The following is a 57,671-nucleotide window of genomic DNA, read 5'->3' on the forward strand; positions in this document are numbered from 1 at the left end:
CCTTTACCTCCAAAAAACATTCCCGGATATTTATCCAGAAAACCACCCATCAACTCTTTCGGTGGGATGTACTCATCAAGTAATTTCGACGCATGTTTGATTGGATCAAAAAAGAAAATTCGTAGATCAGTAGGTTCTCTTTGGATAAGATCTATATAATCCGCAAATTTCATTTCGGTAGTCGGCGTATTAATGGGAGCTGAAGGATCTGCTTTAGCACTGTCGTAAAGAGGAACTGTAATGTCTCCTACCACTTCTTTCACATAATCCATCGTCCATTTTTGATAGGCGGGCCACTTTTTTGCCATGTTTTTAATCACAACTGGCTTTCTTGGAATCAGATATTTCTCACGAAACTCTTCCTGAGTAATATCATCAACAATATCTATAGGTTTTAGAATAACCCCCATTCTTATAAATTTTATGTTACAAAATTATTAAATATTTACTTACAGAAATTGATTTAAGATATTTTTAATCTATGACCTTAATCACATTTTTATTTAGTCGAAATAAGAACTGTTTTTGCCTTAAATAATGTTTTTAAATCTAAATTTTTGTGGGTTTTAATTTCTCTTAAAATTTTGATTTTAATCATTTTTAAGTTGCATTTTATTTCCAACAACTGATTTATAAAGTTAAAGTTTAATAAATTATAATTAAAATTTTTGGAAGATGAAATAATATTTAAAATTATAACTATGTTTGTAGTTATAATTATCGATTTAACTATTGGTGAAAATTTATATCTCTATAATGTGTAACAAAAAACGCTAACGAATAACTAATTACTCAAATAATAAATTATGAAATCGCCATGATTGGTAAAATACCATCATAAATCTAGTATTACGATTCCATACAACCTTTAAAAAATAAATTAATACATATGAAAAGAAAAGTTTACCTCTTTCTTTTGGTTTTTTTCTCTGTGATCACTTTCGCTCAGAAAACAGTCTCTGGAAAAATTACCGATGAGGATGGTGTGGCAATTCCAAGTGCGAGTGTAACCATTGAAGAGCCGGGTAAAGACGCCATTCTTGCCTACGGAATTACCAATTCTAAAGGTGAATATAAAGTTACTTTTACAACATCAGAATCAAATGTAGATTTGAAAGTAAAGGCATTCAACCAAAAACCTCTTACAAAGCAAATCAGCAACAGCGATCAGTCATTGACATTCAAAATGCAGTCTGAAGCCACTGAAATTAAAGAAGTACAGCTGAAAACCAAAATGATTACTTCGAGAGGTGATACTATTGCTTATGATTTAAAAGCTTTCGACAGTAAAAGTGACAGAACTTTAGCTGATGTAATGAAGAAAATTCCGGGTATTGAAGTAAAAACCGATGGTACAATTCTTTATCAAGGTAATGCAATCAATAAATTTTATGTTGAAGGGAAAGATTTAATGGAAGGTGGTTACGGAACAATCACCAATTCATTACCAAAAGATGCCATCCAAAAACTAGAAGTTTTGGAAAATCACCAACCTGTAAAAATGTTACAAGGAAAGATTCCTTCAGATGCAGCGGCAATCAATATTAAATTGAAAAAAGCTGTTACAATGACGGGTAGAGGAGAAGTAGGTTCAGGTTTCGGCGATCCGTGGCTTTGGAATCTTAAATTAACACCAATGTTTTTCAGTAAAAAGCAACAATGGGTTCTTAATTATAAGACCAACAACATGGGAGAACAGGTTGAAAACGAAGGAAATATTCTTGGTTTCGGAAACAGATTTGAGGGAAGAAGAATTAATGCTTCTCAAAACGATTGGTTAAATGTTGAAAATGCAAGTACTCCAAATCTTCCGGTAAAAAGATATTTATTTAATAATGTACATTATTTATCTGCAAACTATCTTACTAATATTGATAATAAGAAAGAATGGGAGCTGAAAGTAAATGCAAATTATACGAATAATGTCGTAGAGAGAGAGTCTTACAGCCAAGTTGACTATTTTGCAACATTAAAATCGCCAGCATTTAGTATAACACAGAATATATTAAATAATTTTTATACTGATAAATTGAAAGGAGAGTTGATTTTTTCAAAGAATGCCAAAAAAGGTTTTTTTAAGAATGCAACGAGTTTTTCACAATTTTGGAATGCAGATAGAGCTATTGTAGATAGAACAGATAATTTAAATGTAAGAAATGGTAAAGAAGCACTAGAATCGCCGACATCTTCGTTTCAAAACTCCTTAAGCACAATTATTCCATGGAAAGAGAAAATGGTTAATGTGCAGTCATTTATTAATTATCAAAATGATAGCCAAAAACTAGATGTTTCACCAGCCTCTTATTTGAATATTCCTGGATTTAATCCAGGTGCGAATGCAGAATATGTAAGACAAAATCTACAGTTAAAAACATTTGAAGCCAATCATTCAGCAAATATTGGTTTTTCAACAAAAGGATGGACGTTTACTCCCGAAGTTGGGCTAAATTTTAAATCGACAGAATTAAGATCTGCACTTACAAATTATCAAAATGGAAACCCTTTTGGCTATGGGATCAATTTTGATAATGATCTGAAATACACAACAGCAACACCATATGGAAGTTTAGGAATTAATTATAAAAGTGATTCATGGATGCTTTATGCAAATGTTCCTGTGAATTCTAATAATATAACCGCTGAAGATCCTTTAAGAAATGTATCAAAATCTGTAAACAAAGTTACTTTTGAACCAAATGTTTTTGCTCAGTATAATTTTGCTTCTTTCTTTAAAGCTTCATTAAACGGAAATATAAGTAATAATTTTGGAGAAGTAAATACAGCTTATTCAGGATTTTTAATGACTTCTCCTACGGCTTTAAATGCTATGGATGCAAACAATCCGATTCCTGAGAACAATAATAAATCTGCTGGTGCAAGATTAGAATACCGAAATCCTTTGAATAATTTATTTTTTAATATAAATTATAGATTGTCAGATGCTAAACGGAATTTGATTTCAAATCCTACGATTGTTGGAGGGTATTCAGTGATGAAATATATAGAGCAGGATAACAATGTTGTTAGCAATAGTTATAGTGCTGAGATAGGAAAATATTTTCCAAAATTCAAAACCAATGCTTCTGTCAGCTACAGCAATAATACATCAACATCAGATGCTTTCTTGAATGATGATGCTTATAAAAATAAAAATAACAGTCAGTCATTTGGTGTTAAATTCAACAATACTTATTTCAGTTGGATGAGTATTGATTATAATGCAAGTTTCACAAGAACAAATCAAACAAGTACAGGAGAAGTAAATTCTAATGCAGCTAGAAAGGGCTTTAATCATAATCTTGGTCTTTTCTTATATCCAATCGAAAATCATACTATTGGGTTTAATTGGGATCAGGTAAACACAAGTGCTGCTAATGAAGAATATCGTAATGGATTCTATGACTTATCCTATCAGTTTTCATGGTCTGCTAAGAAAATTGACTTTGAGGTAAAGTGGATGAATATTGCGAATAAAAAAGTTTTTGAAACTTATGATATTAATACAACAAATATTTCTTACACAAGAATATTACTAAGACCAAGTCAAGTAATGTTTACAGTAAAATTCAACTTCAAATAAAAATAATAAAAACCAATCTCACCGAGATTGGTTTTTTGTTTCAAAATACTTCAAAAGTCTTATTTAGTTTTAAAAACTCGGATTATCTGCAGTCGGACCATAACTTCCAGGAAGTTCAATATCATTTAATCGATAATAAACTCCCAATTGTGCTCTGTGATGGGTGATTTGGTTTAAACTGTGCCGAATTGCTGCGTATTTCGTCCATGAAGCCAATTCATGACCGTCATTTTTTAATGCCCAAGTTGGTTCTAAATCTTGTTCATTTGCCTTTTCTAATGCTTCTTCACTTGCATTATAATTTTCATCTAAAACCTGAAGCAAATCTTCTTTTGTTAATAAAACTTTTGTTTCCATTCCTCCTTTTGCAAAATCGAGTTCAGAAGAATTCAGCATAAATCCTGCCCATCCAAAAACTTCCGTAATATGAGTGGCAAGATGTATCATTTTCATACTTTTCGGATGAGGTCTGTAATCATTTTTATTATCAGGATAGATTTCTAAAAACCTTTTTGTCGTTTGATACTCGGTTTGAAGCTCGTCTCTTAATTGTTTTAAAGTGTCCATAAATATTTGTTTTGGGTTAGTTTAAATTTAAAACTTTTAGAGGAACAAAAAATATTTTTAATAAATATTAGAAAATTGTGTAACAAAAAACTACTAATGCGAACTAATTGAGTAAACCTTTTATAAAATGAAAAATATATTTTCAATATTATTTATCGCAGTTTTTGCAATCGCAAATGCACAGGAAAAAGAAAGCTCAAATCGTTTTTTCTACGAACTTACTTTTAAGCCTAAAAAAGATTCTGCGAAGTTAGACAAAGTGATTACAGTACTGGATATTACAGACAAAAACAGATCTGTTTATCAAGATTACACTGTGATTTCCCAAGATTCTATCACAAAAGTAGAAATGGAGGCAATGCAAAAAGCGGGTGTATTTAAAGACATTTCAAAATCTCTTAAAACGCCAAAATTTTCTGCGAGAATTCACAAGCTTTACCCAAGCATGAAAGTTGAATATGTTGACAAAGTAGCCAATGGAATGACTCCTGTGAATATCGCTTACACCGAAGATTTAAAGCTAAACTGGAAAATTTCAAACGAAAAGCAAAAAATCGGAGAATACAATACTCAAAAAGCAACTACAGAATATGGTGGAAGAAAATGGACGGCTTGGTTCAGTTCTGATCTTCCTTTTCAAGACGGGCCATACAAATTTTCAGGTCTTCCGGGATTAATTGTTAAGATTGAAGATGCAGACAAAAATTATTCTTGGATACTTCAAGGGAATAAAAAAGTAAAAGAATACAACGAATTCTCATACATAGAAGGTCTAATGCAGGCAACAGGTGGAAAACCAAAAGAATTGACAAAAGAAAAATTTGATAAAACTTTTAGCGATTTCAAAAAAGATCCTTTTGCTTCAGTAAGACCTATGATGACGCAGGATATTTTGTCAAGACCAATCCCTGGAACCGACGGAACAGTAGGAGACATGATGAAAAAGCAGGAGAAAATGTATAAAGATTTCTATAATGCAAATGATAACCCTATTGAAAAACCAAGTTCTGGAATTGTTGAGAAATCAGGAAAATAGTGAACAAAGCAAACATTCATATCAACTAAACTATATTTAAAATAAACCCAAATGCAGTAATGTGTTTGGGTTTATTTATTTCTGTAATAGAAGATTTTATAATTTAACTACCTTTAAATATGAATCCTACAGTTATTTAGATTAAATTTAAATAACCTATCTTTGCAGACACAAAAATAATGGCTTTGACGGATATTCAATTACATACATTAAGCAACTTTCCTAAAAATAAAATCGGGAAAATAGTGGGTTATGATAATGATAAATTAAATATGCCGACCAAAATTATAGAAATGGGGCTTCTTCCCGAAACTCTTTTCAAAATTCTTTATCAAGCTCCTTTCAACGGACCGCTTTACGTGGAATTTGGTGAAGAAAAAAGCCGTATCGCACTACGTAAAGAAGAAGGAAATTTTATTATTGTAGAAGATTTGATTAATGCAGGAAAATAACAAAAAACAGATACTTTTAGTCGGAAATCCGAATGTAGGAAAATCAACCGTTTTTAATGCGCTATCTAATAAAAAGCAGAAAACAGGAAACTACGCAGGTGTAACTGTATCAAGTCATTCCGGTAGTTATTCTTACAAAAACGAGGAAGTTGAGATTGTAGATCTTCCAGGTTCTTACAGTATTTATCCAAGTTCTGAAGATGAAGCAATTTTCTCTAAATTTTTGATTGACGGACAGGAAAAATACGCCGGAGTTGTCTACATTCTGGAAGCTTTAAGTATTAAAAGAGGTCTTTTGTTATTTCAGCAGATTCAGGATTTAGGAATTCCGATGATTTTGGTTTTAAATCAAATCGATCAGGCAGAAAGAAGAGGTGTTCATATTGATATTGAAAAACTTTCTAAAGCATTAAACATCAAAGTAATTCAGACGAATGCAAAAGAACAGATAGGAATAGAAGCGATTCAGGAGGCTGTTTTTACCAATGATTTTGTTACTTCTGAAAAATCCAGCTTTGAAATTCCTGTAGAACATAAAAATATTTTAGGTAAAAATTCAGAGAATAATTATCAATCTTGGATTAATCTTACGCTTGGAAAAAAATCAGATTTAGAATCAAAAAATATAGTTCCGAAAAGACTTCAGGTTCAGGAAACAGTAAGACGTTACCAAAATATTGATAAGATTTTAGCTGATGTTATTACTAAAAAGGCTCAATTTAAAGAACTTCTGACTGAGAAATTAGATAAAGTTTTGGTTCATAAATTCTGGGGATATGTAGTTTTTTTATTTATCCTTTTAATTATTTTCCAGTGCGTTTATTTCTTAGCTGAATATCCAATGAACTGGATCGATGAATCTTTCGCATGGCTTGCAGAGTTTACAGGAACACATCTTCCTGAAGGACCGATTAATTCGTTGATTTCAAAAGGAATTGTTCCCGGTTTAGGAGGAATTATCATCTTCGCACCCCAAATCGGAATTCTTCTATATTTCCTTTATTTATTGGAAGATTCGGGATATATGGCAAGAGTTGTTTTCTTGATGGACAGGCTTTTAAGACCTTTTGGTTTAAATGGAAAAAGTATTGTTCCGCTAGTTTCAGGAACAGCTTGTGCAATTCCCGCAGTAATTTCAACAAGAAATATTGAAAATTTAAAGGAGAGATTACTCACAATCTTGGTAACGCCATTTATGACTTGTTCTGCAAGACTTCCGGTTTACAGCATTATCATTGGTTTAATTATTTCTGATAAAACCATTTTCGGGATTCAATATAAAGCTTTGGTGCTTTTGGGAATGTACCTTTTAGGATTTTTCGTGGCATTATTATCGGCAGCAATTCTTAAAAATTTCATTAAAGAAGACGGCAAAACGTATCTTGTAATGGATTTGCCAACGTATAAAAAACCGCTTTTTGGATATGATTTTAAACTGGTTTTAGAAAAAGTCTGGGATTTCATTACGGGAGCCGGAAAGATTATTTTCATCGTAAGTATCATTATTTGGGTGTTAAGTTATTTCGGACCAAAACAAAATCCGGATGAGGTTGTTGCAACAGATGTTGAATTAGATCATTCTTATTTAGCAAGAATGGGGAAATTTATCGAACCGGCGATTGCACCGCTTGGTTATGATTGGAAAATGGGAGTGGGAATTCTTACGAGTTTTGTAGCAAGAGAAGTTTTCGTAGGAACAATGTCAACTTTATATAGTTTGGATGAAGATGCTCCGGAAGGAAAAGTGATCGATAAAATGAGACATGATGTAAAACCGAATGGCGAGAAAGTCTTCAACTTTGCAACAGGAGTTTCGGTATTGTTGTTTTACGCATTTGCAATGCAGTGTGTTTCTACACTTGCAGTAGTCTACAGAGAAACCAAAAGCTGGAAATGGACTGGTTTTCAGGTGGCAATGATGACCGGTTTGGCATATTTTGTGTCGTTAATAGCTTATCAAATCTTAAAATAAATGGATTCTTCATTAATTTTTCAGTACTTAATCATCGCACTTGTAGTTGCATTTGCCTGTTATTCGTTGTTCAGATTTATCAGGAAAAATTTTTCGCCTAAAAAATTCAGTTCTAAAAGATCAGGATGTGATAAAGATTGTGGATGTTCTTAGAAAATATAAATTATTTGTAGTAATTTCATTTCTTAAAACTAAATCTCAATTTGAATTCAAAAGCAGTCTCTGTTTTTTTTCTTTGTCTGTCTGGTTTTTATTCAAAAGCACAAGCAGACAGCACAAAAATAAAATCTTACGCAGATCAGGTAATGATTCGTGTAAATCTTGATACGAATATAGAAAATTACACTTTTTCGGAAGGTGGTGAAGAAAATTTAAATCAAACCATACTTTCTATCAATAACAAAACAAAGACTTCATTATCTGTTGATTATAAAATCATAAGTGCTACATTATCTTTTACACCAAGATTTTTTTCTGGAAATAATGATAATGAAAGAAAAGGAAGCAGCTCTTACACTGATTTCAGATTTAGGTTTTTCCCTAAAAGATTTATACAGACGGTTTACTACAAAAATGTAAAAGGATTTTATGTTGAAAATATGCAGGATCTTCTTCCGGGTTGGCAAAAAGACAGAGATCCTTATATTAAATTTCCGGATTTAAGGGTTCAAACTTTCGGTGGCTCAACTTCGTATATATTAAATAAAGATTTTTCATTAAAAAGCCTTTACACGCAAGGTGAATGGCAGAAAAACAGTAAAGGAAGCTGGGTTCCGTTTTTGGATTATGATTTTACCATTTTCAGCAATACCATTAACGGAGTGAAAAGCAAAGAATATCAATACAATTTCGGAGCAAATATTGGATATTTTTATAATTGGGTTATTGCCGAGAAAGTGAATATTTCCCCTTACCTGACTTTAGGAATTGGCGGAAAATTTTCGAGTTTCAAAGATACTTTAGAAAATGGATCAAAAGGACCAAAACAAAATGAACAATATGTAACCGTAAAAGGATCAGGAGGTTTGCATATAGGATATAACTCTGATCGCTTTCTTTTTGGTGGAAAACTCAATTTTAATGCGACGGCGTATGATGAAAAAGAGAATTCGACTGTTGAAAATAACAGTGTTTATGGGCTTCTTTATATAGGTTATCGTTTTCCGCCTCCAAAAGTTGTGAAAAGGAATTACGATAAAATTCAGAAAAAGATTCCTATCTTATAATTAGCTGTCTTTTGAGTATCTTTGCAAACGGAAAAATTAAAATAAAGATAATCTGGTATTTTAAAGAAATTTAAAATAAAAATGCACTTTGCATTCAGAATAATAATCAGAAAAAAACTCAAAATAAAATGTCATTAATAAAAAGTATTTCAGGAATTCGTGGAACAATTGGCGGAAAAGTAGGTGATAATTTAACGCCTCTTGATGTCGTGAAATTTGTTTCTGCTTTCGGAACCTGGCTTCAGAATAATAAAAATAAAAAAGATTTAACCTTAATTATCGGCCGTGATGCAAGAATTTCCGGTTCGATGGTTAATTCTTTGGCTACCGCAACGTTACAGGGATTAGGAATTAATGTAATTGATTTAGGACTTTCCACAACTCCGACTGTTGAGGTGATGGTTCCTGAATTGAATGCAGATGGTGGAATTATCTTAACTGCTTCTCACAATCCAAAACAATGGAATGCTCTTAAATTATTAAATGAAAAAGGAGAATTCATCAGCGGAGAAAATGGTGCAGAAGTTTTAGCTTTGGCTGAAAGCGAAGATTTCAACTATGCTGAAGTTGATGATTTAGGAAACTACGAAACAAGAGATGATGCTTTTGATATTCATATTCAGCAGATTCTTGATTTGCCAATGGTAGATGTAGAAGCAATTAAAGCAAAAAAATATAAAATTGTTTTAGATGCTGTAAATTCTACGGGTGGAATTGCAATTCCGAAGCTTTTAGATAAATTAGGTTGTGAAACGGTAAAACTATATTGTGAGCCAAACGGACAGTTCCCGCATAATCCTGAACCTTTGAAGGAGCATTTAGGAGATATTTGCGAATTGGTTATCAAAGAGAATGCAGATTTTGGCGTTGTAGTAGATCCTGATGTTGACAGATTAGCTTTAATTGATGAAAAGGGTGAAATGTTTGGTGAAGAATACACTTTGGTTGCCGTTGCTGATTATCTTTTGAAAAACAAAAATGGTGTGGCTATTTCAAACCTTTCTTCGAGTCGTGCTTTAAGAGATGTTGCGCAGACTCACAACTCAGAATACTTCGCAAGTGCTGTAGGAGAAGTGAATGTGGTGAATTTAATGAAAGAAAAAAACGCAGTAATCGGAGGTGAAGGAAATGGTGGAATTATCTATCCTGAACTTCATTACGGAAGAGATTCTTTGGTAGGTGTAGCTTTGTTTTTAACGCATTTGGCTAAAGAAAACAAAACTGTTTCTGAATTAAGAGCTGGTTATCCAAGCTATTTTATGGGCAAAAAGAAAATTGAGCTTACTCCGGAAATTGATGTAGATTCTCTTTTAACTAAAATGGAAAAAGAGTATCAAAATGAAGAGGTTTCTACGGTAGACGGCGTAAAAATAGATTTTGAAAACAATTGGGTTCATTTGAGAAAATCGAATACAGAGCCGATTATCAGAATTTATACAGAAGCTAAATCTCAGGAAGAAGCCGATAAACTGGGTGATGATATGATCGCAAAGATCAGAAGTTTGATTTAATATTTAAACTAAATTCATCATTCTAAAAAAATTATTTATTAACTTTATAGTAATAAGATTATCAGAAGCGAGTATTTGTACATCTCATCTCTCTGGTCTTAAATCTTAAAACTCGTTTTATATTGGAAGAATATTTTGGAAATGAACTTGTAACAAAGTTCGAAGAAATGATGGAAAATAATGATGAATTCTACTTTGATACAGAGGAGTTAGAAGACATTATTGTCTATTATTTGGAGCTTGGAGATTTTAATTATGCAGATATGGCTGTGAATTTTGGTCTGAAGCTTCATCCCAATTCTTTAGAAATAAAGATTAAAAAACTGGAAGTTCTTTTGGAATGGGAAGATTATAATGCTGCGAAAGAATTAATCAATGAGTTAAAAGGTTCTTCTATGGAGAATACAGACTTTTTGGTTTGCTATGCGAAGTATTATTCGAATTTAGGAAATCCTAAAAGATCTATTGAAATCTGCAAAAAAGCCCTAGAATTGAAGGAGGAAGAAAATTTCCTCAATAATTTTATTGCAGATGAATATGTAAATCTTGGAGATCCTTTTAACGCCCTTAAACATTATCAACAAGCACTCAAAGAAGATCCGATGGATGAATATTCTTTGGAGAACGCAATGATTTGCTTTAATGATTTGAATAGAGGTGAAGAAGCGATTGCTTTTCTGAACGATTATCTTGATGATTTTCCGTACTCAGAAATTGCATGGAGCGAGTATGGTCAATATTATTTCAATAGAAAAAATTACGAAGAAGCCATCAAAGGTTTCGATTATATGTTGGCGATAAATTCCAGCGCAGTTGGAGTTTATGCAAGCAAAGCAGCTTGTTATGAAGCTTTAAATCAATATCAGAAAGCGATTGAAGTTTACGAAGAAATGTTGGAGTTGGAATATACGAAAGCATTTACGTTTTATAAAATCGGTTTGTGTCATAAAGCTTTAAAACAACCTATTATTGCTTTAAATTCTTTCCAGAAATCGTTGAGAGAAGACCCTCAGTTTTATCTTGCGATGATGGAGCAGTCTTATCTTTACGAAGAAATGGGTGGAATGACTGAAGCTTTACATTTCGCAAGAGAAGCAACTTTGCTGAATGACAGTAATCTTGATTATCAGAAAAGATTAGCATTTTTATTTATCGATTCGGGTAAGTTTGAGGAAAGTCTTTCTTGTTTGAAAAAATTGGTAGATGCCGAACCTTCAAGATTTTACAATTGGTATGCTTATTCCGAAGTTTTGATGTTGGTTGGAGAATATGAAGAAGCTGTAACGGTTTTAGATTCAGCTTTAAAACATCATTACAGAGCCGAATTGTTTTATCAGTTAAGCAACTGTTATTTTATTCTTAAAGATCAGGAAAAAGGAAGCGATTCTTTAGAAAAAGCTTTAGAATTAGACCCTTCTTTAATTACTGATATGCAAAAAAAGTATCCTTACATCAAAGATGAAGTGAAAAAAGCGAAAGCTAAAGTAAAAAAGAAAAATTTGTAAGTTGGAAGCTTGATTTTTTAAATCTAAAATTCAACGCAACACTTAATTAAAATAAGAAAACCTGCATTCATGCAGGTTTTTTTGTATTTCTTGGCTAAGTGAAACGCCTTTGCGGACGAAAAATATTTTCAATAATGAGAAAAAAACTTTGCGGACTTTGCGTTTAAATACAACACTTCATTTCTTCACCGTCGTTTTAGCCCTTAAAAAGATTAAACCAGCAATAATGATACTTGTTCCGGCAAATTGCAAAGTAGTCAATTTTTCACCATCCAAAACACCCCAAATAATAGCAACAATCGGCATCAGCAAAGTTACGGTAGATGCAAAAAGCGGAGTTGAAACTTTCAGTAAACGATAATTCATCATCATTGCTAAACCAGTCCCAAAAATTGAAAGTAGACTTACAAAGCCTAATCCGATCATATTTTCTTTAGTAAAACTAAATTCAGAAACAAATCCTGTTGAAATTAACGAAATAAGAGAAGGCAAAAACAAAATAAATGAAAATACAAATGCTGATAAAACGGTTGATGAAACATCCATCAGTTTAGATTTTACAGTTGTTGTGCTTATTGCATAACACAAAGTTGCCAAAAGCAATAAAAGAATCGGGAAAAGTTTAAATTCTCCGCCCTCATCACCACCAAAAGCAAGCAGGCAAACTCCGGTAAAGCTTATGAGAACTCCGGTCATCTGTCTTTGAGTTGTTTGAAATTTCCAGACTAAAGCACCGACAATAATCACAAAAATAGGCATCATCGAATTTATAATTCCTGCAATGCTGCTGCTGATCTCGGTTTCAGCAATAGGAAACAGGAACATTGGGATGAAATTTCCTGTAAAAGCAGCTAAAATAAGCCACTTCAAATGTTTTTTAGGGAAAAGCCTGTATTTTGAAATTGCAATCGGTATTAAGATAATTCCGGCAATCAAAACTCTTAAAGCTCCCACCTGATAAGGGCTGAAATGTTCTAAAGATTTTTTAATCAAAATAAATGAAGAACCCCAAATTATGCTGAGTACAATCAAAAGGAGCCATTTTTCTTTATCTGCGTTCATTGTTTTCGTGTAAAATTTTCAAAAAATTTCTTTTAGGAATCATTCTTGCGCCCAAACTTTCCAAATGGTCGGTGTGAGACTGACAATCGATGAGTTTCAAATCATTCTTATGAGTTTCCACAAAATGGATAAATCCTGCTTTGGAAGCATTACTCACCTTAGAAAACATACTTTCGCCACAGAATACTTTTCCGATTTGCAAACCGTAAAGTCCACCAATCAATTCATTATTTTGCCAAACTTCTATGCTTCTTGCGAAGCCATAATGATGAAGTGTGGTAAAAGTTTCTATAAGTTCATCAGAAAGCCATGTTCCTTCTTGTCCACGACGGTTGATTTCGCGGCAGTTTCTGATAACTTCTGCGAAATTTTGATTCTCAGTAATGGTAAAAACTTTTTTATCTAAAATTTTTCTCATTGATTTTGAAACTTTCAATTCATCGGGAAAAATCACAAATCTCGGATCGGGGCACCACCAAAGAATTTCATCACCGGGATCAAACCACGGGAAAATTCCGTTTTGGTAAGCAAACCAGACTCTTTCCAACGACAAATCTCCACCAAAAGCAATAATGCCTTCGTGACCGTCGTATTGTGCAGGATCGGGAAATGATATTTCGTTTTCGTCTAATCGTACCATTATGGGAAAAAAAATCCCACTTTTCTAAAAAAGCAGGATTGTTATTTGATTTTATTTTTAATTAAAAAGGTAAATCATCATCGTCATCTCCAGCAAAAGGGTTTTCATTTGAAACCGGAGCTGCAGATTGAGAAGGAGAAGCTTGTGTAGGTTCAGAACCATTATCCATCACTTTTTCTACTCTCCATCCTGTAATAGAATTAAAATATTTAGTTTCTCCTTGTGGCGAAACCCATTCTCTACCTCTGATGTTGATTCCTACTTTTACATTTTCACCTTCTTTTAAAGGATCCAGCAAATTTATTTTATCCTGTAAAAACTCAATGTTGATTGGCTGTGGATATTGCTCTTGTGTAAGAATAACCATTTCTCTTTTTTGGAAACCACTCGCAAATGTTTGAACATCAGTGATTTTCTTTACTGTTCCTTGTAATTCCATATCGTAAATATTAACTTTGTAAAAGTAGTAAATTGAAATGTAATAAAGCAACACGGAAATAAATTTTACCAAAATTTAATTTTTTTTCAGAAAAGGTTTGGAAGTAAAGAAAATTGCCCTATATTTGCACTCACAAAAACGAAACAAGTTCTTTAAAATAACTCAATAATAATGCGGATGTGGTGTAATTGGTAGCCACGCCAGACTTAGGATCTGGTGCCGTGAGGCGTGGGGGTTCGAGTCCCTTCATCCGCACTACAAATTGCGAAAATAGCTCAGCTGGTAGAGCACAACCTTGCCAAGGTTGGGGTCGCGGGTTCGAGTCCCGTTTTTCGCTCTCATCACGCCCTGGTGGTGGAATTGGTAGACACGCAGGACTTAAAATCCTGTATCTTCGGATGTACGGGTTCAAGTCCCGTCTGGGGTACACAAAAAGACTGTTAATCATTGATTAGCAGTCTTTTTTGTTTTATACATTCTCATTCTACAAAAAAATTTACTTTTTATCAAATTCAAATTAATTCTGAAAATCTGATTAATCGTTTTCTGAAATTATCTCTTATTTAGAGGGATTTCAGCTAATTTGATATTATTTACCATTCAAAACTCACATCAATATTAAAAAATAGTGTTTTTCCTCTTTTTTATAATTTGGCTTATAACTACTTTTGTTACATAACCTTATAAATTATAAAAGATGAAAACTCCAATTTTATTTAAGAATTTAAGTTCGTTTTTAAGCGTACTTTTTTTAGCTGTTTTTTTAATGACTGCTATTCGTTGTTCACCGCCGCCTCCAGAACCTCCAGTTGATGACAGTTATAAAAAGAAGCTGATTACTCATGAAGAAGCCAGAGTTCTTTTTGACGAATATTCCGCAACTAACAATAAAGTTCTTATGGAATCACGAAACGGAAATCCGGATTCTCGTTGGTATTGGTTTTCTATTGAAGAAATGGAAGGCTACATCAAATATGTGAAACAAAATGCTCAGGAAAAAAACTTAAAAGATGTAGGAATTAGAATTTATATGGGAAAATATCCGACAAATCATCCTGCAAATAAAATGGCAAAACCTGAGTATGCAGGATATCAAACAGTTTTTTTAATGCCTACTGCAAAAAAATCTCTAGATTCTACAAATAGTATGGAGAAAAGAAGAGGTGTAATTACGGACGAAAATGAAGATGTAAAAGAAATTCAACCAATGAATATGACGAATCTTGCGCCACCACCGAATGCTCTTGTAAATACAATGAACTAAATAATTACAAAATGATCTGGGATGTAGAAATTGGTAAACTGGCTTCCATGATAATTTTGATGGGAGTGTTGATTTTAATTTTTATTAATTACATAAAAATTGAGAAAGTAAATCTATTGTTCTTTGCAGGCTTTGTATTATTTTCATTATTAGATTTCTTCTGCTATTTCTATTTTAAATTGATAAAATTACCTACCGATACTTTTTTCGTTGTTGGAATTTCAGTCGTATTTTCTCTGTATTTATTATATTATTACCAATTATTCGAATCTCGATTGCTTAAAAAGATTCAATCTGTTATATTGATCATTTTTTTAGTAAATGTTTTTTGTATGCTTTATTTTGAAGAAAATTTCTTAGAAAGGTTTTCTTTCAATATGCTGTATATCAATATACTTTTGCTTACATTTTCGATTATTTTGTTTTTGTATCAAACGTTTAATTCAGATAAAATATTTGAGATTAAAAACTATCTTCCGTTTTGGATTTCAGTGAGTTCACTTATTTATTATATAGGAATTATTCCTATCTTTTATTTTAGAACAAATGTTTCACCAGATCTTTATTTTTTTATATTATTTCTTTTAAATCTTATTAATAATGTGGTTCTTGTGATGGGATTATTTTGGAATAAACCGCATAAGTTTAGACAAATTTGAGCGTAAAATATGGAAGAGAACAAATTGGTAATTATTTTTACGGTTACTCTGCTAATTATTGTCTTAACGATGATTTTCGTTTACGTGATTTTCATTCAGAAAAAAACCACTTTATTGATTGCGCAGAAAGAAAAAGATATGCGGTTTGAAAAAGAATTGGCGACTTCTCAAATCGAAATGAAAGAGCAAACTTTGAATTATATCGGTCAGGAATTGCACGATGATTTGGGGCAAAAACTTTCTGTTGTTCGTTTAAGGCAAAACCAATTGATTACTAAAATGAAAGATTCCGAAAAAGAAGAGTTGGTAGAATTAAACGAATTATTGGGCGAATGTATTCAGGATATTCGGGATTTGTCTAAAACGTTGATTACAGAACAGGTAATTCATTTCGGGTTGATAGAATCTTTGGAAAGAGAAATTAGTAAAATCAGGAAACTGAGACTACTTACAATAGAATTAATTACTCAAAAGCACGATATTGATATTACGCCGAAGCATGGTTTAATTCTTTTCAGAATTATTCAGGAAAGTATTAACAATATTCTGAAACATTCCAGAGCGAAAAATGTTTTAATAAAAATTGAAGATAACCACGAAAAATTGAATATTCTGATTTCCGACAATGGAAAAGGATTTAATACAAGTCTTAAAAAAGATGGTTCTGGATTAAAAAATATGGAATTGAGGGCGAAAATCATTCATGCAGAATTTTCCATTCAATCCGAGCTTGATAAAGGAACACAAACTTCCATAACCTATTATAAAAACAACCAATGAAAACAATTCCTATAGCTATAGTTGATGACCATACTTTAATGTCAAAAGCATTGGAAAATATGATTGTGGAAAATCCCCAATATCGTGTCATTATGAATCATCAGAATGGTGAAGATTTCATCGAAGCTTTAGAAAAAGCCACAGAATTACCCGCCGTAGTTTTGATGGATATCAATATGCCTTTCAAAAATGGGATAGAAACCACAGAATGGCTATCAGAACATCATCCCGATATCAAAATCATTGCATTGACAATGGAAGATGACGAAAAAATACTGATAAAAATGCTAAAAGCCGGAGCAAAAGGATATTTATTAAAAGATATGCAGCCTTCGCTACTTTTTCAGGCGATTGATACTGTTTTTGAAAAAGGAAGTTTTTACACCGATTTTGTGGCTCAAAAACTATTAAAAGTAAAAACTGAAGACATTAAAACAGCTTCTTTACTTTCAGAATTAAAAGGCAGAGAAATGGATTTTATCAAATGGGCGTGTAGCGAACTTACCTACAAAGAAATTGCCGATAAAATGTTTGTCAGCCCAAAAACTGTCGATGGTTACAGAGATTCTGTCTTTATTAAATTAGATATTAAAAATAGAGTCGGTCTTGTACTTTTTGCCATGAAACACAACTTGTGTTGATTTCCTTTATATAACTAACGATTTATTTTAAAAGTCCTTCCTGATTTTCAGTGGAGGATTTTTTTATGTCTTTTAACTTTCAATTTACAACTTCAAATTAAAAAAACTCTTTGTTTAATGATGTTTTTAATTTCATATTTCTGAAAATCAATTCTTTATAATTTCAAAAAAAGTGTTTTTCCTATATCAAATGAGTTTTTTTCCTCTGTTTTTATGATGTTAAATGATGGAATTTTGTCATATCAAATAACAACAAAAGCGGAACCCGAAAAGCTTTCAAGAGTAGGGGATTAAAATAACTTGACAAAATGAAAAAAGCACTTATTGTAGGAATCAATGATTATGCTCCGATTGGATCGGGCGGTCCAGATTTGAACGGATGCATCAATGATGCACGAGACATGGCAAATACTTTAGTGATTTGCGGATTTAATCCTTCTCAGATTAAAATTCTTACCAATCAAAATGCAACCAGAGCCAATATTTTAAACTATCTGAAAGCTCTTGTAGCTCAAAGTGTAAAAGGAGATTCTTTGGTTTTCTATTATTCAGGACACGGAACCAGAGTGGCCAATATCGGAACAGATTTAGAAATCGACGGTTTGGATGAAGCAATTTGTCCGCACGATTATGCGAGTGCAGGAGTAATTCGGGATGATGATTTTAAAGCGGTTTTAAGCAAACTGAAAGCGGGAGTAAATCTGGAAGTTATTTTCGACTGTTGTCATTCAGGAACCGGAACCAGAAAAATGGATTTAGGTTTAGAAATAGATATGTCATTCGAAACGGCACGTTTTATTCCGCCCATGTTGGAAGATGAGTTTTATATGACTTATGCAACCGAAATGTCTACTTCTAAATCTTCTAAAAAAATGGAGTTTACAACAAAAGCTCTTGTTCCTGTCGCTGGACTGAATCATACGATGTGGGCTGCCTGTAAAGACAATCAGGTTTCTATGGAGGGAAATATGAGTGGACAAATCAGAGGGTATTTTACTTATCATTTCTGTAAAGTTTTAAGAGCGACAAACGGAAATATTGTTAGAAAAACGCTTGATAAACAGGTTGCAATTGCTTTGGCTGCGATGGCAGCTGCTCAGCTTAATCAGACTGAAAGCATGACCGCAGAATTTTCACAAAAAATATTCTCATAAAAATAATTGGCGGAATCCGAAAAGCCATCCAAAGAGTAGGAAAAAATTGATTAATACCAAAGATCATGTCTAATATTGAAAAAAATAACCCAATGTCTGCTGAAGAAGTTTTAAAATTAAAAACGATTAAAGCAAAATCAACAGAAAAATCAGTAAACGAAAAATCATTGAAGCAAGAACCTGAAATGATAACAATTGACGGAAGAGCTTATCCAAAAGGAATGAAGTCTGTCGGTATTGAATTAAGTGAAAAATCAGAAAAAGATGAACCGACGGAAACCGACCATTTCTATCCAACTCATTCCGATTTTGAATATCAGCCAAAATTAGAACCTAAAAAAGATCGTAAACCTAAATTTATCGAAAGAGAATCTTTTTTAACTGCAGAAGGAGCAAGAACTATTTTTGGTCCGGATCAGAGAAAAGTATTCAATTCTACAGCATATCCTTGGCGTTGCGTCGGAAGAGTAGAAAGTCCTCTAGGTATTGCAAGTGGCGTAATGATTGGTCCGAGACATCTTTTGACTTGTGCACATATCATAGACTGGAAACCAAATAATCAGACAGGCTGGCTAAAATTTACACCAATGTATTACAACGGAAGTGCTCCTTATGGAAGTTCTTGGGGAATTCAAACCTATTATAAACATAAAGTTGCCGGTCCAACGATTGATGGCACAGAAGTGCAATTTGACTATGTTGTCGTTGTTCTTGACAGACCAATAGGAAACAGCACAGGTTGGCTTGGTTCTAAATCGTATTCAGATTCTTGGGACGGGCAGGCTTCTTTTACTCATGCAGGTTATCCGGCTGATTTAACGGGAACTCAAAGACCGACTTATCAAACAGGAATTGCTTTGGATGGAGATTTCTGGAGTCCGGATGATAATCAGAGCATCAGTCACAAAGCTGATATTTGGCCTGGACAAAGTGGTGGTCCGTTTTGGGCTTATTGGGATGGAAATCCATATGCAGTTGCAACACAAAGTGCACATAATCCGAGTATCAACTTTGCGAGTGGAGGTTCAGATTTGGTTGGCCTTGTAACGAGAGCACGAAACGAATATCCTTAAAATAATTTTATCTGAAATAAAAAAGAGTCGGACTTTTTAGTTCGACTCTTTGGTTTATATCTTATTTTCTAAACATTTCCGTGTGTGGAATATTATCTTCTAGATATTTCTTTCCAGTATCTTGAAAACCGAAATCTGAATAAAATTTCAACAGATAATCCTGTGCAGAAATTCGTACTTCTGAAGTTTTAAATCTGTTTTCTATAGTTTCAACGGCATATTTTATAAGTTGTTTGCCTAAGTTTTTTCCTCTTCCTTTTTCTGAGGTTAAAACTCGTCCGATAGAAGTTTCGTTATATTTAATTCCTCTTTCGAAAATTCTGCAGTATGCTAAAACAGTATTGTCTTGTTCTGCCCAAAGGTGAATTGCATTTTGGTCATATCCGTCCAAGTCAGGATAAGGACAGTTTTGTTCAACCACAAAGACGTCAACTCTTGCTTTGATTATTTCATAAAGTTCGGAAGTGGTGATTTCTTCAAAACTTTTTATTTTCCAAATAATATTACTCATTAAATGTGACACTATTATTAGTCAAAAACTCGTTAGTTTTTTGAATAAAACTTAAAATTTCATCAGTTCCCGTTTTCTTTTCCCCAGAAGTAACGTAAATTTCAGGTAAATCTTCCCATGTTTTGTGAAGTTCAATTTTGTAGTCTTCTACATTTTTTATCAAAACGTTTGGCTTAAGTTTATCAGCTTTCGTGAAAACAATCGAAAAAGGAACGCCACTTTCTCCACACCATTGAATAAATTCCAAATCAATGCTTTGCGGACTGTGACGAGAATCAACCAAAACAAAAAGATTAACGAGATTATTTCTGTTTAAAATGTAATTATTAATCAATTTTTCAAAATCTCTTCTCATTACTTTTGAGACTTTGGCGTATCCATAACCTGGTAGATCGGTAAGGTACCAGCTTTCATTAATGATGAAATGATTGATTAACTGAGTTTTTCCCGGAGTTCCTGAAGTTTTTGCCAGGTCTTTCCTGTTCAGCATTCCGTTGATCAATGAAGATTTTCCTACGTTTGAGCGTCCGATGAAAGCATATTCAGGAATGTTTCCTTCAGGGCATTCCTGCCATTTTCCGCTGCTTTTTACAAACTCTGCTGTTTTTATAACCATTTTCTTGAATTTTATTTAGAAAAATAAACCATTAAGAAGGTCTTAATGGTTTATCATTTTATATTTTGTCTTTTACCCAGTTGTAGAGAATTTCGTTGAATTCATCTGGTTTTTCCATCATTGCGGCGTGACCACATTTATCAATCCAGAATAACTCTGAATTTGGGATAAACTTATTCATGTCAATGGCAACTTCAGGAGGTGTTACATTGTCCTGTTTCCCCCAAATTAGACACGTTGGTCTTGATATTTTAGGAAGGTCATTCAGCATATTGTGTTTGATGGCGCTTCTTGCCAACATAACGGTTTTGATACCTTTCATTCTGTCATTTACCACGCTGAAAACTTCATCTACCAAATCTTCGGTTGCTACAGCGGGATCATAAAAAACCTCTTCTGCTTTCTTCCTTATATATGAACGGTCGTTTTTTCTTGGAAAACTGTCGCCAAAAGCTCTTTCGTATAAACCTGAACTACCTGTTAATACAAGATTTTGTACTAAATCAGGTCTTGCTAAGGTTAAAATTAAACCGACATGACCACCCATAGAATTACCTACAATGGTAACGGGTTTGCCAATATTGGTTTCGATAAATTTTATAACATACTTCGCAATCGTTGTGAGATTGGTATTGAGTACCGGCAAATCGTAAATCGGTAATTGAGGCACGTAAACCTTAAAACCTTTTTCTGAAAAAAAATTCACCATTTTATCAAAATTACTCAATCCACCCATTAACCCGTGCAAAAGCACAAGCGGGTGACCTTCTCCAGCTTCTATAAAGTTGTATTTCTTTTCTTTTTTTGTACTAAATCTCATAAGTTGCCTGTGTAAGCCTTGCAAAAATACAAATTAAACACCAAAAACATTTTGATATATCTAATTTAAACTAAAAATAATATAATAAAGCAATGGTGTAGCTATATTTTAATAATCTTTTTATTATGCGATGAATAAAAAGGCTTATTGATTTGTTTAGGATTAAATATTTATCTGTTTGATTATCAGGTTTTATCAAAACTTATTAACATTAAGTCAAAAAGTGGGAGAAAGTGGGAGATATTGGAAAAATATTTCTAATTTTGTCCCAAATGAGAAATTTCATTGGAACATACGAGTGCAAAATAGACGACAAGGGTCGCCTTAAAGTGCCTTCATCGCTTACTAAGCAGATGGAGGATTTTGAGGATAAAACCTTTGTGGTAAAGCGTTCTGTGTTTCAACCGTGTCTCGAAGTTTACCCTATGAAAGCATGGGATAAACTGATGGAAAAGATTAATAAATTAAACAGATTCATCAAAAAAAATGCTGATTTTATCAGAATGTTTACAGCCGGAGTGAAAACTGTAGAGCTTGATAGCGCCGGAAGACTGCAGATTTCTAAAGATCTTACGCATTTTGCAAATTTAACGAAAGATATTGTGGTGACAAGTGCGGGAGAACTTTTTGAGATTTGGGATAAAGAAGCGTACGAAAAAGTTATTGCAACAAATGAAGATGATTTTGCAAGTCTTGCAGAAGATGTAATGGGAACTTTTGATGAAGAATAATTAAATAAGCACAAATATAGCATGTATCACAACCCCGTTTTATTGAAGCAAAGTGTGGATGATTTGGTGACGAATCCAGACGGAATCTATGTGGACTGCACATTTGGTGGCGGTGGACATTCACGCGAAATTATAGACAGGCTTTCCGAAAAAGGAAAGTTATACGCATTTGATCAGGATCTTGATGCTCTTGAAAATAAACTGGATGACCCGAAATTTACACTGATAAATCAGAATTTCAGATTTCTTGAAAACTCTTTGCTGATGTACGGAGTTTCTCAGGTTGACGGAATTTTAGCTGATTTGGGCGTTTCTTCACATCAGTTTGATGAAGCGGTAAGAGGTTTTTCTACCAGAAGCAATGCGCCGCTTGATATGAGAATGAATATCATGCAGAGTCTTGATGCCAAAAAAGTGATCAATGATTATGACGAAGAATCTTTAGCGGATATTTTTTATTACTATGGTGAACTGAGGGAAGCAAGAAAATTGGCTCGTGACATTGTTCATCACAGAAAAAACAAAACAATAGAAACAACAGAAGATCTGAAAAAACTATTCAGTTATCTTCCGCCTCATAAAGTGAATAAATTTTATGCGCAGCTGTTTCAGGCAATAAGAATTGAAGTAAATCAGGAGCTTGAGGTTTTAAAAGAAATGTTGGTTCAGTCTTATAAAATTTTGAAACCGGGAGGAAGATTGGTTGTCATTTCTTATCATTCTCTGGAAGACCGTTTGGTAAAAAGATTCCTGAAAAACGGAATGTTTGAAGGTGAACCGCAACGTGATATCTACGGAAATTACGAAAAAGCATTCGAATTGGTAAAGAGCAAAGCAATTATTCCTGATGATAAGGAAATTGAAGAAAACTCAAGAGCCAGGAGTGCTAAAATGAGAACTGGAATTAAATTGTAAAGGTGAATAAGTGAATGGTGAAAAGTCAATTTTAAAATGTTGAAAAATTCACAATTGACAAGCAAAGTGAATTCACTGCAAAGCAAATTGACAATAATTTAAATAAAAAGACAAAGTCTTTGGCAAAAAGAACAACAAATCGTCCACAGAAGAAACTCACTTTTATAGATATTATAAAAGGGAATTTCCTGAATCGTGATGAAATAAAAGTTCATTACAAATTTTTCCTGTTGTTGTTTGTTTTGATGATGGCAATGATTTACAGCAATCATTTAGTCAACAAAAAAATAAAAATTGTCAACGCTTTAAAAGAAGAAACAGAAGAATATAAATCGAGAAATGCTTACGCACAAAGTAAGCTGATTAAAGTAAAAATGGAATCTGAATTAGGCAAAGAAGTCGCCGCAGATTCACTTATGACTTTAGAAAGTCACCCGCACAAACTGTTAATTAAATTGGATAGTACCGATGCAAAAACAAAATGATTACGATAACAAAAGAAAGAAAACATTGCGATGGGGTTACCTGTTCGCAACTCTTGCTTTATGTGTGTTTGTGATGTTTTTGGCTAGAATTGTTGTACTTCAGAACACCAATGTTCAAGAAATTAAAGATGATTATATCAACAACAATTACCGTACAGCAACTTTAAAAGCAGCTCGTGGAAACCTTTTTGCTTCAGATGGATCTATTTTGGCGACAACGGTGATGCGTTATGATATTTTTCTTGATTTTAAAACCATAAAAGATACTGTTTACAGCAACAACATTGGAGCGCTTACAGATTCTCTGAGCAAAATGTTCGGAAAACCCAGAGCAGATTTCAGAAAAAGATTCGATGAGCAGAAGAAAAATAAAAACCAGTATTATTCTTTGGTAAAAGGATTAGATTTTGACCAATACGACAGAATCAGAAAATTTCCGATTTTCAAAAGAGGGAAAAATAAAGGTGGATTTATTGTTGACAGAAATTACAAACGTGAATTGGCAACTTCTGAAATAGGTTCAGGAACCATAGGAATTGATAATGGTGTTGCAAAAGCAGGACTTGAAGGTGCTTTTTCAAAATATCTTACAGGAATTGACGGAAGCAGATTGGAGCAAAGAGTCAATTCTTCTCAATGGAAACCAATTGATTACTGGAAAGTAAGTGAACCAACTGATGGACAAGATGTTTACACAACTTTAGATCTTCGTATTCAGGATATTGCGCACTCAGCATTGCAGAAACAACTCGTGAATTTTGAGGCGAAACACGGAACGGTAATTGTGATGGAGGTTGAAACTGGAAAAGTTCGTGCCATGGTTAATCTTCGAAAAGATGAGGAAGGAAACTATGTTGATGCCTACAATTATGCCATAAAAGATAATATCGAGCCTGGATCGACTTTTAAAGTAGTTTCACTTTTAGCGGCGATGGATGATGGTTTTATTGATGAAAACACGACGGTAAATGTAGGAAACGGAATTTGGGTTTACGCAAAACAGAGAATTACAGATGGTCACGGTGGTGGAACTTATGATATTTCTGATGTTTTGGCTAAATCAAGTAATGTTGGAACAGCAAAACTGATCACAAAATATTATGCTGAGAAGCCGGAGATTTTTCTGGATCATTTAAGAAGATGGAAATTATTCGATAAAATGGATATTGAACTTCCGGGAATTACGAAGCCAAACAATCTTACGCCACAAAGTAAAAGATGGAATGCGGGAGCGCTTGCTTCCATAGGATTTGGTTACGGAACCAATATTAATGTTTTGCAGCTTGCTACTTTTTACAATGGAATTGCCAATAAAGGTAAAATGGTGAAGCCTCTTTTCATCGACAAAATTATGCAGGATGGAAAAGTTAATTTTGAAGCTCAAACTCAAGTAATGGTTAAGAAGATGGCATCTGATAAAGCCATTAAAATGATGACTGATGCTTTAACAAAGGCTGTTGAAAAAGGAACAGGTAGAAGTATTTTCACACCCAATTTGAAAATGGCAGGAAAAACAGGGACTGCAAGATTTGAATATTGGCTTCCTGGTCCAATGAAATACAGAGCATCATTTGCTGGTTTTTATCCGGCAGATAATCCGAAATATACGTGTTATGTGATGATTAGCGAGCCAAATACTGCAAAAGGCTTTTACGGGGGAACGGTTTCAGCGCCGGTTTTTAAAGAAATTGCAGGTAAAACGTTCTTAAAAACACCTCAAAATGTTGAAAAAGAAATGCTTGTCGACAGAAAGGTCAATCTGAATAAAATGGTTGAACCAAATGTAAAAGTAGCAGTAAACAATAAGCAAATGCCAAGTGTGGTTGGATTAATCGGTAAAAACGTAATCCCGCAATTGGAAAATTTAGGTTACCGTGTAGACTTTAAAGGAGTTGGAAGAATTAAAGAACAATTCCCTTTAGAAGGCACAACAATTAGTAAAAATCAGAGAATTTATTTGTCTCTGCAGAATTAAAATATTCATTAAGAATTAAAAATAAAAGCATCAGTAATGCAATTAGTTGAATTATTAAACAGAATTCCAGTTTTAGAACTCCACGGTAAAAACGATCGTGAAGTTTCTGCATTGGTTTTCGACAGCAGAAAAGTTTCAGAAAATTCATTGTATATCGCAGTGAAAGGAACGGTTGCAGACGGACATTCATTCATTGCATCATCTATTAAGAAAGGCGCAAAAACAATTGTTTGTGAAGATTTACCAGAAGATTTAAATGGAAATATTACTTATATCAAAGTAAAAGATTCATCGAAGACTTTGGCGCATTTAGCTTCTAATTTTTACGGTAATCCTTCTGAGAAATTAAAGTTAATCGGAGTTACAGGAACCAATGGAAAAACTTCTGTTTCAACTTTGCTTTTTGATGTTTTTAAAAATTTAGGATATAATTCGGCTTTGCTTTCTACGGTTGAAATCAGAATCGGAGATGAAATAATTCCAGCGACACACACAACTCCGGATATTGTTACGATCAATAAAATTTTAGCAAAAGCGGTTGAGCAAGGCTGTGAATTTGCCTTTATGGAAGTAAGTTCTCACGGTATTTCTCAGAACAGAATCGAAGGTTTACACTTCATAATCGCAGGATTTACCAATCTTACACACGACCATTTAGATTATCATAAAACATTTGATGAGTATTTAAAAACGAAAAAAAGATTTTTTGACGAATTAAATGAGAACGCAATTGCCATCACAAATGTGGATGACAAAAACGGAAACGTGATGCTTCAAAACACAAAGGCGGCAAAAAGGTCTTATGCTTTGAAAACAATGGCAGATTACCACGGAAGAACTTTGGAAGTCGATTTCAACGGAATGCTGTTAAACTTCAACGGAAAAGAATTCTGGACAACGTTAACAGGAAAATTCAATGTTTATAATCTGTTGTTAGTTTTCGGAATTGCTTCTGAATTAGGTTTTCAACAGGATGAAATTCTTCAGGCAATCAGTATTTTGAAAAGAGTCAATGGAAGATTTGAAACCTTCAAATCCGATGGCGGAATTTTCTTCATCGTTGATTATGCACACACTCCGGATGCACTCGAAAATGTTTTAGACAGTATCAACGACATCAGAACGAAAAACGAAAGGTTAATTACGGTTTTCGGTTGCGGAGGAGATAGAGATCATGCAAAAAGACCAGAAATGGGAAACATTGCTTCAAAGAAATCAACTTTGGCAATTATCACTTCAGACAACCCAAGAACGGAGGATCCAACTGCAATTATAAAAGAAATTGAAGCAGGTGTTGAACCTCAGAACTTCAGTAAATACACTTCAATTCCCGACAGAAGAGAAGCGATAAAAATGGCAATAAAATTTGCCGAGCCGAAAGATATAATTCTCGTTGCCGGAAAAGGTCACGAAAATTATCAGGACATCAATGGTGTAAAACATCATTTTGATGACAAAGAAGTAATCAATGAGCTTTGGAAGCTTATGAGTAAATAAAAATTTAAATTAAAAGATTTAGAAATTCAGAGATTGAGACAATTCGAATTTCTAAATATCTTAATCTCTTAATCTTTAAATTAAATAAAAAATGCTATACTATCTATACGAATATCTAACGAGTCAAGGCATCCACATTCCGGGAATGGGAATGATGAGGTACATCTCTTTCCGTGCGGGAATGTCGGTTTTATTGTCTTTAATGATTGCTCTTGTTTATGGAAAAAACATCATCAATTATCTCAGAGGCAAGCAAATGGGCGAATTAGTGCGTGATCTCGGCTTAGATGGACAAAAACAAAAGGAAGGTACACCGACAATGGGTGGTTTCATCATCATTATTGCGACATTAATTCCTGTTTTGTTGTTCACGAGAATCACCAATGTCTATATCGTTCTTTTGATCGTGACAGTAATTTGGATGGGTGCGATTGGTTTTATAGATGATTATTTAAAGAAAATTAAAAAAAATAAAGACGGACTAAGCGGAAAATTCAAAATTGTTGGACAAGTTGGTTTAGGGCTAATTATCGGAGTTACAATGTATTTCCATCCCGATATTACGGTAAAAAGAAAATATGCCGATGCGAAAGTTGTCAATAGAAATAATGTTGAACAAAACTTTATGCCGACAGAAAAAATCACCGTTTCTACAGTTCCGTTTACAAAAAATAATGAGTTCGACTATAGTGGTGTTTTGTTTTGGATGAATGACGAAGATGCTCACGAATGGGCTTGGATTGTTTTTATACCCGTTGTTATTTTTATCGTTACAGCGGTTTCAAACGGCGCCAATATTACAGACGGAATTGATGGTCTTGCAGCCGGGACAAGTACAGTAATATTATTGACATTGGCATTTTTCACTTACGTTTCCGGGAATATCATTTTTGCAGATTATCTCAATATTATGTTCCTTCCAAATATGGGTGAAACCACGATTTTTGTCGTCGCAATGGTGGGTGCGGTGATTGGTTTCTTTTGGTACAATACCTATCCGGCTCAGGTTTTCATGGGCGATACAGGAAGTTTAATGTTAGGTGGAGTCATTGCTGTTTTGGCGGTAATTTTAAGAAAAGAATTGATGATCCCAGTGCTTTGTGGAATTTTCTTAATTGAAAATATCTCCGTAATGCTTCAGGTAGTTGTTTTTAAATACAGAAAAAGAAAATTCGGGTTGGAATATGCCCAAAATAATAGATTGTTTAAAATGTCTCCGCTTCATCATCATTATCAGAAAGACGGTTTTCACGAAAGTAAAATCGTTAACAGGATGATTATCATCGGGGTTATGTTGGCAATTGTGTGTCTCATTACATTGAAGATGAGATAGAATTAGCAGTAAGCGATAAGCTTTTAGCTTAAAGCCTAATGCATAAAGCAAATTATATGAAAATAGTTGTTTTAGGAGGTGGAGAAAGTGGTTGTGGTGCTGCTTATTTGGCTAAAAAGAAAGGTTTGGAAGTTTTTCTTTCAGATAAAGGTGCCATTAAGGATCACTACAAACAATTTTTGACGGAGAATGATATTGAGTTTGAAGAGGAAAATCATGATGAAGAAAGAATTCTCAATGCAGACTGGATTGTAAAAAGTCCCGGAATTCCGAAAAAGGCAGATATGATTAACAAAATTCATGAGAAAGGAATCAGACTTTCTTCTGAAATTGAGTTTGCATCGGAATTTACAGATGCTAAAATCATCGCCATCACAGGAAGTAACGGAAAAACAACAACAACGTCTTTAATCTACTACATCCTGAAAAATGATGGTTTAAATGTAGGTTTAGGCGGAAATATCGGTTACAGTTTTGCGAAGCAGGTTGCCGATGAAAACCATGAATATTATGTTTTGGAGGTTAGTTCTTTCCAGTTGGATGATATTCAGAATTTCAGACCATATATTTCTTTATTGTTGAATTTGTCTAAAGATCATTTGGATCAGTACAATTACAACTATGAAGAATATGCTTTAGCTAAATTCAGAATTGCTGAAAATCAAGAGAATGATAATTTTTTCATCTACAATAAAGATGATGAAATGAGCAAAAATATTCTCGAGAAATTTGAAATTAAAGCGAAAATGATTCCTTTTTCAACCAATGAAAAATTGTCTGAAGGAGGTTTTGTTGAAGGAGATAAAATTGTGGTGAAACTAAAAGATGAGTTTTCAATGAAAGTTGATGAATTGTCTTTATTGGGAAATCATAATGTTGCCAACAGTTTAGCGGCTTCAATTGCAGGTAAAATATTGGAAATCAATAATGAAAGTATCAGAAATTCATTAATGACTTTTCAGGCGGTTGAGCACAGATTGGAAGTTGTTACGGAAATTGAAGGTGTAAAATACATTAATGATAGCAAAGCAACTAACGTAAATGCAACATATTACGCTTTAGAAAGCATGAAAAACCCTACAGTTTGGATTGTTGGAGGTGTAGACAAAGGAAACGACTATACCGAAATTGAAGATTTAGTTAAAAGAAAAGTAAAAGCAATTGTTTGCTTAGGAATTGATAATCAAAAGATCATTGATTTCTTTAAAGATAAGAAGGAATTTATTTACAGTACTTCAAGTATGGAAGAGGCCGTAAAAACTTCAAAATCTTTAGTTAAAAACGGAGATACAGTTTTACTTTCTCCTTGCTGTGCAAGTTTTGACCTTTTCAAAAGCTATGAAGACAGAGGGCGTCAGTTTAAAGAACAGGTGCTAAAAAATTAAGAATTAACAATGAATAGCTAAAAGTGAAAAGAAGATTTTCATGATTAAATTTTCATTATTCATTTAATAACATGAACGAACAGAATATAGAAGAAAGCAGATTCGAATTTCTAAAGGGCGATAAAGTACTTTGGATGGTCATTCTTGTGATCTCCATTTTCTCTATTTTCCCGGTTTATTCTGCAAGTTCAAACTTAGAATATATCGTAAACAACGGAACCACAACCGGTCACGTCATGAAGCATATGTTCTTCGTGGTTTTAGGTTTGGCGATTATGAGAATTGTCGGAACAGTGAAGTACGAATATATGGGAAAACTCAGCAGTATTATGTTGGGTTTAATGATTATTCTGTTGATTGTCACAATGTTTACAGGGCAAACTATCGACGGAGCGAGTGCTTCAAGATGGTTGAAAATTCCGGGAACACCGATTTCATTTCAGCCTTCATCTTTTGCTTTTTTAATGTTAATCATTTATCTGTGTAGATATTTAACCAAAAAAATTACGAGAGAAAGACTTCCGATAGAGAATGTGATGTACATTTTCGGACCGATTTTACTGGTTTTCGTATTGGTAGCGAAAGATAATGGTTCAACCGCTTTAATGATTTTAATGGTTTCGGTGATTGTTTTGGTTATTGGACAACTACACTGGAAATATATTGCAGGATTTATTTCTGCATCATTTGTCGCTATCGCATTGTTTTTATTAGTTGCTCTAAATACAAATTTAATAGGCGGAAACCGTGTTCACACATGGATGAGTCGTATTGAAACCTTTACATCAAGCAAAGCAAAATCTGCTGATGTAGATGACGAAAGCGTAAAAGCAAAAAATTATCAGGTAATGCAGGCAAAAGCTGCCATCGTTCATGGTGGAATTACCGGAATGGGGCCAGGAAAATCTGCTTTAAAGCAAATGCTTCCACAATCTGCGTCCGATTTTATTTTTGCAGTAATTGTTGAAGAATATGGTTTAATAGGAGCGGGGTTTCTTATCAGTATGTATCTGATTATGATTGTAAGGATTGTAATGATTGCAAGTAAAATGCCCGCATTTTTCGGCTCGTTGCTCGTACTCAGTCTCGGCGTAATGATTTTCATTCAATTGGCAGTAAATATTGCCGTTGCTGTGAATTTGATTCCTGTTACAGGACAGCCATTACCGCTGATAAGTTATGGAGGAACATCCATGTTGGTAACCTATATCCAACTTGGAATTATTTTAAATATAAGCTCAAGAATCCAGATATACGATGAAGAAGGAATGGGCAAAAAACAAAGCATCGTCGAAATAAATGATATTGCTTAAAACAAAAACAAATGGAAATAAGACAAATTACATTTACCGATAAGAAAAATTCAGAAAATCCAATAGTTTTTGATACAAACGAAAATATCGTCAGTTTTCTTGAAACTTTTAGATTGGAAGTCGACGAAGTTGTAGAGCTTAATGCCGCAATGTATACCGTAAAATCTATTTCCGAGAAAGAGATTGAAGCTAAAAAAGACATTTTTGTCGAGGTAGAATTTATTGATTTGATTGAAAACCAACCTACAGCTTAAAATAGATAGGATGAACAAAAAATTGAAAGTATTATTAAGCGGCGGCGGAACTGGAGGACACATCTTTCCGGCAATTGCTATTGCAGATGAAATCAAGAAAAGATTTCCTGATGCAGAATTTTTGTTCATCGGAGCCAACGGAAAAATGGAAATGGAAAAAGTTCCTCAAGCTGGCTACAAAATCGAAGGATTGAATATCGCGGGTTTCGACAGAGGAAATTTGCTTAAAAATATTGGCTTGCCATTCAAACTTATTTCGAGTTTGCTTAAAGCTAAAAAAATTATAAAAGAATTTAAACCTGATTTTGCGGTGGGAACAGGTGGTTTTGCGAGCGGACCGGCATTGTTTATGGCGGCAAAAACGGGAATTCTGACTTTTATTCAGGAGCAGAATTCTTTGCCTGGAAAAACCAACACAGCAAACGGTAAGAAAGCAAAAGCAGTGTTTACCGCTTATCCGGATATGGAGAAATTTTTCCCACATTCTAAAGTTTTTTTCTTGGGTAATCCAATTCGTGAAAACATAGTTTCAGGAATGCAGGAAACTTCTCAGGCAAAAGAGAAATTAGGTTTAGATAAAAATAAACTTACCATTCTTTCTGTTGGAGGATCTTTAGGTTCAAGAACATTAAACAACGGTTGGAAAGACAATTTAGATAAAGTAAAAGAAAAAGGCTATCAGTTAATCTGGCAAACTGGCAAATTGGATTACAAAGAAATTGTTAATAGTTGTCAGTTGTCAGTTGATGGAAATATCCAACAACCAACAACCAACAACCAAATACAAATCAAGGAATTCATCAAAGACGTGGAAACTGCGTATTCGGCAGCTGATGTCATTGTTTCCAGAGCAGGAGCTATTGCTATTTCGGAATTGGCGGTTGCGCAGAAACCCGTTGTTTTGGTTCCATTTCCTTTTGCAGCGGAAGATCATCAAACCAAAAATGCGATGAATTTGGTTGAAAAAAATGCAGCCAAAATGGTAAAAGATTCTGAAATGCAGGAAAAATTCTGGAACACATTATCAGAAATCTGCGAAAATGAAAGTTTAAGAAAAGAAATGTCAGATAATCTGAAATATTTTGCCAAACCCAATGCAGCGAAAGAGATTGTAGATGAGATATTTAAAATAATAAAATAAGATTCTAAAATTTAGAAATTCAGAGATAAAGACATTACAAATCTCTAAATACCTTAATTATTTAATCTTTTAATTTTAATAAAAATGACCAATTTAGAAACATATCAAAATTTTTACTTCGTTGGAGTCGGAGGTATCGGGATGAGTGCTTTGGCGCGCTATTTCCATGCTTCGGGCAAAAAAGTTTTGGGCTATGATAAAACTAATACCAAACTGACGACAGCTTTGATGAGCGAAGGAATTGATATTGTTTTTGAGGATGTTATTGATGATAAAATCACGTCGCTTCAGAAAGAAAATACATTGGTCATCTATACTCCGGCAATTAAAAAACTAGGAATTTTAGATTATTTTAATGACAATCAATTTGAAGTTTTAAAAAGAGCAAAAGTTTTAGGTTTAATAACCGAAAATACAGATTGCATCGCAGTTGCAGGAACTCACGGAAAAACAACAACATCAACTTTGGTTTCGCATTTGTGTAAAGAAGCGAATTTGCCATTTTCATGTTTTTTAGGGGGAATTTCTGAGAATTTTAAATCGAATTTCTTGTTCAATGGAACAGAATATTCTGTGGTTGAAGCCGATGAATATGACAGAAGTTTCCTAAACCTTTCCCCGGATTGGGCGGTGATCACTTCAACCGATGCCGATCATCTGGATATTTATGGTGATAAAAATACGATTGAAGAAGGTTTCAGACAATTTGCAGCATTAGTTCCTGAAGACAAACAACTTTTCGTAAGAAAGGGAATTGAAATCGGAAGAGCGCATATTACTTATGCTGTTAATGAAGTAGCCTATTATTATTCAGATAATCTGAGAATGGAGCATGATAAAATCTACTTCGATTTTCATACACCAACAGAAACAATCAAAGATTTTGTCTGGGAAATTCCTGGAATTCATAATGTGGAAAATGCGACAGTTGCGTTGGCAATTTTGCATAATCTTGGAGTGGATTTTGAAACTTTAAAGAAAGCGATTGCGAATTTTAAAGGGATAAAAAGAAGATATACGAAACATATTTATCCGAGCGGGAAAATTTATATTGACGATTATGCGCACCATCCAACAGAGATAAACGCTGTAGTTGGCTCAATAAAAACTTTTTATCCCGATAAAAAATTGTTGGTGGTTTTTCAGCCGCATTTGTTCAGCAGAACCAGAGATTTCGCAGATGGATTTGCTGAAAGTTTAAGTAATTCTGAAGAGTTGATTTTGCTTCATATATATCCTGCAAGAGAGCTTCAGGAAAATTTTGAAGGAATTACGTCAGATTGGTTATTGGAAAAAGTGACTTTAGAGAAAAAAGAAATTTCAGGTTTATCGGAAGCTTTTAATAAAATAAAAGAAAAAGATTTTGACATTTTACTCACAGTTGGAGCGGGAAATATAGATACACTTTATGATCCGATTTGTGAGTGGTTAGGAAATAATTAAAAAAAATAAAATTTTAAAACAGATTTAAATGTCTGAAATCTGACGTCTAAAATCTGTCATCTTTAAACAATGAAAAACAAATACAGAATATTAAAAATTGCCATCACAGTAATCATTCTTGGGTTCCTGCTGAGTTTCTCTTTGAAGAAATTCGGGGGTCAGAAGATTACGGACAATAAGATTTCTGTAAAAATGAATGAGAAAACTCCGGTGTATTTTATTGATGAAAAAGATATCCGCGAGATTGTAAATAAAGAAAATCCGTCGAAAAAAGTTGGGGATTTGAATATTCCTGAGCTGGAAAAGAAAATTAATGCACTTCCGGCTGTAGATAGTGCGAATGTTTATCTTAATCTGAATGGAAAACTAAATCTAGACATTAAACAAAGGGTTCCGATTTTCAGATTAAACTATAACGGAAAAGACTTTTACGTTGATGAAAAAGGGACTGAGTTCCCTATTTCAAAAACCTACTCTCACCCATGTATGTTGGTGACGGGAGATGTGAAAAAGGACGAATACGAAAAGCTGGCTGAATTGGTTGAGAAAATTGACAAAGATGATTTCAGCAAAAAATATTTTATCGGAATTTCAAAATATAAAGACAGCTATAATCTTTTGACCAGCGAAGGAAATTATAGAGTTGAAATTGGTGATTTAGATAATATTGAATTTAAAGTAAAAGGTTTTAAAACTTTTGTTGAGAAATATTTGGTGTACCAGGATCCGCAGAAGTATAAAATGATTTCGGTGAAATATCAAAATCAAATTGTAACAACGCTGAATCCTTATTTTAAAGAAAATGACAGTATTTTAAAAGCGAGTCATAAAGATTTAGCTAAAACTCCTGTTGCAATAGCTCCTGTAAAAAAAACAGAAATAAACCTTAAACCAGAAGTGAAAAAAGCAAGTTCGACTTCTTTAAAGCCAAAGGAAAATACAAAGCCTAAAGCAGTAGTCAAGCCAAAGGAGAAAAAGAAAACTCCAGAAAAGAAAACCGGCACAAAGCCAAAGTCGAAAGCAAAGGTTAAAATAGAATAAAGTAGAGTGGAAAGAGTCCTGAAAGGACGTTTTACTAAAGGATAGGATGAAATCCTATTAATATAAAATGGCAATTAAGGTCGCCGAAAAAATTAAAATAAGAATTAAATCAAATCGATATACACAATGGAAAATCAAGAGTATTCAGTAGGTCTGGACATTGGGACAACCAAAATTGTCGCCATTGTAGGACGTAGGAATGCACACGGGAAAATAGAAATTCTCGGTGTTGGTAAGGCCAAAAGTCTTGGAGTTCATAAGGGAATTGTGAATAATATTTCACAAACCATTAACTCTATTAAAGCAGCTGTTTCTGAAGCACAGTCAAGCGCAGGAGTTCCGATTCATAAGGTAACTGTAGGTATTGCAGGGAAGCATATTCGCTCATTGCAGCATTCAGATTACATTATGCGTGAGAAACCAGACAAATTCATCACTGATGATGATATTGAAGCATTAAAAGACCAGGTAAAAAAGCTGGTGATGCTTCCGGGAGAAGAGATTATTCATGTACTTCCGCAGGAATATAAGGTTGATTCTGAAGGAGAAATTCAGGAGCCTGTCGGAATGCACGGAAAACGTCTGGAAGCCAATTTTCATGTTGTCGTAGGACAAATGGGAAGCATCAGAAACATCGCAAGATGCGTAAGAGAAGCAGGTTTGGAGATGGAGGCGCTTACTTTGGAGCCTTTAGCATCTTCTGAAGCTGTTCTTACGAAAGAAGAGAAAGAAGCTGGAGTAGCAATTGTAGACATCGGAGGTGGAACTACAGATATTGCTATTTTTAAAGATAATATCATTCGTCATACTTGCGTCATTCCTTACGGAGGCGGAATTATTACGGAAGATATCAAAGAAGGTTGTTCAATTATTGAAAAGCACGCCGAGCAATTAAAGGTTAAGTTCGGTTCTGCAGTTCCTGAATTGGAAAAAGACAGCACTTTTGTTACCATTCCTGGACTTCATGGAAGACCGGATAAAGAAATTTCACTAAAAACTTTAGCACAGATTATCAATGCGAGAGTGGAGGAAATTTTGGAAATGGTCAACACGGAGTTAAAAGCTTACGGAGCTTTTGAACAAAAGAAAAAACTGATTGCAGGAATTGTTTTGACGGGTGGTGGTTCAAACTTGAAGCATCTTCGTCAATTGGCAAATTATACAACAGGTTTTGATAGTAGAATTGGTTTTGCGAATGAATACATCGCCAACGATAAAAATCAGTATCTTAAAGGACCGGAATTTGCAACGTCTATCGGTTTACTGATGGAAAGTTTAAAAATCAGAGATAAAAAAACAACAGCTGTAGAAGAAGAAATTGAAATCGAAGTTGAAACTAAAGCTGAACCAAAAGAACAGCCAATCGTTGCAGGTGTTGAAACTCAAACTCATACTGTTCATGAATCTGTAAAAGAGTACGAAACTCCTGCGGAACAGCAACAGAGAAAAGTGAGATTGACTTTCGGACAGTCTTTGATGGAAAAAGTAAAAAAATTCTTTGAAGAAGTAGAGTAAAAATATAAACGGTAAAAGATCAATGATAATAGATAATCACTTTTAGATTATTAGTCATTCATCGGTTATCATTCATCAATTATCAATTATTAAAAATATAAGTAATGGAAAATATAGGTTCACAAGGATTTTCATTTGATTTGCCAAAAGGAAATTCGTCGATTATTAAAGTAATCGGTGTTGGAGGAGGTGGAAACAACGCACTGAAGCACATGTACGAGAAAGGTATTCACGGCGTAGATTTCGTGATTTGTAATACCGATGCGCAGACTTTAGATAACAACCCAGTTTCAAACAAAGTACAATTAGGAGTTACCATCACTGAAGGACTTGGAGCAGGTGCAGATCCTGAAGTTGGAGAAAAAGCAGCTATTGAAAGCATTGAAGATATCAAAGCTTCAATGGGACAAAACACCAAAATGGTTTTTATCACCGCAGGAATGGGTGGTGGAACAGGAACTGGTGCAGCTCCCGTTATTGCTAAAGTTGCCAAAGATATGGGAATTCTTACGGTAGGTATTGTTACCGTTCCTTTTAGTTTTGAAGGTAAAAGAAGACTTGAACAGGCAGAATTAGGTCTTGAAAAATTAAGAAATAATGTTGATTCATTAATTGTAATCAATAATGATAAACTGAGACAGCAGTTCGGGAATTTAGGTTTCAAACAAGGTTTCTCAAAAGCCGATGAAGTTTTAACAAACGCTGCAAAAGGTATGGCGGAAGTTATTACTGGTTATTTTGATGTAAATATTGACTTTAGAGATGCTAAATCTGTACTTCAGAATTCCGGTACAGCATTAATGTCAACAGGAATGGCTTCAGGTGAAAATAAAGCTGAAGAAGCGGTAAGAAAAGCATTGGATTCTCCACTATTAAATGATAACAAAATTACAGGCGCAAGAAATGTATTGTTATTAATTAGAAGTGGTGTAGAAGAAGCTACGATGGACGAAATCGGTATCATCATGGATTATATCCAGAAAGAAGCGGGTCACACAGCAGATATTATTTTTGGAGTTGGTGCAGATGAAGAGTTGGGCGATGCGGTAAGTGTATTGGTGATTGCTACAGGTTTTTCGAATGATAATCAAAAATTTGCAGGGCCAACTGAGAAAATCAGAATTGGTTTGAATGATGCTTTAGATACACCAAAATCTTCTCCTTTTAAAACGAAAGAAGAAAGAGAAACTCCTGAACAAGGCTACGACTTCGGGGGTAAAAATCTTTTCAGATTGGATGATGAAGAAGGAGATGCGCCACAGTTTAAAATGTCTTCTCCTGAAAAAAAAATGATTATCGAGGATGAAGAGATTAGAACTGAAGTGAAATTCTCTGATAGAGAGCAAGATACATTAGAAAGCCCAATTCAGAGCTGGAGAAATGAAGAATCTGGCGAAGAAGATAACGTAAGTCTTTTCTCTTTCGATGATGACCCTAATGATTTAGAAATTCAGTCGTTCTCTTTTGATTTTGAAAACAAAAAGGAAGAGCCAAAAAACGAGTCTTTCACAAACAGTTTTTCAAATGAAAAACCTGTGGAATTCAACTTTACGGTAAACGAACCAATTGTAGAGCCTAAATCTGATTTCGGTCAGCCAAAAAATGAGTTTGAAGCTTTTACACAAACGGTAGAAGAGGTTGCTCCAAAGATTGAAAATTTTTATCAGCCTAAAGAAGAAATCAAGGTTGAAGAAAAACCGGTTTTCCAAAACAGAGCTGAAGTTGAAACTCCGAGACAGACTGAAAGTGAATTTACATTCGTAAATAAGCCTGCAGATCAGGAAAGAGTTGTAGAAAGAAGAAATAAATTAAAAGAATTCAATTCTCGTTACCAAAATTTTGATAATGCGAATGAGTTTGAATCTGTTCCGGCTTTCAAAAGAAAGAATATTTCTATCGACGGAAGCAATGCATCAGACCAAAATATCAACAGCTACCTGTCTGATAATAACGGAAACATGCAAATCAGAGAAAACAGATTTTTAAATAAAGATGTAGATTAAATTGCTAAAAGCTATAAGCAGTAAGTTATAGGCTTTCCTCAGCCAAATTTGTAAAGCTTACTGCTTATTGCCTAAAGCTTAAAGCTAAAAAAATGAGTTTAGAATTAATAATAAGCGAAGCGATAAAAACAGCAATGAGAGCTAAAGACAGAGTAGCTTTAGATTCTCTTCGTGCTGTAAAATCACAGATATTACTGTTGAAAACGGAAGCTTTAGGAGCTGAAGTTTCAGAAGAGCAGGAAATTGCCATTCTTCAGAGAATGATTAAGCAGCGTAAAGATTCTTACGAGCAATTTACAGCTCAAGGAAGAAATGATTTGGCAGAAGTGGAAGAAGCTCAAATGAAAGTTATTGAGAAATTTTTACCTGCACAATTGTCTTCTGAAGAATTAGAAGCAGAAATAAAAAATATTATCGCTGAAACTGGCTCTGAATCGATGAAAGATTTAGGAAAAGTAATGGGAGTAGCCTCAAAAAATCTAGCCGGAAAATCTGACGGAAAAAGTATTTCCGAGATGGCGAAGAAGTTACTCTCTTAATTGATGGTTAACAGTTATTAGTTGTTAGTTTAATTCTATCAACTGACAACCAAAATCCATCAACCAATTTAAAGACGGATATTCAACCTTTGCATATCGATTTGATTAACGAAGCCCGAAACATTATGTTTCGGGCTTCATTTTTAATATGAATGTTGGTTTTATTTTTTAATAAAATGATGATTATAAGTTCCGGATTTATTTTCAAGGGTTAAAATATATTTACCTGTATTGTATTTACTTACATTGATTTTTTGAGCTTGATTTTCTTCAGCATTAATTACTTCAATTAATTTTCCTGTCATATCAAAAATACTGATCTTACCTATTCTCTCTTTTGATTCAATGATTACGAAATCTGAAACAGGATTAGGATAAATTTTAATATTTTTTTCAAGTGTAAGATCTGATGTACTTAAATTCGTTGTTACCGTGATTGCTGTCGTAGAACTTTGACATCCGCTTACTGTTTGAGTAACGTAATATGTTGTTCCGCTTGTTACAACAGTTGTTGAAGGAAGCTGCATCGTCATAGCTGTAGAAGTGTACCAAATTAAATTCTGACCAGTAACAGAAAGATTTGCTAAGGTTGATCCCGCAGAAACAGTTTGTGTCGCAACAGCAGTTGGAGGAGGAGTTGCAGCACTTATAGTTACTACAGTTTCTACTTTACCGCTTGCACAAGTTCCCAAAATCGGTGATACTTTCCAATTGTAGAAGAAATAATAAACAGTATTATTTGTATTTGAGCTGTTTATGGTACCTCCTGTAATTGATCCCAAAGTTCCTAAAGTAAAAGGAAAGGCGTTTCCCGAACCAGAATCTCTTCTCATAGAAGGAGATGATCTTGCAACGAGTTTATAAGAGTTTCCTCCAGTTACAGAAAATCCTACAGGAACAGTGAATTGTATTGGGGCACTTGATGTTCCTCCTGCAGGAATAGTTACGCTTTTTTCGGCTATTTTCACATAATTAGCGTCTAAAAGTTCTAATGCTAAAGTTCCACCTGCGGAAGCAAATACATCTACAGATTCAAGTAAAAAATTGTTGTTTGCGGTAAAAGCTAATCCCCATGGACTTGTAGCGGCTACAACAGCGCTTGAACTCGTTAGTGGAGTTGCTTTACCACCCGTCACTTGCGCTCCCAATTCATAATTATAAGCTTCTGCCCAATAAGATGTTGTGGAAGTTATTGCAGGTGTTGTATAAGTATTTCCTATCCAAATAGGAGTGGTTGCGGTCGCAGAGTTGTACCATTTTACTTCAGTTGCTGTGGTATTTGCAGTAAGTAGTGCAGAATTCTGACCGCAAGTAGATGATGGAGGAACAGTGAGTTGCGGTGTCGTACAGTTTTGTGAGTAACAGATTCCACTTATAAAAGCAGAAAGAATAAAAGTGTAAATTTTCTTCATAAATAGAGTTTTTTAAGATTGAAGTTATATTTAAATTTTCTAAGGATTCAATTAAAAAATTTATGTTTAAAAAAATAATGAAGCCCGAACAAAGATTTCGGGCTTCATTTATTGTAAATCCTTTATCAACGTTTTTTGAATTCTAAAAACTGATAAGCAAACAAAGATAAAGGGGAGGGAATTACATTGCCACTAGATCTTACTCTAATGTTCCTAAAAAATTAATTTAATAAAGTTTTTTTCATGGAAATCGTTTTTAGAATCATTTCAAATTTAGTAAAATAAATTTAATATTAGTGCTTATTATTCAAATTTTATCTAAATATTTTGTAGTATCTGTATGTTTTACCTTTGAATGATTTTATTTACCAAAGAATCTGATAGTTTTTATAAATTGTTTATACCATCAGAAAATTTGTAAATTTGTAAACACTTTTAAAAAAAATAAGAAATGTATCCAACAGATTTAGTAATGCCTATGAAGGCTGAGCTTACAGATAAAGGTTTCTCAGATTTGGCAACTCCTGCTCAGGTAGAAGATGCTTTAAAGCAATCAGGAACTACACTTTTAGTAATCAATTCTGTATGTGGTTGTGCGGCTGGAGCTGCAAGACCGGGAGTTGTTTATTCTTTGACAGGCGAAAAAAAACCTGATCATTTAACAACTGTTTTTGCAGGTTATGATAAAGAGGCGGTTGATGCAGCTAGAAAACATTTAGCACCTTTCCCTCCAAGTTCACCATGTGTGGCGCTTTTCAAAGACGGAGAATTGGTTCACATGCTTGAAAGACATCACATCGAAGGAAATCCTGCAGGAGCAATTGCTGCAAACCTACAAGCTGCTTACGACGAATATTGCTAATATTTAAGTATTAAAAAATTGATATAGAAACCATTACAGATTTTGTGATGGTTTTTTTATTTAAATCATTCGCAGAAAATACAAATAGTATTATATTTGTCTTAATGGCAACGAAGGCACTTTTCAATACTGTGGTCAATTGGTTTATCAAACAGAGGATAGATCAGATTCAGAATTTTATGGATTACCCTATTGAGACGCAAAAAGGAATCCTTTTTTCTCAGTTATTTCATGCAGAAAATACCGAATACGGTAAGAAATTTGGGTTTAATTCCATTTCAAGTTATCAGGATTTTAAAAATAAAGTTCCGATTGTTTCTTATGAAGAATTTGAGCCTTACGTTGAGCGTGCAAGACAGGGGCATAAAGACGTAAGTTGGCCAGGTTATATCAAGCATTTTGCGAAATCTTCGGGTACAACCAATGCGAAAAGCAAGTTCATCCCTATTTCCGCAGAAAGCTTGGAATATTGCCACATGAAAGCCGGGAAAGACATGGTTTCCATTTATGCCAATAATCATCCTGAAAATCAGCTTTTCACCAATAAAAACTTACGTTTAGGCGGAAGTTCAGAATTATACGCTGACTTCAATACTAAATTTGGTGATCTTTCTGCGATTTTAATTGACAATCTTCCTTTTTGGGTTGAAATTACCACTACTCCAAGTAAGAAAGTTTCTTTGATGGGAGAATGGGAAAGCAAATTACAGGCAATTGTTTCTGAGGTTAAAAATGAGGATGTTGGAAGTATTTTAGGCGTTCCAAGTTGGATGATGGTGCTTTTGCAGCGAGTTTTAAAAGAAACTGATGTAAAAAGTGTTTCTGAACTTTGGCCAAACCTCGAAGTGTTTTTCCACGGTGGAATCAGTTTTAAACCTTATAAAGAACAATACAAACCGATTATAGGAAAAAATATTAATTACTACGAAATTTACAATGCTTCTGAAGGCTTTTTCGGAATTCAGGATAGATCAAATAGTGATGAAATGCTTTTGATGCTCGATTACGGAATTTTCTACGAATTTATTCCGATGGATCAGTTTCATCATTCTAATCCGAAAGTTGTAAGTTTGGAAGGTGTAGAAGTTGGGAAAAACTATGCAATGGTCATCACGACCAATGGTGGACTTTGGAGATATTTGATTGGAGATACCGTTGTTTTCACGTCAATTAATCCTTTCAGAATTAAAATTACCGGTCGTACAAAACATTATATTAATGCTTTTGGTGAAGAATTAATGATTACGAATGTAGAATCTGCTTTGACTAAAGCTTGTGAGGAAACCAATGCTTCAGTAAAAGATTTTACTGGAGCTCCGATTTTTATGAAAGAAAATGAAAGCGGCGCCCACGAATGGATTTTTGAATTTAGCGAACATCCTGAAAATCTTGAATTATTTACCGATATTTTTGACCGTCATCTTAAAACCATCAATTCTGATTACGAAGCCAAAAGATATAACAATATCACGCTGAAAAAACCGGTAGTTCATATCGCAAAACCCAATCTTTTCTATTGCTGGCTTGAATCTAAAGGTAAATTAGGCGGACAAAACAAAGTTCCGAGACTTAGTAACGACAGAGAATATATAGATCCTTTACTGGAGCTTAATAGAGCATAAAAAAACCGCAAATTAATTGCGGTTTTTTCGTTTAGATTATTTCTTTAAATCTTCTTTCAATTTTTTTGCGGCATCTTCAACTTTTTGAGCTCCTGTTGCTGCAGTATTTTTTACGTCTTTACCAACTTCCTGTGCACCAGATTTTATGTCTTTGCCAACCTTATTAACTCCTTCTTTAATGTCTTTTCCGGCTGTGTTGATATCTTCTTTTGCTTTTTGAGCGGTATTGTCGATTTTATCTCCTGTGTTATCGACAGTGTTTTTAATATCGTTTTTAGCCTTTTCAATTTTAGAAGTATCTACCAATCCTGAATTGGTTTCTGTGGTCGTAGTCGTTGTTACAGATCCGTCTGCGTTTTCTACTTTTTCAGTTTTTGTAGAAGATTGTGTACATGCAACAAACAGTGTAGAAACTGCAACTGCTGCTAAAATGTGTTTTTTCATTGTGTATATTTTTATTACTCTTGTTTTTGTTGATTTGAAGTTTCGGAAGCCTTCTGTTTTTTCTCATCTTCGGCTTTCTTCTTATTTTCTTTTTCTAATTCGTCTTTAATTCGTTTCTCTTCCTGTTGCAATTTTAAGGCCTCTTTTAAAGAATCTTGAAATTTTTGTGAAGACATTCTAATTTTTCTTGCAATATCTACAGAAGTTGCTCCTGGCGAAAAAGAATCTATTGCCGTAGTATCATATTTTTGTTTTAATTCCTGAGCATTGTCTGAAACAGGTTCACGCTTCGAACAGGCAATCATTAAAACAGATAAAATTGAGGCGGCAAAAATTACATTTTTCATGCATCTAATTTAATAGAAATTCGGCAATTACAGGATAGTGATCTGATAATTTTACCGAATAATCTACTTTGTAACTTTTTGGAATTATACTTTTTGAAGTAAAAATATAGTCAATTCTTAAAGGAAATTTATAATCGTGAAAACTTGTCGAGCTTCCATTTCCAGCTTTTACAAAGGCATCGTCTAAGTTTTTGCCTAAATTATAGTATTCCCAGGAATTCGGAACCGAATTAAAATCTCCCGCAAGAATCACAGGATAAGGCGAATGATCAACTGCTCTTCTAATTTTTCTCACTTGTTCTTCGTGCGTTCTGAATGTAGGAATCAATCTTGAAAAAATAGTTTTAAACTTATTTTGCTCTTCTTTATTTGAATTTTTATCTTCCATTCCGAGCATATTTTTATTGAGTCTAAAAGGTTCCAAATAAACATTGACGATTCTTACAATTTTACCGTTGATTTCTACATCGGCATAAAAAGAATTTCCTTTAGATTCATCGTTGAATAAATCTGCCTGTCTTAAAATTTTATGTTTTGTTTTTAAAATAACTGAAGGATATTTTACCAAATCTTTTCTTACAGCTCGGTTTGTATCTTTCTCCTGAACCAAGATAATGTCGGCATTTTGATCTGTGATATATTTTTTCACATTTCCCCAACCTGAACTCCCGTATTTTACATTATAAGTCAAAACTTTTATATCAGTTTTTGCATTAATAATATTGGAATTCTGAGGCGAAAAGTTAATCCATCTTCTTACCGGATTATAAAAAATAAATGTTGAAAGAATAAAAACAAAAGCAATTTTCTTCTTTTTAATAATCCAAATTATAGTAAATATTAAATGAATTAAAATTAAATAAGGAAAACATAAAGAGAGAATATTGAGTTTGCTAAAGTAAGTCGGAGCGATCCAAGCGTTTGCAAATGTGCAGATTAAAAGAAATAAAACACCTAAGTGTAAAAATAAAAAAATAGACAACCGCTTCATGAAACTCAAATATGAGTTTTGGGCAACAAAAATTTTGCCACTTAATGCTTTTTTAAATTAAAAGTGCTTGGTTTACTTGATTTTAAAGGTAGCAATCACAGGAAAGTGATCGGAAAGATGTACAGAGTGATCAACTTCATAAGTCACAGGTTGTATAGATTCTGAAGTGAAGATATAATCAATTCTTAAAGGATATTTATAGTCATGAAAACTTGTTCCGCTCCCTTTTCCGACTTCGTAAAAAGCATCTTTTAAACCTTTTGAGGTTTCATAATATTCATAAGAATTGGGAACCGAATTAAAATCTCCCGCAACAATTACAGGATAAGGAGAATTGTCGATCGCTTCACGAAGAATTTTCACTTGCTCTTGGTGCGATTTGAAAGTCGGAATCAATTTTTTGACAACACCTTTTACTTTTTGCTCATCTTCTTCACCATTTCCATTAAGCTTTACCATGCTTTTTAAAAATCCGAATGATTCTAAATGAACATTAAAAACACGGTATATTTTTCCTTTAATTTCAAGATCTATTTGTGCACATTGTGCAGTAATATCCCCATAAGAAAGGTTTTCAAAAAGGTTTTTTCTGGAAACAACTTTGTAATTGGTATATAATGAAATGATAGGAAGATCGTGTTTTCCTACGCCTTTTTTAAGTTCCAGTTCGCCACCATCACCATATTCCTGTATAAAAATTAAGTCAGCATTCTGCTTATCAATATATTCGATGATTTGTTCTCTGCCTAATTTCCCTCCTTTTATGTTGAAAGTAAGAACTTTGAGGTTCGCTGTTTCTTTACTTTCAGAAGAATAATTAATCCATCTTTTTACGGGATTCAAAAAAAACAATCCTAAAAACATAAAAACAAATGCTCTTTTTTTCCAACTGAAAATCCAGAAAAATGTGAGTAAAATATATACTGTTACTAATATCGGAAATCCTAAAGACAGTAAATTAAACCATGCAAAAATCTTTGGCGGGATATAGGCATTCAGTAAAACTCCTGTTAAAAGAAACAATAATCCCAAATGCAGTAAAAGAAGTATTAATCGGAAAATTTTCACAATAAATTAATTAAATCTATATAAATGCTTTTTCCAGATTTTAGCTAAAATAAATCCTACAATTGCTCCTCCAACGTGGGCAAGATGGGCAATACCTCCTGCATTTCCAGTAACTCCCAATGCGACCGATCCAATAATAACAATCGGCAAAACGTATTTTACTTTTACAGGAATTGGAATAAACATAATTCCAATTTTAGCGTCGGGATATAAAGTTGCAAAAGCTGCAATTACTCCAAAAATAGCTCCTGAAGCACCGACCATTCGGCCAAATATAATTGGGTTTATATCTTCACTAATCAATTCTTGGACCTTCAACGAAACTTTAGTATTCAAGAAGCTTTCTGGATCAGCAATATATCCTTGAATATCAAATCCCAAGTTACTTAATTGAGAATACGCATCTTGATATTCTACAAAATTCCATAAGTTAAAAAGGAAAAATGCTCCTAATCCACTTAAAAAATAGAGAATTAAATATTTTTTGACTCCCAGACTTTGCTCTAAAATAGGACCGAAACTGAATAGAGTAAACATATTGAAAAGAATATGCATCGGACTTCCATGCATAAACATATGTGTAATAATCTGCCATGATTTAAATTGCGGTGATAAGGGGAAATACGCAGCCAAATAAAAATCAAGTTGTGGTATTATGAGTGCTGCAACATAAACTACAATATTTAGTATTATTAAATTTCGGGTAATTGGCGGTATATTATTAAACATCTACTTAAAATTTATTTTTAAAATCATTAAACGGAACTTCGTAGAAACATCTTTTTCCGTTGGGTAAAAATTCAGGAAAACCGAGAGCGGTAAAATCTTTAATTAATTGCTCTGCATCTACTTTATAAATAAAATCAAAACGGGATTTCGACTGCATTTTGTTCCATTGGTTTTGATAAAACTGCAAAAATTCTTCTTCCGTTTTATATTCTAAAATTTCAAAAAGATTCTCCAGAAATTTCATCACCTGAGATTCTTTTAAACCTTCCGGAACAGCCTCAATTCTTAAAACATTTTCATGAGCAATACTCATTTCAAATCCCATTTCGGGAAGATATTTTTTAATTGATTTATATTTATTCTTTTCAATCTCATTCATGTGATATTCCAGAGAAAACAGAAGAGACTGACTGTTTGTGTTGGTTTTCTTTGCCGATTTATTATTTTCTGAAACCAAAAGACGGTGCATTCTGCCCAAATCAAGCATCAACGTACAATCTCCTTTATTGAAAAGCCAATATCCGTTAGGAAGTCGCATCAAATCTTCATCAAAATCTTCATCTTCAAAAAGATTAATCTTCGAAGGCTCTGCAGAGATATTCTGATGATACATTTCCGCTAAATTCTGGATTTCTGCTTTTGAAGTCTGTCTTTCTTCCAAAAACGGATTATAATCACGGTCGACAATGATTTCCGGCATTTTTATACTTGCTGTATTGCTTTTGCTCGGAAAGCTTTTCTGCATGATTTCATCCAGTTGTGGATCTCTTTCAAAATCTAAACTTGGCGCAACATTGTAAATTCCCAAAGAACGCTTAATGGTGGAACGAAGCAAAGCGAAAATAAGATGTTCATCTTCAAATTTTATTTCCGTTTTTTGTGGATGAATATTGACATCAATTTTCTCAGGGTCTAATTCAAGAAAAAGGAAAAACGTCGGAATATATCCAGGCATTAGCAATCCTTCGAACGCTTCCTGAACCGCTTTGTTGAAATACGGACTTTTAAAAAATCTTCCGTTTACAAAAAGGAACTGTTCCCCACGGGTTTTCTTGGCACCTTCAGGTTTGGCTACGAAGCCATGAAGTTTACACCAAAGAATATCTTCTTTAATAGGAATCAGTTGTGGATGAAGTTTTCTGCCAAAAATATCGACAATTCGCTGCATCTGAGTTCCTTTTCTTAGTTTAAAAACAGGATCATCATCATGAAAAAGAGAAAACTCAAGATTTTCGTGGGCTAAAGCAACACGTTGAAATTCATCAATAACATGACGGAATTCTATATTATTGTTTTTAAGAAACTTTCTTCTTGCCGGAACATTGTAAAAAAGGTTTTTCACCAAAAAATTAGAACCTTCTGAAGTTTGAGCTGGCTCCTGAAACTGGAAAACTCCACCTTCGATGTAAATATTTGTTCCTAAAGTGGTTTCTTGTAATTTCGTTTTAAGCTCAACCTGAGCAACGGCAGCAATTGAAGCCAAAGCTTCGCCACGGAAACCTTTGGTAGCAATTTTAAATATATCTTCAGTACCTCTAATTTTTGAAGTAGCATGTCTTTCAAATGCCATTCTTGCATCGGTTTCAGACATTCCTTTTCCGTCATCTACAACCTGAATGAGGTTTTTTCCGGCATCTCTTATTATCAGCTCTATTTTTGTAGCTCCCGCATCAATGGAATTTTCCAAAAGTTCCTTTACAATTGAAGCAGGACGCTGCACCACTTCACCGGCTGCAATTTGGTTGGCTACATGATCGGGTAAAAGCTGAATAATATCTGACATAAATGAGTAATGAACTTACAAAAATAGGCAAAGCAAATAAGATTCAAAACAGTAAAACAATGATTTAAAATTAAGTTATCCCTAACTTTTACACAATCTTATCAAAAAAAGCCCCTAATTGTAAACAATCAGGAGCCCCAAACTAAGTATATACAATTTGTGCTGTCCAAAATTTTAATTAAAATGACGTTACATCATTTTTTCCTCTAAAACCAGTTTAGATTTTTTAGGCTTTTCCTGTTTTGCTGATACTTCTGCACTCCCATGAATCTTATCATAAAGTATAGACAACAGGTTAGGTTTTTGGTATATTTTAGAATACCTGTAATTGGTGTAGAAGTGTCTCAAGTGGATTTTGTAAAAATCATAACCGATAACGACAACCAAACAAACACTTATTACATAAAATACACTGAATTCTAGGGAATAATATGTCAATCCCGAGAAAACCGCTCCTGCAACATAAGCCAACATTACACTTGATAATAGTTTAGCTCTTGCGATAAGCTCAGGGTTTTTTCTGTATTTCTTATGTGTAAACATTGATACTAAGATTCCCAAATCAGTTGTTGTTCCGGTAAGGTGAGTGGTTTTAACCAAGAAATTTGAAATACTTGCCGTTAAACCATTCTGCAAACCTGTGGCGAATAACATTAATCCGACAAGAACTTCAGCTTCTTCCAAAGTTTTCTGATAATAATGATGTCCGTAAAAACCAACGGCTAACAAACACAAAATTTCTAAAACCAACGGCATTGCATGCGCAAAATATTTACTTTTCCTATTAAAATTAATTACGAAAAAGTTTGCGGTAAAACTTCCGAAGAAGAATAGGAAAATCCAAGCTCCGACTACGGCAACCTGATTCCAGTTTCCTTTACTGATTTCTGCTGCAAAAACAGCGTAATGTCCCGTTACGTTTGATGTAAAAGAGAGAAATATCAATAGAGATGCAATATTTATAGTTCCTGCCGTAAAGGCAGTCAGCGTCCCCAGTCTAATGTTGTCTCCCAACGTCCTGCTGTTACTATAATTTCTTAACATTTTTTAAATTTTTAAAAAGTTTATTCTTTAATTTTAATTAAACTTCAACGAAAACTTCGGCCAATCTGCCTTTTTCTGGCATAAATTGAGGAGTTCCAAACACCACTTCCTGTGAAGAAAGATCTTTGCTTTTCTTAATATAAGGAACAAGGTCAAATTTCCCTTTGGTATTTTTGTTTTTAAGCGATGTTGAATAATACGCTTCTGTAATTTCTTCAGCTTTTACATAATTATTAAAAGCTCTTTGGAAACTTCCCGAGAAAATATCGCAAACAATTTTGTCTACTAAATGAGGATATTTATTAACGATAATTCCGTAAGCGTCGCAGAATTCTTTAGATCTGATTTTGCTGAAAACGGTAGATTTTGTATTGAAAAGAAGATCTCTGATAGAATCTCCCATATCATAGCCCGATACAAGTAGAATCTTGTACTGAGTATCATTTTCTTCTGCGTTTTTCTCTTTTAAAACTCTTTTTAAAATATTCAGAGACTCAAGAGAATAATCTGTTGCTATTAAAATGGTTTTGATCATATCTTTAGATTTAGTTGTGTAACATCTTTTGATACTACAAAACTATATCGGTAAGATTAGAAGATCTTTGGAACGAAATTAAAATGTAATTAAAGAGATTAAAATGAGATTAGAATTTCATTTTAAAAATGCTTCATTTTGAAGCTAAGATGGATTTTCTTCCTTCTGAGTACCGTAAATAGTAGGAAAACGCATTTGAACTGTTGTTCCTTGGTTTTCATGTGAACTCACTAATAATTCTCCGTTGTGCATTCTCACAATGTTTCTTGCCAAAGGAAGTCCGATACCGTAACCTTCGTAATTTCTGGTATTGGAAGCACGGAAAAAAGGATCGTAGATTTTATTCATTTCAGATTCAGGAATACCAATTCCGTTGTCTTTCACAATGATGTAAAGATCGGTATCTGTTGCGCCCAACGAAACTTTTACCTGTTGATGATTAGAGTATTTACAACCGTTATTGATAATATTGGCAACCGCCAAATGAAGAAGTTGCTCATTTCCCTGAACTTTCAGTTTTTTCGGATTGTCCGGAAGCATACTGATGTCGAGGTAAATATTGTTTCGGGAATCGATTTTTCTTAAAGTTTCAATAACATCCCACAAAAGCTGATCGATTCTTACTTTATCGATTTTCTGAATTCTGCCGTCAAATCCGGTTTGTGCAATTAAAAGAAGTGCTTTAATTTTTTTGTCAAGCTTTTCTGCTTCATCAAGAATGATTTCAAGCGTTTCTTTATATTCATCTGCTGTTCTGTTGATAGAGAGTGCAACATCCGCTTCTCCCATTATCGAAGTGAGTGGAGTTCGAAGTTCGTGAGAAACATTTCCAATCAAATGATTTTGAGTTTCAAAAGAAGTTTCGATTCTCGTCAACATTGTGTTGAAAGTTTCTACTAATTCATTTAATTCTTTGTTGTCCGGTTGAGGTTCAAGTCTTAAATGCAGGTTTTCAGAACTGATTTCTTTTACTTTTCCGGTGATTTTAAGAATGGGTTTAAATAAAGTTTTAGACAAATAAAAAGAGAAAATCATGCTGAAAAAGATTGAAAGAATCATACATGTAATCAAAGTCCTTTTTAAAAAACCAAGATAATGAACGACGTAATGGTTTTTTGCCGAAGCAATTGCGATATAGTCTTTATTTTGATACCTAAAAGATTGTCCGATATAATAAAATTCAGAATCGTTGAAATTGGCTTCACCTCTTCTGATGATATTTTTAAAAAAAGAATCGGGAATATGAACTTCGTGTGAAATCTTTTTAAAATTTGAATCTGTTGGAACAGCAAAAACATAATCCCTTTCCATAGGAAGCTCTTCGTCATTTCTGCTGTTGAGAATGTAATTTTCGGGAAGATCAAGATGTTCTTTGCCTTTTTCAATCTGTACAATCGTGGTTGTACGGATTTTTAATAATTCATAAAACCTCTGATGCGAAAAATTAACAATAGAAAAGTATACCGATCCCCCAAAGATCAAGATAACGGTTGTAAAAACAACCATCAAAAGTACCATTGTTTTGGTTTGATTGGTAACGACTCTATTAAACATTTTCTAAGGTTTTTTTAAAACATATCCCATTCCTATTACGGTGTGAATGAGTTTGTTGTCTTCCTGGTTGTCTATTTTTTTTCTTAAATAATTGACGTAAACGTCGACAACATTGGTTCCCAATTCGTAATTTACGCCCCAAACTGCATCCAAAATTTCAGCTCTTGAAATTACTTTTTCAGGATTATTTAAGAAATACATCAGAAGTTTGTATTCGGTTGAGGTTAAAGAGACTTCTTCGCCTGCACGAATTACTTTTTTAGAATAATCATTTACAATTAAATCTGAAAATTTAAAAACGTGCTCGTTTTCTTCTTCATTTTCAGTAGCTTCCGGAGTAGAAATCGGGTTGCTTCTGCGTAAAAGAGATTTTACACGAGCAACTAATTCAATAAACTTGAAAGGTTTCACCAGATAATCATCACCGCCGTTTTCCAAGCCTAAAACGATGTTTTCTGAAGTTCCCAAAGCGGTTAAAAATAAAATAGGAACGCTTTTATTGGTTTTTCGTATTTCTTTGCAGACGTCCAAACCGTTCATTTCGGGAAGCATAATGTCGAGAATGACCAAATCGAAATCATTTTCCTGCACTAGATTTACTCCGGTACGTCCGTCAAAAGCAACAGAAATTTCATATCCTTTCTCCTGAAGTCCTTTTTTAATAAAAGAGACAACGCTGGTTTCATCTTCAATCAGAACAATTTTTTTCATAAAAAATAGTGAACTTCACAAAAATAGGAAAAAGATTATAAACGGGAGATTTGTATTTAAATACAAAAAAAGACGAACCTGAAATTCGCCTTTTAGTTATATATGGAGTGTGTTTTTAGTTTTATTCAAAACAGATTATTAATTACAACCTGAACAATATGATCTGTCAACATATTCCTTACTGTTTCCAGCCATATAATAACAACCGCCTCTTTTTCCAACATATAAAGTATGTCCATTATAAGTACAACCTCTGTCTCTTGATGCGGTAGTAGACTTTCTCTTTTTACTTTTTTTGCTTTTCTTTTTTGGTTTTGTTGTCGAAAGTTCGGTTTTAGCAGTTACTGAGTTTTCTGCTGCTAAAAAGTTTGCAGGTAATAATAAACCTAAACCTAAAAGGCTTGTGAATAGTAGTTTTTTCATGGTTTTAATGTTAATTTATATTATGTTTTGTTATAAATCTCTCTGAAATTTCATTTTCATCAAGAATCTCATTGTTTGGTAAGACGATTTGAAAATTTCCTGTTATTGGGTTTTCAATAAAATGGGCTCCTGATCTACAATTTTCAAATCTGTATTTAAATGCTTTTAGACCTGAAATAATCCCATTGTTTGTTGTTTCTTCATAAACATGTTTTGAACAACTCTTTCTGAAAATACATTTTCTTCTTTTTGAAGCAGGAATTATTAGCCAATAAATTTTAATGCTTAACAGCAGGAAATATTTCATTTGTTTCTTTTGTAAAAACAGCTACTTGGTAAGATGTCATATATCCTGGTTTTTGCTGACCTATTCCAAAACAACCTTCAATAGGCTGAATGTATGTTGAAACGCTTTCTAATCTTACATATTTCCAACCTTGTGCAGACTGAACGAGTATTAAATTTTCTAATTGTTCAGCAATGATATTTGAGCTCATGTTTTGTTGGTTTGCTGTTGCAACAAATGGTACGACTTTATATTCCATAATTGATTTATCTTATTTTTCTAGAATATCTAAATTTTACATAAGTATTAATAAAACCATTCAGTCCGCTTCCAGATATTGCAAGTCTTTTCATTGCTTCAATATTACTCTCTCCTGCACTTGTGTATGTATATTCATAAACACTGCCGGTTGAGAATTCAATTAAAATATAATTGCTCCCAATTTCAAATCCTGAAATACCAGAATCTCCATTTTTGTTTCCATATTTTTCCATAAATAAAATTTTAGTTGTTTAATACTCCAAAAGTATAACCCTTTGAAAACCATTCCTTACGGTTTCCCGTAAAAACAAAAAACCTTTCAAAATTTTGAAAGGTTTAAAAGGTTAATTGAGATAAATTATATAATTCCTAAATCTTTGCAGAAAGCAACGAGTTGTTCATTATTACTGACTCCAAATTCTTCTTTCAGCATATTGATTTTCTTTTCAATGCTGCTTAAACTGTTGGGTTTTATATTGTTATTTTGTAAAAATACGGGGATGTTTTTTTGCAAAACGCCTTGAGCAAGCAAAGAAACTAAAGTAATATCGTAGGTTGTAAACTCGTAATTATTGAGTTGTTTTATATCTTGTTTAAGGTCAAGCGAAAGATGGTTTTCATTATTATAAACTGAAGAAATTGCTTTTTTTAATTCCTTAGAATCGTGTCTTGCTTTTCTTACATAGCCATTAATTCCGTAGTCTGTAAATAGAGAATCGATGATTCCTGATTTATGCTCTGCTGAAAAAACAATTATTTTTAAATCAGGCTGTTCTTTTCGGATTGCTGAAATCAATTCCCGACCATCTTTTAATTTTTGAGGAAGATGATCTTCTTCGTAATAAAGATCGGTAATTAATAGATCATAAGGCTGTTTTTCACGAATGGCTTTTTGAGCTTTTGCTAAGGCGTCATCACAGTAATAAACATAGTCGAAATTTGTGATGTTGAGTTCTTCCAATGTTTTCTGAACTGAAATATTGATGCTTTCGTGGTCTTCGGAAATTAAAACTTTTTTAAACATTATTTATTTTTTTAAGAAAAAGGGAATGAGATATTAATTTTCAGTCCTTTTTCGGTTTTGGTGTCAAAAGTAATTTTTCCGTTGATGTTTTCTATACGGGAAACCGTATTTGACAAACCATTTTTAAAAATTAATTCATCAGAAACGCCAATTCCGTTGTCTGTATAATAAATATTGATAATGTTATTTATTTTTTCAAATCTTAGAGCAACATTGCTCGCTTTGCTATGTTTTTTCATATTCACCAAAAGCTCACGAATGACTTGATAAACCTCTGTCTGAGTAGATTCTGAAACGTTTTTCCAAATTTCCTCGTCATTTCCGGCAGTGAACGTATTGACTTCCTCATTTTTAAAAGATGCGATGAGATTTGAAATTTTTTCCTTAAAATTTTGATTCGGAGAATCTGGTTTTTCGTAAGAAATATCTCTGGATTTTTCATAGACAAATTCTAATTCATCAAGCGCCTGTTCTTTATTGAAGTTGTCTTGATTTTCAATTTTTGTCATGACTTGGTAGATTCCATTGGCAACAACGTCGTGTACTTTTTTGGAGACCTTAAGTTGTTGTTCCTTTAATTTGTTTTCGGATTCTAATTGCATTCTTTGTTTACGTTTTCTGTACCAGATAACTCCGAAAATTGTTAATGATAGTGAAAATAGAGAAATGCCATAAAATTGAAATTCTTTTACAGCGTTATCATTTTGTAATTTAAGATTTTCAGCTTTGTTTTTTTCAGAGTCAAATCTTATTAAAGCAAATTGATTTTTTGCTTTATTTTTAGTTATTTGAATGCTGTCATTTAAAGGCTGGAATTTTTTGAAATAATTTAAATAATTTTTATCATCTAGATAAATCATTTTTTGTAAAGCTTGTGACTGGTCTTCTAAACTGCTATTTTTAATAGCGGTATTCAACATTTTATTTGCATAATATAAAGCAACTTTTTTATCTCTGTCGAAATAATAATTCGATAAAGTTGCAAAACTCGAGTTTTGTCCAAAATAATCGTTATTTCTTTCTCTTATTTTTAATGACTTAATTAATTCAGGAACAGGATTGTAGTTTTTATTTTCTAAAAGCTTAGCCTTTGCAATATTGTTTAAAGCTCTTGAGAAATTAATACTATCTCTTGTTAGCATTGCAGTTTGTAAATATTTTTTCGCTAAATCATATTTCTTCATTGAAATAAATACGTCAGCAATATTATTGCAGTAAACGTATTTATTCTCTTCATTCGTTACATAATCTAAAGCTTTTGTATAAAAACTAATTGCATCATCATAATTATATAGAAAGGCTGAACAAATTCCAATATTATTATCATTAGCAGCAATTGTACTTCTAGTAGTACTATCTGAAGTTTTCTTCAAAAAATTATTTGCTTCTGTTGATGTTTCAATACTTCCATAAAAATCACCTTGCTTTTGTTGAATGATCGCCATGTTTACCAATGACTTTGCTATTCCTAATGTGTCGTTAACACTTTTATATGATTCTTTTGCTTTGTTATAATAGTAAAAAGCAGAATCTGAAATATTAGAATCCCTAAAAAGTTTAGCTTTTTGATAGTAGTTGTTCTTATCTCCGTAGTATTCTACGTCATTTTGTTTAGTACAGAAACAAAATAGTAAAAGAATTAAAATGTAAATAATTCTTTGCATAATTAGTTTTTATGCAAAATAACAAAAAAGAGCAGATTTATAAAATCTGCTCGTAATAATTATTTATGGGCGAACAAAAGGAGGTGGAGTCTGCCCTGTGTTTCCACCTGTGCTTCCTCCGTTTCCACTCCCGCTTCCATTTCCGTTTCCTCCATTATCACCCGTTCCCGGATCAATACCCGTTCCCGTTCCGCTTTGCGTTGTTACTGTATTTCCGTTGTTATCGCAATTTGTTGTATTTGTAGTTCCGTTTGAAAATGCTAATCCCAATAGCATCAATATTAATTGTAACATTGTTTTAAAAATTTAAAAATTGGCACTAGTGTTCTTCCTTGCGAAACAGATCACAAGCAGTGTTACACGATTAAAAAAATTGAAGCGCTTCTAAATTTTTTGGGAAGTGAACCTTCAAAAACGGAAGAGAAACATCTGCTTCCCAACCCGGAGTTTTCTTCCGTTTTATCAGGTGATTTTAGAAATCAGTTTTTAGTTTTTTTCTCTCTGATTTCTTTTACAAATATCTGATAGATATATCCGAATCTACGGACAGAGGATAGACAGGGGAATAAGTGTAAATGCTTGATTTTTATGGGAAACCGTAATCTAGTTGTCTAGATTTTGTCTAACTTGGACAGCAATAACTAATAACCTAAATTATAATGTACAGTAAGAAGAAACTTTTAGTGGAAACTGTCTTTGAAACTGCAAAAAAGGAACTTCCACGAGCGAGTATAAATTCCCTTTCAAACTATTTGAGTAGCCTTTTTGATGAGAGATATGATTTTTCAAGAGACGAGAGATCGTTTACGAGGTATTATAAAAGCTTAGTACAAGACGGAGAAGACTATAATATCGATGATATTACACTACTTTATTTAAGTAAATATATTGGTTATAAGGATTTTGAGGATTTTTGTAGTAAAATAAATATTGAAGGTGGAGATGGCTCAACAACTTTTAAATTAGGCTTTAGTGATATGTTATCTGAACAAACCCCTCAAGTTAATATTACCGTTAATCCAATATTCAAAATGCCCGAATTCATGAAGAAAAACGGAATGGGGATTATGGAGATTGTGCTTTTGATATGTCTTACGACGGGAGGTATTGCCTTTTCAAAGAAACCGAATAATCAAATTCAAGGATTTGCGGGATTTTTTCCGTCAGAACAGAAGTGTATGTATTGGGATAAAAGTGAATATAAACCTGTAGATTGTCAGGATAAAAATCCGATTTACAATCACATGATTCCTTTTGATTATGAAAAGATGACCTATTTTAAGAGAATTGAGAGGAAAGATACTTTAACGGTTGAAAATTCTTTTGGAAAAATTTGGTACTCAAAGTACAATGGAATAGTGGAGTTTTTTTTAAGTGATGGTGTTGATCCGAATAATGGACGGGAATTAAGAAAAGCGACAGAATATATTATTGACAAATATGCCGGAGTTATAGAGGAGGAAATAGCGGAATAAAAAAAGCGAAGAAAAATCTCCGCTTAAATTTTGTTTTTAATTTAATTCTAACATTCCCAATTCTCCGTAATGTTTTTTAAACTTCTGGATTTTTGGACCAACAACTGCGCTGCAATAGGGTTGAGTAGGGTTTTCATTATAATATCCTTGATGATATTGTTCAGCCGACCAGAATTTTTCAAATGGTGAAAGTTCTGTCACATAAATTCCCGACCATCTTCCAGACTCCTGAGACGTTTTGATGGCTTCTTCTGCTTTGATTTTTTCGGCTTCGTCTCTATAATAAATCACAGAACGATACTGAGTTCCGATATCATTCCCCTGTCTGTTTAATTGAGTTGGGTCATGAAGAAAGAAA

At 33.5% G+C, this 57,671-nt stretch carries 57 protein-coding genes and 3 tRNA genes (2 of these 60 cut by a window edge); 33 read left to right on the top strand and 27 right to left on the bottom strand.

Annotated elements, in window-relative coordinates:
* Positions 1-410, bottom strand: partial view of a cupin-like domain-containing protein gene (locus OF897_RS01945; protein ID WP_267264004.1) — the 5' portion only. Its footprint begins 475 nt before the window's first position; the window shows 410 of its 885 coding nt (coding positions 1-410); its start codon is at positions 408-410; its stop codon lies beyond the left edge, outside the window.
* Positions 411-889: 479 nt separating this feature from the next.
* Here OF897_RS01945 and OF897_RS01950 point away from each other — a divergent pair, with 479 nt between their 5' ends.
* Positions 890-3,580: a carboxypeptidase-like regulatory domain-containing protein gene (locus OF897_RS01950; RefSeq protein ID WP_267264005.1), complete on the top strand. Its 2,691-nt coding sequence runs from the start codon at positions 890-892 to the stop codon at positions 3,578-3,580.
* Positions 3,581-3,649: 69 nt separating this feature from the next.
* On the opposite strand, the gene OF897_RS01955 is transcribed toward OF897_RS01950, so the two are convergent.
* Positions 3,650-4,147 carry a DinB family protein gene (locus OF897_RS01955; protein ID WP_267264006.1) on the bottom strand — a complete coding sequence of 166 codons (498 nt, stop codon included), beginning with the start codon at positions 4,145-4,147 and terminating at the stop codon, positions 3,650-3,652.
* 127 nt (positions 4,148-4,274) lie between these two features.
* Here OF897_RS01955 and OF897_RS01960 point away from each other — a divergent pair, with 127 nt between their 5' ends.
* The 6 genes from OF897_RS01960 to OF897_RS01985 all read left to right on the top strand — a co-directional run bounded on the left by OF897_RS01960 (position 4,275) and on the right by OF897_RS01985 (position 11,849).
* Positions 4,275-5,183 carry a GLPGLI family protein gene (locus OF897_RS01960; protein WP_267264007.1) on the top strand — a complete coding sequence of 303 codons (909 nt, stop codon included), beginning with the start codon at positions 4,275-4,277 and terminating at the stop codon, positions 5,181-5,183.
* Between the two features lie 179 nt (positions 5,184-5,362).
* Positions 5,363-5,635 carry a FeoA family protein gene (locus OF897_RS01965; protein WP_267264008.1) on the top strand — a complete coding sequence of 91 codons (273 nt, stop codon included), beginning with the start codon at positions 5,363-5,365 and terminating at the stop codon, positions 5,633-5,635.
* Entirely contained in the window at positions 5,622-7,607 is a 1,986-nt protein-coding gene (gene feoB, locus OF897_RS01970) for a ferrous iron transport protein B (protein ID WP_267264009.1), read from the top strand. Before OF897_RS01965 ends, feoB begins: the two co-directional genes overlap by 14 nt.
* Positions 7,608-7,810: 203 nt before the next feature.
* Positions 7,811-8,833, top strand: a complete 1,023-nt coding sequence (locus OF897_RS01975) for a DUF4421 family protein (protein ID WP_267264010.1) — start codon at positions 7,811-7,813, stop codon at positions 8,831-8,833.
* A 128-nt stretch (positions 8,834-8,961) separates the two neighbouring features.
* Positions 8,962-10,344, top strand: a complete 1,383-nt coding sequence (glmM, locus tag OF897_RS01980; RefSeq protein ID WP_267264011.1) for a phosphoglucosamine mutase — start codon at positions 8,962-8,964, stop codon at positions 10,342-10,344.
* Positions 10,345-10,466: 122 nt separating this feature from the next.
* A complete protein-coding gene (locus tag OF897_RS01985) occupies positions 10,467-11,849 on the top strand; it encodes a tetratricopeptide repeat protein (protein WP_267264012.1) in 1,383 nt (460 codons plus the stop codon).
* Positions 11,850-12,026: 177 nt separating this feature from the next.
* Here the strand turns inward: OF897_RS01985 and OF897_RS01990 are convergent, their stop codons facing one another.
* From OF897_RS01990 to OF897_RS02000, 3 genes are all read right to left on the bottom strand, one after another.
* Positions 12,027-12,911, bottom strand: a complete 885-nt coding sequence (locus tag OF897_RS01990) for a DMT family transporter (RefSeq protein WP_267264013.1) — start codon at positions 12,909-12,911, stop codon at positions 12,027-12,029.
* A complete protein-coding gene (gene aat / locus OF897_RS01995; protein ID WP_267264014.1) occupies positions 12,898-13,551 on the bottom strand; it encodes a leucyl/phenylalanyl-tRNA--protein transferase in 654 nt (217 codons plus the stop codon). Before aat ends, OF897_RS01990 begins: the two co-directional genes overlap by 14 nt.
* Positions 13,552-13,612: 61 nt before the next feature.
* On the bottom strand, positions 13,613-13,990 hold the full coding sequence (locus OF897_RS02000) for a DUF3127 domain-containing protein (protein ID WP_267264015.1): 378 nt from the start codon (positions 13,988-13,990) through the stop codon (positions 13,613-13,615).
* 173 nt (positions 13,991-14,163) lie between these two features.
* Here OF897_RS02000 and OF897_RS02005 point away from each other — a divergent pair.
* From OF897_RS02005 to OF897_RS02040, 8 genes are all read left to right on the top strand, one after another.
* Positions 14,164-14,245 (top strand) — tRNA-Leu (locus tag OF897_RS02005).
* A gap of 9 nt (positions 14,246-14,254) precedes the next feature.
* Positions 14,255-14,327, top strand: a tRNA-Gly gene (locus OF897_RS02010).
* A gap of 8 nt (positions 14,328-14,335) precedes the next feature.
* Positions 14,336-14,417, top strand: a tRNA-Leu gene (locus tag OF897_RS02015).
* Between the two features lie 270 nt (positions 14,418-14,687).
* Positions 14,688-15,254 (top strand): hypothetical protein, encoded by a 567-nt coding sequence (locus OF897_RS02020; protein ID WP_267264016.1) that lies wholly within the window; start codon positions 14,688-14,690, stop codon positions 15,252-15,254.
* A gap of 668 nt (positions 15,255-15,922) precedes the next feature.
* Positions 15,923-16,693: a sensor histidine kinase gene (locus OF897_RS02025; RefSeq protein WP_267264017.1), complete on the top strand. Its 771-nt coding sequence runs from the start codon at positions 15,923-15,925 to the stop codon at positions 16,691-16,693.
* The gene (locus tag OF897_RS02030) at positions 16,690-17,334 is read left to right on the top strand and encodes a response regulator transcription factor (RefSeq protein WP_267264018.1); all 645 of its coding nucleotides are present in this window, start codon (positions 16,690-16,692) and stop codon (positions 17,332-17,334) included. Before OF897_RS02025 ends, OF897_RS02030 begins: the two co-directional genes overlap by 4 nt.
* A gap of 308 nt (positions 17,335-17,642) precedes the next feature.
* Positions 17,643-18,488 carry a caspase family protein gene (locus tag OF897_RS02035; RefSeq protein WP_267264019.1) on the top strand — a complete coding sequence of 282 codons (846 nt, stop codon included), beginning with the start codon at positions 17,643-17,645 and terminating at the stop codon, positions 18,486-18,488.
* A gap of 65 nt (positions 18,489-18,553) precedes the next feature.
* A complete protein-coding gene (locus tag OF897_RS02040) occupies positions 18,554-19,561 on the top strand; it encodes a trypsin-like serine peptidase (RefSeq protein ID WP_267264020.1) in 1,008 nt (335 codons plus the stop codon).
* Positions 19,562-19,622: 61 nt separating this feature from the next.
* Here OF897_RS02040 and OF897_RS02045 read toward each other — a convergent pair whose 3' ends face one another.
* Genes OF897_RS02045 through OF897_RS02055 form a run of 3 tightly spaced genes read right to left on the bottom strand, consistent with a single transcriptional unit; the run spans position 19,623 to position 21,508 of the window.
* Positions 19,623-20,072: a GNAT family N-acetyltransferase gene (locus OF897_RS02045; protein ID WP_267264021.1), complete on the bottom strand. Its 450-nt coding sequence runs from the start codon at positions 20,070-20,072 to the stop codon at positions 19,623-19,625.
* On the bottom strand, positions 20,065-20,688 hold the full coding sequence (gene yihA, locus OF897_RS02050; RefSeq protein WP_267264022.1) for a ribosome biogenesis GTP-binding protein YihA/YsxC: 624 nt from the start codon (positions 20,686-20,688) through the stop codon (positions 20,065-20,067). The genes OF897_RS02045 and yihA overlap by 8 nt, the downstream gene beginning before the upstream one ends.
* 58 nt (positions 20,689-20,746) lie before the next feature.
* Complete coding sequence (locus tag OF897_RS02055) at positions 20,747-21,508, bottom strand: alpha/beta fold hydrolase (RefSeq protein WP_267264023.1); 762 nt, start codon at positions 21,506-21,508, stop codon at positions 20,747-20,749.
* 272 nt (positions 21,509-21,780) lie between these two features.
* Here OF897_RS02055 and mraZ point away from each other — a divergent pair, with 272 nt between their 5' ends.
* The 15 genes from mraZ (at position 21,781) to OF897_RS02130 (ending at position 39,078) form a co-directional block, all read left to right on the top strand.
* Positions 21,781-22,239 carry a division/cell wall cluster transcriptional repressor MraZ gene (gene mraZ / locus OF897_RS02060; protein ID WP_267264024.1) on the top strand — a complete coding sequence of 153 codons (459 nt, stop codon included), beginning with the start codon at positions 21,781-21,783 and terminating at the stop codon, positions 22,237-22,239.
* A 21-nt stretch (positions 22,240-22,260) separates the two neighbouring features.
* Positions 22,261-23,154, top strand: coding sequence for a 16S rRNA (cytosine(1402)-N(4))-methyltransferase RsmH (gene rsmH, locus OF897_RS02065; RefSeq protein WP_267264025.1), 894 nt, complete (start codon positions 22,261-22,263; stop codon positions 23,152-23,154).
* 119 nt (positions 23,155-23,273) lie between these two features.
* On the top strand, positions 23,274-23,639 hold the full coding sequence (locus OF897_RS02070) for an FtsL-like putative cell division protein (RefSeq protein WP_267264026.1): 366 nt from the start codon (positions 23,274-23,276) through the stop codon (positions 23,637-23,639).
* A complete protein-coding gene (locus OF897_RS02075) occupies positions 23,623-25,614 on the top strand; it encodes a penicillin-binding transpeptidase domain-containing protein (RefSeq protein ID WP_267264027.1) in 1,992 nt (663 codons plus the stop codon). The genes OF897_RS02070 and OF897_RS02075 overlap by 17 nt, the downstream gene beginning before the upstream one ends.
* A gap of 36 nt (positions 25,615-25,650) precedes the next feature.
* Positions 25,651-27,111: a UDP-N-acetylmuramoyl-L-alanyl-D-glutamate--2,6-diaminopimelate ligase gene (locus tag OF897_RS02080; protein WP_267264028.1), complete on the top strand. Its 1,461-nt coding sequence runs from the start codon at positions 25,651-25,653 to the stop codon at positions 27,109-27,111.
* Between the two features lie 91 nt (positions 27,112-27,202).
* Positions 27,203-28,444, top strand: a complete 1,242-nt coding sequence (mraY, locus tag OF897_RS02085; protein ID WP_267264029.1) for a phospho-N-acetylmuramoyl-pentapeptide-transferase — start codon at positions 27,203-27,205, stop codon at positions 28,442-28,444.
* Between the two features lie 56 nt (positions 28,445-28,500).
* The gene (murD, locus tag OF897_RS02090) at positions 28,501-29,829 is read left to right on the top strand and encodes a UDP-N-acetylmuramoyl-L-alanine--D-glutamate ligase (RefSeq protein ID WP_267264030.1); all 1,329 of its coding nucleotides are present in this window, start codon (positions 28,501-28,503) and stop codon (positions 29,827-29,829) included.
* Positions 29,830-29,900: 71 nt separating this feature from the next.
* The gene (locus tag OF897_RS02095; protein ID WP_267264031.1) at positions 29,901-31,142 is read left to right on the top strand and encodes an FtsW/RodA/SpoVE family cell cycle protein; all 1,242 of its coding nucleotides are present in this window, start codon (positions 29,901-29,903) and stop codon (positions 31,140-31,142) included.
* An 11-nt stretch (positions 31,143-31,153) separates the two neighbouring features.
* Positions 31,154-31,396, top strand: a complete 243-nt coding sequence (locus OF897_RS02100; RefSeq protein WP_267264032.1) for a hypothetical protein — start codon at positions 31,154-31,156, stop codon at positions 31,394-31,396.
* Positions 31,397-31,406: 10 nt separating this feature from the next.
* On the top strand, positions 31,407-32,537 hold the full coding sequence (gene murG, locus OF897_RS02105; RefSeq protein ID WP_267264033.1) for an undecaprenyldiphospho-muramoylpentapeptide beta-N-acetylglucosaminyltransferase: 1,131 nt from the start codon (positions 31,407-31,409) through the stop codon (positions 32,535-32,537).
* An 84-nt stretch (positions 32,538-32,621) separates the two neighbouring features.
* Positions 32,622-33,980 carry a UDP-N-acetylmuramate--L-alanine ligase gene (murC, locus tag OF897_RS02110; protein WP_267264034.1) on the top strand — a complete coding sequence of 453 codons (1,359 nt, stop codon included), beginning with the start codon at positions 32,622-32,624 and terminating at the stop codon, positions 33,978-33,980.
* Positions 33,981-34,049: 69 nt separating this feature from the next.
* The gene (locus tag OF897_RS02115; protein WP_267264035.1) at positions 34,050-35,021 is read left to right on the top strand and encodes a cell division protein FtsQ/DivIB; all 972 of its coding nucleotides are present in this window, start codon (positions 34,050-34,052) and stop codon (positions 35,019-35,021) included.
* Between the two features lie 126 nt (positions 35,022-35,147).
* Positions 35,148-36,536, top strand: a complete 1,389-nt coding sequence (gene ftsA / locus OF897_RS02120; RefSeq protein WP_267264036.1) for a cell division protein FtsA — start codon at positions 35,148-35,150, stop codon at positions 36,534-36,536.
* A 104-nt stretch (positions 36,537-36,640) separates the two neighbouring features.
* A complete protein-coding gene (gene ftsZ / locus OF897_RS02125; protein WP_267264037.1) occupies positions 36,641-38,539 on the top strand; it encodes a cell division protein FtsZ in 1,899 nt (632 codons plus the stop codon).
* 92 nt (positions 38,540-38,631) lie between these two features.
* On the top strand, positions 38,632-39,078 hold the full coding sequence (locus OF897_RS02130; RefSeq protein ID WP_267264038.1) for a GatB/YqeY domain-containing protein: 447 nt from the start codon (positions 38,632-38,634) through the stop codon (positions 39,076-39,078).
* Positions 39,079-39,239: 161 nt separating this feature from the next.
* Here OF897_RS02130 and OF897_RS02135 read toward each other — a convergent pair whose 3' ends face one another.
* Positions 39,240-40,490 (bottom strand): Ig-like domain-containing protein, encoded by a 1,251-nt coding sequence (locus OF897_RS02135; protein WP_267264039.1) that lies wholly within the window; start codon positions 40,488-40,490, stop codon positions 39,240-39,242.
* A gap of 451 nt (positions 40,491-40,941) precedes the next feature.
* On the opposite strand from OF897_RS02135, the gene OF897_RS02140 reads away from it, so the two are divergent.
* A complete protein-coding gene (locus tag OF897_RS02140) occupies positions 40,942-41,352 on the top strand; it encodes a BrxA/BrxB family bacilliredoxin (protein ID WP_267264040.1) in 411 nt (136 codons plus the stop codon).
* 104 nt (positions 41,353-41,456) lie between these two features.
* Positions 41,457-42,974, top strand: coding sequence for a GH3 auxin-responsive promoter family protein (locus OF897_RS02145; RefSeq protein ID WP_267264041.1), 1,518 nt, complete (start codon positions 41,457-41,459; stop codon positions 42,972-42,974).
* 36 nt (positions 42,975-43,010) lie between these two features.
* On the opposite strand, the gene OF897_RS02150 is transcribed toward OF897_RS02145, so the two are convergent.
* The 17 genes from OF897_RS02150 to OF897_RS02230 form a co-directional block, all read right to left on the bottom strand.
* Positions 43,011-43,418: a hypothetical protein gene (locus OF897_RS02150; RefSeq protein WP_267264042.1), complete on the bottom strand. Its 408-nt coding sequence runs from the start codon at positions 43,416-43,418 to the stop codon at positions 43,011-43,013.
* 14 nt (positions 43,419-43,432) lie between these two features.
* Complete coding sequence (locus tag OF897_RS02155) at positions 43,433-43,765, bottom strand: hypothetical protein (protein WP_267264043.1); 333 nt, start codon at positions 43,763-43,765, stop codon at positions 43,433-43,435.
* Between the two features lie 4 nt (positions 43,766-43,769).
* Entirely contained in the window at positions 43,770-44,456 is a 687-nt protein-coding gene (locus tag OF897_RS02160) for an endonuclease/exonuclease/phosphatase family protein (RefSeq protein ID WP_267264044.1), read from the bottom strand.
* A gap of 372 nt (positions 44,457-44,828) precedes the next feature.
* Positions 44,829-45,824 (bottom strand): endonuclease/exonuclease/phosphatase family protein, encoded by a 996-nt coding sequence (locus tag OF897_RS02165; protein WP_267264045.1) that lies wholly within the window; start codon positions 45,822-45,824, stop codon positions 44,829-44,831.
* Positions 45,825-45,830: 6 nt separating this feature from the next.
* Entirely contained in the window at positions 45,831-46,553 is a 723-nt protein-coding gene (locus OF897_RS02170; RefSeq protein ID WP_267264046.1) for a rhomboid family intramembrane serine protease, read from the bottom strand.
* A 4-nt stretch (positions 46,554-46,557) separates the two neighbouring features.
* Entirely contained in the window at positions 46,558-48,336 is a 1,779-nt protein-coding gene (gene mutL, locus OF897_RS02175) for a DNA mismatch repair endonuclease MutL (protein ID WP_267264047.1), read from the bottom strand.
* A gap of 189 nt (positions 48,337-48,525) precedes the next feature.
* A complete protein-coding gene (locus tag OF897_RS02180) occupies positions 48,526-49,380 on the bottom strand; it encodes a YoaK family protein (protein WP_267264048.1) in 855 nt (284 codons plus the stop codon).
* A 37-nt stretch (positions 49,381-49,417) separates the two neighbouring features.
* A complete protein-coding gene (locus tag OF897_RS02185; protein WP_267264049.1) occupies positions 49,418-49,915 on the bottom strand; it encodes a hypothetical protein in 498 nt (165 codons plus the stop codon).
* Between the two features lie 144 nt (positions 49,916-50,059).
* A complete protein-coding gene (locus OF897_RS02190; protein WP_267264050.1) occupies positions 50,060-51,469 on the bottom strand; it encodes a sensor histidine kinase in 1,410 nt (469 codons plus the stop codon).
* Between the two features lie 3 nt (positions 51,470-51,472).
* On the bottom strand, positions 51,473-52,180 hold the full coding sequence (locus OF897_RS02195; protein WP_267264051.1) for a response regulator transcription factor: 708 nt from the start codon (positions 52,178-52,180) through the stop codon (positions 51,473-51,475).
* A 138-nt stretch (positions 52,181-52,318) separates the two neighbouring features.
* Positions 52,319-52,603, bottom strand: a complete 285-nt coding sequence (locus OF897_RS02200) for a hypothetical protein (RefSeq protein WP_267264052.1) — start codon at positions 52,601-52,603, stop codon at positions 52,319-52,321.
* A gap of 10 nt (positions 52,604-52,613) precedes the next feature.
* Entirely contained in the window at positions 52,614-52,910 is a 297-nt protein-coding gene (yidD, locus tag OF897_RS02205) for a membrane protein insertion efficiency factor YidD (protein WP_267264053.1), read from the bottom strand.
* Positions 52,882-53,148: a hypothetical protein gene (locus OF897_RS02210; RefSeq protein ID WP_267264054.1), complete on the bottom strand. Its 267-nt coding sequence runs from the start codon at positions 53,146-53,148 to the stop codon at positions 52,882-52,884. Before OF897_RS02210 ends, yidD begins: the two co-directional genes overlap by 29 nt.
* Positions 53,149-53,155: 7 nt before the next feature.
* Positions 53,156-53,383, bottom strand: a complete 228-nt coding sequence (locus tag OF897_RS02215) for a hypothetical protein (protein WP_267264055.1) — start codon at positions 53,381-53,383, stop codon at positions 53,156-53,158.
* A 125-nt stretch (positions 53,384-53,508) separates the two neighbouring features.
* Entirely contained in the window at positions 53,509-54,174 is a 666-nt protein-coding gene (locus OF897_RS02220; RefSeq protein WP_267264056.1) for a response regulator, read from the bottom strand.
* A gap of 11 nt (positions 54,175-54,185) precedes the next feature.
* Entirely contained in the window at positions 54,186-55,838 is a 1,653-nt protein-coding gene (locus tag OF897_RS02225) for a tetratricopeptide repeat-containing sensor histidine kinase (RefSeq protein WP_267264057.1), read from the bottom strand.
* 63 nt (positions 55,839-55,901) lie between these two features.
* Positions 55,902-56,132 carry a hypothetical protein gene (locus OF897_RS02230; RefSeq protein ID WP_267264058.1) on the bottom strand — a complete coding sequence of 77 codons (231 nt, stop codon included), beginning with the start codon at positions 56,130-56,132 and terminating at the stop codon, positions 55,902-55,904.
* Between the two features lie 365 nt (positions 56,133-56,497).
* Between OF897_RS02230 and OF897_RS02235 the strand changes: the two genes are divergently transcribed.
* Complete coding sequence (locus OF897_RS02235; protein WP_267264059.1) at positions 56,498-57,313, top strand: hypothetical protein; 816 nt, start codon at positions 56,498-56,500, stop codon at positions 57,311-57,313.
* A 36-nt stretch (positions 57,314-57,349) separates the two neighbouring features.
* Here the strand turns inward: OF897_RS02235 and msrA are convergent, their stop codons facing one another.
* A protein-coding gene (gene msrA, locus OF897_RS02240; RefSeq protein ID WP_267264060.1) for a peptide-methionine (S)-S-oxide reductase MsrA crosses the window boundary here: on the bottom strand, positions 57,350-57,671 show its 3' portion. The gene runs 233 nt beyond the window's last position; only the last 322 of its 555 coding nucleotides appear in the window; the start codon falls outside the window, past its right edge — the gene reads right to left on this strand; its stop codon occupies positions 57,350-57,352.

Source organism: Chryseobacterium formosum (assembly GCF_026460885.1).
Classification (GTDB): Bacteria; Bacteroidota; Bacteroidia; order Flavobacteriales; family Weeksellaceae; genus Chryseobacterium; species Chryseobacterium formosus.

Coding starts and splice junctions, on each gene's coding strand:
- OF897_RS01950 (WP_267264005.1), top strand. CDS start 890: ATGAAAAGAAAAGTTTACCTCTTTCTTTTGGTTTTTTTCTCTGTGATC.
- OF897_RS01955 (WP_267264006.1), bottom strand. CDS start 4,147: ATGGACACTTTAAAACAATTAAGAGACGAGCTTCAAACCGAGTATCAA.
- OF897_RS01960 (WP_267264007.1), top strand. CDS start 4,275: ATGAAAAATATATTTTCAATATTATTTATCGCAGTTTTTGCAATCGCA.
- OF897_RS01965 (WP_267264008.1), top strand. CDS start 5,363: ATGGCTTTGACGGATATTCAATTACATACATTAAGCAACTTTCCTAAA.
- feoB (WP_267264009.1), top strand. CDS start 5,622: ATGCAGGAAAATAACAAAAAACAGATACTTTTAGTCGGAAATCCGAAT.
- glmM (WP_267264011.1), top strand. CDS start 8,962: ATGTCATTAATAAAAAGTATTTCAGGAATTCGTGGAACAATTGGCGGA.
- OF897_RS01990 (WP_267264013.1), bottom strand. CDS start 12,911: ATGAACGCAGATAAAGAAAAATGGCTCCTTTTGATTGTACTCAGCATA.
- aat (WP_267264014.1), bottom strand. CDS start 13,551: ATGGTACGATTAGACGAAAACGAAATATCATTTCCCGATCCTGCACAA.
- OF897_RS02000 (WP_267264015.1), bottom strand. CDS start 13,990: ATGGAATTACAAGGAACAGTAAAGAAAATCACTGATGTTCAAACATTT.
- OF897_RS02020 (WP_267264016.1), top strand. CDS start 14,688: ATGAAAACTCCAATTTTATTTAAGAATTTAAGTTCGTTTTTAAGCGTA.
- OF897_RS02025 (WP_267264017.1), top strand. CDS start 15,923: ATGGAAGAGAACAAATTGGTAATTATTTTTACGGTTACTCTGCTAATT.
- OF897_RS02030 (WP_267264018.1), top strand. CDS start 16,690: ATGAAAACAATTCCTATAGCTATAGTTGATGACCATACTTTAATGTCA.
- OF897_RS02035 (WP_267264019.1), top strand. CDS start 17,643: ATGAAAAAAGCACTTATTGTAGGAATCAATGATTATGCTCCGATTGGA.
- OF897_RS02040 (WP_267264020.1), top strand. CDS start 18,554: ATGTCTAATATTGAAAAAAATAACCCAATGTCTGCTGAAGAAGTTTTA.
- OF897_RS02045 (WP_267264021.1), bottom strand. CDS start 20,072: ATGAGTAATATTATTTGGAAAATAAAAAGTTTTGAAGAAATCACCACT.
- yihA (WP_267264022.1), bottom strand. CDS start 20,688: ATGGTTATAAAAACAGCAGAGTTTGTAAAAAGCAGCGGAAAATGGCAG.
- OF897_RS02055 (WP_267264023.1), bottom strand. CDS start 21,508: ATGAGATTTAGTACAAAAAAAGAAAAGAAATACAACTTTATAGAAGCT.
- mraZ (WP_267264024.1), top strand. CDS start 21,781: ATGAGAAATTTCATTGGAACATACGAGTGCAAAATAGACGACAAGGGT.
- rsmH (WP_267264025.1), top strand. CDS start 22,261: ATGTATCACAACCCCGTTTTATTGAAGCAAAGTGTGGATGATTTGGTG.
- OF897_RS02075 (WP_267264027.1), top strand. CDS start 23,623: ATGCAAAAACAAAATGATTACGATAACAAAAGAAAGAAAACATTGCGA.
- OF897_RS02080 (WP_267264028.1), top strand. CDS start 25,651: ATGCAATTAGTTGAATTATTAAACAGAATTCCAGTTTTAGAACTCCAC.
- mraY (WP_267264029.1), top strand. CDS start 27,203: ATGCTATACTATCTATACGAATATCTAACGAGTCAAGGCATCCACATT.
- murD (WP_267264030.1), top strand. CDS start 28,501: ATGAAAATAGTTGTTTTAGGAGGTGGAGAAAGTGGTTGTGGTGCTGCT.
- OF897_RS02095 (WP_267264031.1), top strand. CDS start 29,901: ATGAACGAACAGAATATAGAAGAAAGCAGATTCGAATTTCTAAAGGGC.
- OF897_RS02100 (WP_267264032.1), top strand. CDS start 31,154: ATGGAAATAAGACAAATTACATTTACCGATAAGAAAAATTCAGAAAAT.
- murG (WP_267264033.1), top strand. CDS start 31,407: ATGAACAAAAAATTGAAAGTATTATTAAGCGGCGGCGGAACTGGAGGA.
- murC (WP_267264034.1), top strand. CDS start 32,622: ATGACCAATTTAGAAACATATCAAAATTTTTACTTCGTTGGAGTCGGA.
- OF897_RS02115 (WP_267264035.1), top strand. CDS start 34,050: ATGAAAAACAAATACAGAATATTAAAAATTGCCATCACAGTAATCATT.
- ftsA (WP_267264036.1), top strand. CDS start 35,148: ATGGAAAATCAAGAGTATTCAGTAGGTCTGGACATTGGGACAACCAAA.
- ftsZ (WP_267264037.1), top strand. CDS start 36,641: ATGGAAAATATAGGTTCACAAGGATTTTCATTTGATTTGCCAAAAGGA.
- OF897_RS02130 (WP_267264038.1), top strand. CDS start 38,632: ATGAGTTTAGAATTAATAATAAGCGAAGCGATAAAAACAGCAATGAGA.
- OF897_RS02135 (WP_267264039.1), bottom strand. CDS start 40,490: ATGAAGAAAATTTACACTTTTATTCTTTCTGCTTTTATAAGTGGAATC.
- OF897_RS02140 (WP_267264040.1), top strand. CDS start 40,942: ATGTATCCAACAGATTTAGTAATGCCTATGAAGGCTGAGCTTACAGAT.
- OF897_RS02145 (WP_267264041.1), top strand. CDS start 41,457: ATGGCAACGAAGGCACTTTTCAATACTGTGGTCAATTGGTTTATCAAA.
- OF897_RS02150 (WP_267264042.1), bottom strand. CDS start 43,418: ATGAAAAAACACATTTTAGCAGCAGTTGCAGTTTCTACACTGTTTGTT.
- OF897_RS02155 (WP_267264043.1), bottom strand. CDS start 43,765: ATGAAAAATGTAATTTTTGCCGCCTCAATTTTATCTGTTTTAATGATT.
- OF897_RS02170 (WP_267264046.1), bottom strand. CDS start 46,553: ATGTTTAATAATATACCGCCAATTACCCGAAATTTAATAATACTAAAT.
- mutL (WP_267264047.1), bottom strand. CDS start 48,336: ATGTCAGATATTATTCAGCTTTTACCCGATCATGTAGCCAACCAAATT.
- OF897_RS02180 (WP_267264048.1), bottom strand. CDS start 49,380: ATGTTAAGAAATTATAGTAACAGCAGGACGTTGGGAGACAACATTAGA.
- OF897_RS02185 (WP_267264049.1), bottom strand. CDS start 49,915: ATGATCAAAACCATTTTAATAGCAACAGATTATTCTCTTGAGTCTCTG.
- OF897_RS02190 (WP_267264050.1), bottom strand. CDS start 51,469: ATGTTTAATAGAGTCGTTACCAATCAAACCAAAACAATGGTACTTTTG.
- OF897_RS02195 (WP_267264051.1), bottom strand. CDS start 52,180: ATGAAAAAAATTGTTCTGATTGAAGATGAAACCAGCGTTGTCTCTTTT.
- OF897_RS02200 (WP_267264052.1), bottom strand. CDS start 52,603: ATGAAAAAACTACTATTCACAAGCCTTTTAGGTTTAGGTTTATTATTA.
- yidD (WP_267264053.1), bottom strand. CDS start 52,910: ATGAAATATTTCCTGCTGTTAAGCATTAAAATTTATTGGCTAATAATT.
- OF897_RS02210 (WP_267264054.1), bottom strand. CDS start 53,148: ATGGAATATAAAGTCGTACCATTTGTTGCAACAGCAAACCAACAAAAC.
- OF897_RS02215 (WP_267264055.1), bottom strand. CDS start 53,383: ATGGAAAAATATGGAAACAAAAATGGAGATTCTGGTATTTCAGGATTT.
- OF897_RS02220 (WP_267264056.1), bottom strand. CDS start 54,174: ATGTTTAAAAAAGTTTTAATTTCCGAAGACCACGAAAGCATCAATATT.
- OF897_RS02225 (WP_267264057.1), bottom strand. CDS start 55,838: ATGCAAAGAATTATTTACATTTTAATTCTTTTACTATTTTGTTTCTGT.
- OF897_RS02230 (WP_267264058.1), bottom strand. CDS start 56,132: ATGTTACAATTAATATTGATGCTATTGGGATTAGCATTTTCAAACGGA.
- OF897_RS02235 (WP_267264059.1), top strand. CDS start 56,498: ATGTACAGTAAGAAGAAACTTTTAGTGGAAACTGTCTTTGAAACTGCA.